This is a genomic window from Streptomyces shenzhenensis (assembly GCF_003688995.1).
In the GTDB taxonomy this organism is placed as follows: domain Bacteria; phylum Actinomycetota; class Actinomycetes; order Streptomycetales; family Streptomycetaceae; genus Streptomyces; species Streptomyces shenzhenensis_A.
The window spans coordinates 1-57671 of record NZ_PENI01000046.1; the positions used below are offsets into that span (position 1 = coordinate 1).

Genomic DNA, 57671 nt, shown 5'->3' on the forward strand with positions numbered 1-57671 from the left:
GCCTCGGTGTCTCCGTGGGCTCCCCCGGATTTCTCGCACCGGACCAGGCCGTCGGCGGAGTCGCCGCCGAACCCGCCGACGTGTTCTCGCTGGCCGCCCTGCTCGTCCACGCCGCAACCGGACACGGCCCCTTCTCACGCGCAGGGGAAGAAATCCCCGCGGCCACGCTGATGTACCGGGTGGTCCACGAGGAACCCGACCTCACAGGCGTCCCCCCGGAACTGGTGCCGCTGCTCACCGCGTGTCTCGCCAAGGACCCGTTCGCGCGCCCGACAGCGGCCCAGCTGAGCAGCCGGCTGGAGGAAAGCGCCGGCCCGGTCGGGCGTTGGCCCGAGGAATGCCCCACGGCTCTCGCCGGACACCTCACCGAGACCGAGCAGGCGGCGCGCACCGTGGTCGACCTCGCAGCCCCCGCAGGTCAGGAATCGGCCTTACCGACGATCGGGGCCGACACCGTTCTCGCCGCACCGGACGCCCCCGGGCGACGCCGCCGGCCGGCCTGGCTGCTGACCGCGGCCGTCGCGGCGGTCGCGGTCATGGGAGGCGTGGTGGCCGCCGTCCACTTCGGTACGCAGCGTTCCTCGGCCGAATCCCCGCCGCCCACGCAGGGACAACCGTCCGCCCCGGCAACCCCGCAGAAGACACCGTCCGCCTCGGCTCAGCAGCCCCAGGACAAGGGCGCGGCGCTGAAGGTCATACAGGCCACTTTCGAGCTGGCCACCGGAGAGTCCGTGGGTACCGACGCCCGGACCCTGACCATGCAGCAGGACGGAAACCTGGTCGCCGCCGACCAGGACCACACGGCGCGATGGGCCACGATGACCGCAGGCGAAGGCAACTCCGCCCGCTTCCAGACTGACGGCAACCTGGTCGTCTACAACAGCGACGGACAGCCCCTGTGGGCCTCACAGACCGATGGCCACCAAGGAGCAGTCCTCGTGTTCCAAGCAGACGGAAACATCGTGATCAAATCCGGCGACACCGTGCTCTGGGCAGCTGGAACAGACGGCTGACCGTTCCCGCACCGGGACCGCCCACACCCCCGCGACATGAACCCGGCCGCGTCAACACCCCGATAGCAGGGTCTCGCGAGTCGCGGGCCGGGCGGCGGTGGAACATCAGGCACCCGTAGGTCAGCTCCACGGTCTAGCGCTTGCGCAGCGGGGTGAATCCCCTGGTTCCGTACGTGCGTTGGACAATCTCCATATCGATGCCGAGGGCGGCGGCGTGCCGGCGACGGAGTCCTGCACGCTCGCCACGGTGACCAGCACCGCCAGGACGCTGGTGAAGGTCTTCACGCTCTCGTTGCTCGGCGGGCGGCCGACGTTCAGTGCGTGCCGGCGCCGCTCGTACCTCGGCTTCTTCTGCCTCACCGACGTTGACAGTCCCCGTCCGCCCCGACCGTCAGCCCAGGCAGTCCTCCAGACCTTCCTGGAACGGCAAGTACCCGTTCCCGAGCCACTTCGAGGCCACACCGAACCAGCAGGCCACGATCGGCTCACGCTCGACTGTGGAGCGGACTACGAGTTGATCACTCGGAGCGCCTCCGCCATACAGACCGACGGCCTCCGCGTCGCCCTTCTTGTTAAAGTGACAGGAACCGAAGTACCGTAGCCAGCATGCAAGTTGACGTGTGGTCACCACCTCCCGTACTACTGACGGTCGATCTCGTGATCTTGACACTGCGTGAGGGACGACTGTGTGTCCTGCTCGTGGAGCGGGGCGAAGATCCTTTTCAGGGCATGCTGGCTCTGCCTGGTGGATTCCTCAATCACGCTGGTGAGGAGATTCTGGACGCCGCCTACCGCGAGTTGAGCGAGGAAACGGCTCTGGTTGCCGGGTGGGTGCATCTTGAGCAGTTGGCCACCTACGGGGACGCAGGCCGTGATCCACGGGGACGAGTCGTCTCCGTGGCCCACTTGGCGATCGCGCCGGGACTCCCCGAACCGGTCGCGGGAACGGATGCCATGGATGCTGCGTGGGTTCCCGCGGAAGCCGTTCTGTCCGGTGAGGTGGAACTGGCCTTCGATCACCGCCGTATCGTGACGGACGGAATCGAACGCGCCCGTACCAAGCTCGAATCCTCGGCGCTGGCCACGGCATTCTGCGGAGAATTTTTCACCATTGCCGAGTTGCAGCAGGTGTACGAGGCGGTTTGGGGAACCGAACTCGACACTCGTAATTTCTACCGGAAAGTCCAGGCCGTAAAGGGATTCATCATCCCCGCCGGCCCGGGACGCAGGAGCACGGGAGGACGGCCCGCGCGGCTGTACCGGGCCGGGCCGAAGACAGTGTTGTTCCCACCACTGATCCGACCTGTGCCGTTCACAACAGAAGAGGACACAAGCGGGGAAGGGGAATAGATGTCGAAAGACCTGGTGGTGATTCTCACCGCCCTCAATCTCGAGTACCAGGCCGTACGCTGGAAACTGACCGGTCCGCAGGTGCACCGTCATGAGCGTGGCACGCGGTTCGAGGTGGGAACCGTGCAGGGCACTTCATGTCGTGTCGCGCTCGGTCTGACGAACAAAGGGAATCATTCCGCCGCGGTGATCGCTGAGCGGGCGATACAGGAGTTTTCGCCGGTGGCCGTGTTGTTCGTCGGCGTCGCCGGTGCCCTGTGGGACACCGCCAGGCTGGGCGACGTGGTGATGGCGACACACGTGTACGCCTACCACGGCGGGACCAGCGAGGACGACGGGCTCAAGGCCCGTCCCCGGGTGTGGGAGGCAGCGCACGGTATCAGCCAGCTCGGCTCGCATCTGGCTCGCATGAATGACTGGGCCGACGACATGCCCGATCATGGGCGCGCGCCACAGGTGCGCTTCGGCGCGATCGCCGCCGGCGAGGTCGTACAGAACTCGAAGATCTCGGCCGAGGCGCGGTGGATCCGGCAGCACTACAACGACGCGCTCGCGATCGAGATGGAGGCCGCCGGTGTGGCGCAGGCCGGTCATCTCAGCGGGGCACCGGTGGCCATCATCCGCGGAATCAGCGACCGAGCGGACGGTACGAAGAGCAGCGCGAAGGACCGTAACTGGCAACCACGGGCCGCGGCGAATGCGGCGGCATTCGCCACCCGGCTGGCCGTGGAACTGGTGGGAGAACAGGAGCAGATAGCAATGTCCCAGGCAGACAGGGCCCATACGGCCGACGGACTCAAGGGGCACGTCAGCAACACCGCCCATAACAGCACCGTTGGCATCATGGCCGGCTCAGTCAAGGAGAGCAGCGTCTACGTGAACGCGGACCGGAAGGTGACCAGTCCGGCGGACCTGGTCGCGGAACTGGACGGTTTTCGTGAGCACCTGAAGCGTCACCACACCGAGGGCGCCTTCGACGACGACACCTGTCGAGAGGCGCTGGCCGAGCTGGGCTTTGCCCGCCGGGCGGCAAGGGAGAACACTCCCGAATCGTCCAAGAGGGCGACCATGGCGCTCAAGAGGTTACGCGGTCTGATCGCAGAGTCTCCCGAGCTGGTGGCCAGGCTGGCACCACTGGTCGTTGCGGCGGGTGACTTGTCATGAATGACGACAGCAGTGGCACACACAATTCGGCCGCATACGGCTCCACCGTCGGAATTCAGGCCGAGGTCGTACACAACTCCAATGTTTTCATCCATCCGGATGCAACACCTCAGGAAAAGTACAAGGTCGGTGTGCGGTTCCTGGAGGATGGCGTCCCCAGCCGTGCTCGCGACATGATCAGTGACGCGATCGCCCACGGACACGACAACGCGGAGGTCCGTTTCCACTGGGTGCTTGCCATGCTCAGCGCACGCGCCTACCACGACCTCAGCACCGAAGAACTCCACCGGCTGCATCATGCCTCCGGGCTCGTACGGACCTACGCCGAGGGAGAGTGGAAAGACGCTCTGCGCGTCGCTTTCGAACTGCTGGCGATGCTCAGCTCCACGGACGGCGAAACAGGACGCGTACTGGAGCGGTTGCGAGCCCTGTCACCTCGCCAGCATGACGCGATCCTCGACCACCTCGACCTCGTACTCACCGGAGGGCTGAAGGACAGCCTGTGGGCCGAGAACCGCGAGCGGGCCGAGACAACTCGCTTCGGCAACGACCGGGTCCAACGGGTCTGGGCCTATTTCGAACCCGACCCCATCGGGCCACGGGCCCTGCCGCCCCGTCCGAGCACCGCTGCTGCCGCCCAGGCAGCCCTCCCGGTCCGAGCCGGCCTGTTCGTCGTCGTCACCGCATTCCTCTGGATCCTGGCGCTGGTCGCGGATCCGGCTGCGGCAGGCATCGAGTTACTGGTGGCGCTCGGTGCGGGCCTGACCGCGGCTCACTTCGGCCGCCGTTGGTGGTACCAGGAACATCAACTGAAGGCCAGGAACCATGAGTCCCACAGCCCCCACGCGGGCGATCCCGCCTCTACCGGGGACGGGTTCACCAACCGCGTCCGTCATTCCTTCGATCACTACTTCAGTACCCGTGTGCCCAACGGATTCGCCCCGCATGAGTGGCTCGGTCATACCGTTCACATCCGCAACAGCCTCGCCGCCGAGATCGCGCTTCTCTACCGCGAGAGCCGAATCAGCGTGGACCGGGTCAACTGGCTGATCCGCTATCTCGCCGAGGATGCCCGAAACCGCCACAACAACGGTACTCTGTTCGATCATCGTCACCAGAACCAGACGCCGGCGGTGGCGAAGGCGCTGTGCGTGGTCGCCCTCATCGCTCTCGGCATCACGACTCTTGCTCTGCTCGGAACAGTGGTCTCGGGTGCCGGTGCGTCGCAGATGCTGTTGGCCATCGTAGCCGTAGGCGGTGCGGTCTGGTCCGGACGTGCGGCTGCGTCCTCGTGGCTGGAGGCCCGGGGTGAAGAGCACCGACTGGCCGAGGAAACCCAGGAATATCAAGAGCGGCTGACCGCTCGGCAAGTCGCGTACCAGAACTGGAAGTCGGTCCTGGACACCACGCGACCCAGTGAGCTGGAAATGGAGACCTGGCTCACCTGCGACAAGACGCTGTTCGTCGACGAAGCACTCCGCCACTACCAGCTCACCTGGCGCGACCTGATCACCCACACCATCCTGATGACACCCGCACGCCCCTACAAGCGAGGGCGTGTGAAGGGCGGTCCTTGGCGATACTCGCGCTACAACTTCCGTCTTTTCCTGGTCACGCAGGATGGCGTTCGTGAAATCAGCACAGAGTTCGATTTCACCGACGCAAAACGTGGGAACGAGCAGCGAAGCAACTACCGGTTCGACGCGTTGTCCTCCGTACAGGTCACGGAACGCACCCATGTCGGCTACGACCTGGAGCTCATCCTCACCAACGGGCCGGCCAGGAACATACGCGTCAAAGACGCCGACTCCCATCAACTGGCGCCGGACGAGAACGCCCAGGAAATCGCCGAAATCAACCTCAATGCGGCTGGTTTCATCCACACCTTCCGCCTCCTGGAAGGAATCGCGGCGGACGGAAAGGGTTGGATCGAACGCAACAACCCCAACAACCTGCCGCCCTTCCGTGCTGCCGACTGAGTCTTCCGGGCCTTCAGGGCGGGCAGGGGCCGGAACGCCGGAGCCCTGCCCGTCCATTCATCAGCCCAGCCGGGACCCGAGCTTAGGAATGGCCGTGGCCACCATAGAAGAAATCACCGAAAGCAGGCTGCTGCTGGCCGAGTACGACCGCATCAAGGAGGAGCAAAAAACCCGCATAGGATTCCGTGACAACCTCCTCTACTTCACGCTCGCCGCGTCCACCGCGGTCCTGGCGATCACCGTCCAGAGCAGGCAGGCTCAACTGCTGCTCGCCGTACCCGCGATCTGCCTGGTCCTGGGCTGGACCTACCTGGTCAACGACGAGAAGATCTCGGCGGTCGGCTGCTACATCCGCGACCAGCTGGGACCGCGGTTGGCCGCGCTCAGCGGCGCCCACGGCGCAGTGTTCGGCTGGGAGATCTACCACCGCGACGATACGAGCCGTACCACGCGCAAGCGACTGCAAACCGCTGTGGATCTGTTCACGTACTTGGCCTTGCCGATGATCTGCGTGACCGCATTCTGGTGCTCTCCCGCCGTCCGGCCTCTCCTCGTGATCGTCTCCCTCGCACAGACACTTGCCCTGTCCGTACTGGGCTGGCAGTTCCTGCGCTATACGGAGCGGTAGTGCGCCTCCGCGGCGCTGGGCTGCTCGCCGTGTAGCTCGGACCGTGCACCGGCTGCCGCCGGCGGGGGCGGCTCAACTACGTACGCCGAAGGCGTCTAGCGGCTTTGCACCACCGGTGCCGGGAAGTTCCGCGCGGATGCTCTGGCCGTGAAGGTACCCAGGCAGGCCTGGCAGCCACCGGCTGCTGTCCGCGTCGCTAGGTCGAGCTGGCGGGTGGAGGAAGCCTTCCAGGCCGGACGAGCACCAGCGCGGAACCTGGCGAAGAAAGAATCACGCGTTCTTCTGGCGCTATCGGAAGAAACAATCACCGTTGCAGCGACCGCACAGCCGGTATTCAATCCATAGCAGCATTCTTCTTCCTTCGCTCGAAGAGGAGATCCGCGTCATGTCCTTCTCCGACTACCGGACCGCCCTGGTCACCGGCGCCTCCACCGGCATCGGCGCCGTCGTCGTCGAACGGCTCGCCCGGCAGGGCCTTGAGGTGCACGCGGTCGCCCGCGACGGCGACCGGCTGGCGGACCTCGCCGCCCGGACCGGCTGCGTCCCGCACGCCGTGGACATCACCGACACCGCCGCGCTCACCGAGGCGGTGGGCGGCCTGGACGTCGACGTCCTCGTCAACAACGCCGGTGTGTCACGCACGGGCAACATCCTCACCGCCGACGAGTGGGCCGTGGACGAGCAGGTGGCGGTCAACATCCAGGCCGTACTGCACCTTGTGCGGCTGCTCATGCCCGGCATGGTGAAGCGCGACCTCGGCCACATCGTCAACATCAGCTCCATCGCCGGCGTGTACAACTTCGGCGGCAACACCGTTTACCACGCCACGAAGGCGGCGGTGCACACCTTGTCCCGGCAACTGCGCGTGGACGGATTCGGCCGGCGGGTACGCGTCACCGAAATCTGTCCGGGGCGCGTCGAGACAGAGATATTCGGCCGGTTGCTCGGCGATATGGAAGAGGCGCAGCGGCGCTTCTTCGACGGCTACGAGTCGCTCAAGCCGGAGGACATCGCCGACGCCATCGAATTCGCCGTCGGTACGCCGCCGCATGTCAATATCGGGCACATCGAGATTCTTCCCACCCTTCAGGTCCCCGGCGGGCTCGCATTCGAGCGCCGCGCCGGCTGATGCGTCACGCTGACGCGGCTCTGCGGCCCGGGACCGACGCATCGAGCAGGAGCGTGCGCAGCAGGTCGGCCACGAGCGCGGCCGCGTGCGAGAGCGGCTGCACCTCCGGAGTGCACAAGGACATCGCGGTACACAACCGGGTGTCGGCGAAACGGTAGACCCGCACCTCCTCGGGGGCGAAGTGCTCCCTGGCGGCCGTGAGCGGCAGCACGGTGGCGCCGAGTCCGTTGACCACGGCGTCCCGCAGTACCGTGTCCGGCTCGACCTCGGCGACGACGGAGCAGTGCAGTCCCGCGGCGTGGAAGGCGGCGTCGGTGACGCGCCGTACGGTGTGCAGCTCGTTGGGCATGATGAAGTCCAGACGGCTCGCCTCCTTGAGGGTGACGGTGTCGCCGCGGCTGCCGATGCGCGGCGTCCGGGCGCTGGTGACCAGGTGGAACTCCTCCTTCAGAACCTGATCGAACACGACCCCTTTGACATAGCCGGGGTCGTAGATGAGCGCCATGTCCACCTGGCCGAACAGTACCGCCTGGCTCATCACCACCGTCAGGTTCTGGATCAATTGCAGATGGATGTTCGGGTACCGCTCCCGTACCGCCCGCAGCAACGGTACGGCGACACCCGGCGCCATGCTGTACGAGGCCAGGCCGACGGTCACCAGTCCGGCCGGGGCGTCGTTGTCGGCGCGCAGGTCGATCCGCGCCGCCTTCTCCAGGCGCAGGATGCCCTGCGCGTAGCGGTAGAGGGAGCGGCCGGACGCCGTCACCTGGACGCCGCGGCCGGTGCGCTCCAGCAGCCGGGTCTTGAAGTCGCTCTCCAGCGCCGAGATGTGCTGGCTGAGCGCCGACTGCGTGATGTGCAGCGAGTCCGCGGCCCGGGTGATGTTGCCGACGTCGACCACTCTGACGAAGTAACCGAGCCTGCGGGTGTCCATCGCGTGCCTCCCGAATCGTTGCAGGTGAACGTATCCCGAGGGGGCCCGGCAGCGGAACAGCCGGGCACGGCTCACTCGTTCCCGGCCGCTTCTTCCGCCGAGACGACCTCGTACACCGCCGCGTGGTCCGCGTCGCCGAGGCCCCGGCGCAGCACCTCCTCGTAGAGGGCACGGGTGCGCCGGGTCTGCGGCAGGCCGGCGCCGAGGGTGTCGGCGAGCGCGGTCGCGTACCGCAGATCCTTGACCTGGTTGGCCGCGCTGCCGCCGAGCCGGTAGTCGCGGTGCAGGATCTTCGCCGCCTTGGCGTCGAGGACGGCACCGGCGGCCAGGCCGCCCTGGAGCACGCGGACCAGTTGCCCGCCGGACAGGCCAGCCCGGCGGCCCAGGTCGAGCGCTTCGGCCACGGCCACCAGGGTGCCGGCGACGATCACCTGGTTGCACAGCTTGGCCGCGCTGCCCGCGCCGGGCGGGCCCATGTGCTCGACGGTGGTGGCGAAGGACCGCAGCACCGGTTCCACGGTCCGGTACGCCTCCGGGCCGGCGCCCACCATCAGGCTCAGTGTGCCCGCGCGAGCACCGGCGTCGCCGCCGCTCATCGGCGCGTCGAGCACGACCAGGCCGTGCCGGCCGAGCCGGTCGGCCAACCCGTGCACCTTGTCGGGGGAAGTGGTGCTCAGGACGGCCACGTGCGTGGTGCCCTGTGCGGCCCAGCGGCGTACGACTGGTTCGGGCACGATCTGATCGAGCTGGTCGATGTCCGGCAGGGCCGACAGCACGACCCGCGCGCGCAGTTCCTCGGGGCGGTTGACGGCCCGCTGCCCGAACTCGTCCGCCGTGGCGCGGGTCCGGTTCCACACCTGGAGCGGGAAGCCCGCGCGGGCGATGTGGCGGGCCACCGGGGCGCCCATCGGGCCGAGCCCGAGCACGGCGACGCCGGGTCCGTTCTCGGGCCGGCTCACTCCTCGACGACCAGGCCCTTGGCCTTGAGCTTCTCGGTGAGTCCGTGCACTTCGATGAGCGTCCGGTCGCCGCGCCGGTGCTGCTCGCGGATCTCCGCCTCGTGGTCCTCGCGCTCCTGGCAGAGCCGGACGACCTCCTCGGCCTCCTCCGGGTCGACGACGACGATGCCGTCGGCGTCGCCGCGCAGGATGTCGCCGGGCCGGACGATCTGCCCGCCGACGGCGATCGGGCGGTTCACCTGGCCGAGGGTCTCCTTGACCGTTCCCTCGATGCAGATCGTGCCGGAGAAGACGGGGAAGCCGAGCGTGCGCAGGTCCGCGCTGTCGCGCACGCCGGAGTCGGTGACGAAGGCGGCAAGTCCCTTGCTCTGGCAGGCGGTGGCCAGGACGTCGCCGAAGGAACCCGCCTGCTCGAACTCCGACCCCGCGACGATCACGACGTCGCCGGGGCGGGCGTAGGAGATGGCGACCTGGACCATGATGTTGTCGCCCGCCTGCGCGTCGACCGTGAAGGCCGGTCCGCAGAAGGACATCGCCGGGTCCACGGGCTTCAGCCGGTGCGCCAGGGCGCCCTTGCGGCCCTGTGCCTCGTGGATGGTCGCGGCGGAGAAGCGGCCGAGCGCGGCCACCACGTCGGCGGACGGACGGTCGATCCGGGTGCGTACATGGATCATGGGGACTCCCCTTGCGGTGGGTTGCGTTGCGGTTCGGTGGTGTCGTGCGGGGTCAGAGGTCCGGGTCGGCGGAGACCCGGAGCACCGTCTTGGCCGACCGGGAGGGATCGGCGGCGCAGCGGAACGCCTGCGCCGCTTCCTCGACGGCGAACTCGTGGCTGAGCACCGCGTCCAGCGCGGGGTCGGCGGCCAGCAGGGCGATCGCGGCGTCGAGTTCGGTGTCGAAGCGCTGGGAGCCGTACAGCGTCAGCTCCTTGGCGATGACGGCCGACATGGCGACCGGCACCGGTTCGCGCGGAAGGATGCCGAGTTGGAGCACGGCGCCGCCGGGGCGTACCGCGTCCAGCGCGGTGGCGAGCGAGGCAACGGCGCCCGCCGCTTCGACCGTCACGTCGAACGCCGACCGGTCGACGGTGCCGCCCTCGGAGAGGTTCAGGGTCGTGGTGGCGCCGGCCGCGGCCGCGGTCCGCAGCGGGAAGTCCTGGAGGTCGACGGCGGTGATCTCGGCGGCGCCCGCGTGCCGCAGCGCCGCGACGGCCAGCACACCGATCGGGCCCGCTCCGCTGACCAGTGCCTTCGCGCCCCGGATCCGCTCGCCCACGCGCGCCGTGCCGTGCAGGACGACGGCCAGTGGTTCGGCCAGTACGGCCCGGCGCAGCGGCAGTCCGGCGGGCAGCGGACGGAGCTGGGAGGGCAGTACCTCCAACAGTTCCACGAAGCCGCCCTGGGTGTGCGGCCGGGTGGAGGCGCTGCCGAGGTAGGTGCCGTCCGGGTCCAGGTGCAGGCCGGTGGGTGTGGCGGTGTCGGGCGGTGCGCAGGGGGTCGCCGGGTGCAGGGCGACGCGGGTGCCGACGGCGGGCGCGTCCGGCACGTCCTCTCCCGCGCCGGCGACGACGCCGACCACCTCGTGGCCGAGGACCAGCGGTTCGGTGACGGTGTACGGCCCGTTGCGGCCGTCCGCGGCGTAGTGCAGGTCGGAGCCGCAGATGCCTCCGTAGACGATGCGGACCAGGACCCGGTCCGGTGCCGTCTTGGGTTCGGGCAGCGCGTCCACGCGCAGGTCCCCCGGTCCGTGGACGACGACGGCTTTCATGGCAGCGGGTTCCTTCCGGTCAGCGGGCGAGGTAGCCGCCGTCGACGGGCAGCACGGTTCCGTGGATGAAGCGCGCGGCGTCGGACACCAGGAACAGCGCGGCGCCCGCGATGTCGCGCGGGGTGCCCCACCGTCCCGCGGGGATGCGTTCGAGGATCTGGCGGTTGCGGGTCTCGTCGGCGACGAGTGCGACGTTCATCTCGGTGTCGATGAAGCCCGGCGCGACGGCGTTGACGCGGACGCCCTTCGACGCCCACTCGTTCGCCACCGACTTGGTGAACTGTCCGATCGCGCCCTTCGACGCGGCGTACGCGGAGGCGGTGAAGCCGCCGGTGAAGGAGAGCATCGAGGCCAGGTTGACGATGGCACCCGAGCCCCGTGCGAGCATCGGCCGGCCGAAGAGCTGGGTCAGTTCGACGACGGTGCGTACGTTGAGCTGCTGGACCCGGTCCCAGTCCTCGACCGGGAACTCCTCGAAGGGGTGCCGGAGGTTGAGGCCCGCGTTGTTGACCAGGATGTCGACGCGGTGCTCGCGCAGAATGCCGGCGGCGGTGTCGCGCACCTGTTCCGGGTCGCTCAGGTCGGCGGTCACCGGGACGTACGCTCCGGTGTGCGCGGCGCTCTCGCGGCGGTGGATGCCAATGACGGTCGCGCCGTTGCGCAGGTAGAGCTCGGCGATCGCGTGGCCGATGCCGGTGCTCGCCCCGGTGACCACGGCCGTCCTGCCGGTCAGGTCGGCGCTGAAGGGTACGTCCACGGTGCTGTCGTCCTTCGCGTCTGTCGGTGTCGTGTGCGTCACGCGATGTGCGATCCGCCGTTGACGTCGTAGGTGACGCCCGTGAGGTAGCCGGCGCGCTCGCTCAGCAGGAAGGCGACGACCGCGGCCACGTCGTCCACGGTGCCGATCCGGCCGACGGGCAGGTCCTTCAGCAGTACGGCCTTGCGCTCGTCGGTGAGCCGGCCGCCCATGATGTCGGTGTCGATGGAGCCGGGCGCCACGGAGTTGGCGGTGATGCCGTACGCGCCGAGTTCCCGGGCGAGGGTGCGGGAGAGGCCGAGCAGCGCGGCCTTGGAGGCCGAGTAGGCGGCCCGGCCGTACACCCCGCCACCGCGTTCGGCGGAGGTGGAGGAGATGTTGACGATACGGCCGAGCCGGTGTCCGGCCATGATCTTCGCCGCGGCGTGGGTAACATGGAAGGTCCCGTGCAGGTTGACGTCGATCACCCGGTGCCATTCGGCGTCCGTGACGTCGAGGAACGGCACGGGCGAGCTGACGCCCGCGTTGTTCACGAGCCCGACGAGCTGCGGCAGTTCGGTGTCGACACGGTGCACGGCGGCGGCCACCGCCGCGCGGTCGCGGATGTCCACGCCCAGGCCGAGGCAGGCGACGCCGTGCTCGTCCGTCAGGCGTGCGGCCACGTCGTGGCAGGCGGTCTCGTCCAGGTCGAGCACGGCGACCGACCAGCCCTCGGCGGCGAGCCAGGCGGCGGTGGCCCGGCCGATTCCGCGCGGTGACGCGGCGCCGGTGACGATCGCGGTGCGTCGCGCGGGGAAGTCGGCGGCGGGCGGTGGTGGAAGGGGCACGGCTCTCCAGTCGGTCGTCCGTGGGCGGTCATCGGTCGGCGGTCGTACGGGGGTCAGTCGGTGCGGGGCAGGACGCGCCTGAGGTAGGCGGCGTTGGTGGCGCCCACGCTCAGGCCGTCGCCGCCGTAGTGCTCGACCACGAAGGTGCCGCCGAAGCCGTGGGAGATCGCGTAGCGGACAGCGGCGCGGTAGTCGATGACGCCGAGTTCCAGGGAGGTGGGGTGGGTGAGGACGGTGCCGGTGGCCGGGTCCTGGAGGCGGACGTAGTTCTTGACGTGCCAGTAGTTGGTGCGTGGCGCGGTGACCGAGACCAGGTACTCCCAGGTGTCCACGGGTCCCTGGACGCGCAGCAGGTTGCCGAGGTCGGGGTTGAGTCCGACCGCTTCGTGGCCGATGTCGTCGAGGAACCGGACCGCCTCGTCGCCGCTGCCCAAGTAGGTGTTCTCGTACAGTTCCAGGGAGAGTTCCACCCCGACGTCGGCGGCGTGGCGGGCGAGTTCCCGGAACCGGCGGACGGCGAGTGCGCGCACCTCCGGGTCGTGGCGGGGCGGTACGTCGTCGCCCGGCACCGTCCAGAACCACAGGGCCCGCCGCTGTCGGGGGCTCAGCGCGTCGTGGAGTCCGAGACAGACGATGTCCGCGCCGAGGGCGGCGGCCGCGTCGACGGTCCGGTGCGAGAAGGCGAGGTGGTCCTCGCCGCGCTCGGGGTGGACAACGCTGCGGCGGACGACGCCGACACCGGGTACGGCGAGCCCGGCGTCGGCCAGTACCTCGCGGAGCGCCGTCAGCCGGGCCGGGTCCAGGTCCCCCAACGGCAGCCAGGCGGTGGACAGTTCCAGGTGGGTGAAGCCCTCGTCCACGACGGGCTGCAGCAGCCGGCGCCACTCGTCGGGGTCGAGCTTCTCCACCGGGGTGCCGTCCGCCGTGTGCGGCGGGAACTGGAGCATGGCGGCGGCGATCGGCCAGTCTCCCGGTGTGTGCGGTGCCGGGAGGCGGGACGGAGCGGCGAGGGACGGCCGCTCGGTGTGTGCGGCGGGAGCGGGCGGCGCCGGGATGTCAGCCAATGCGAAGACCCCCGTTGATGTTGTAGGTGGCGCCGGTGATGTAGCCGGCGTCCTCGCCGAGGAGGAACTCGACGAGCGCGGCGACATCGCGGGTGGTGCCGAGCCGTCCGACCGGGAGCTGGGACACGAAGGCGGGTTTGCGGTCGTCGGTGATCCGGCCGCCCATGATGTCGGTGTCGATGGTGGCGGGCGCGACCACGTTGACCGTCACCCCGCGCGGCGCCACCTCCAGTGCGAGGGCACGGCTGAACGCCTCGATCGCGCCCTTGGACGCGGCGTAGGTCGACTTGCTGTAGGTGCCGCCGCCGTTCTGCATCGCCGTCGAACCGAGGCTCACCACGCGGCCGTGACCGCGCTCGGCCATGCCGGGCACGACGCGCTTGCTCACCACGAAGGTGCCGGTGGCGTTGATCCGCATGACGCGTTCCCAGGTGGCCAGGTCCACGTCGAAGAAGGACACCGGCGAGCTGACGCCCGCGCTGTTGACCAGCCCCGTGACCGGCGGCAGTTCCGCTTCGAAGGCGGTGACGGCGGCGTCCACCGCTGCGGGGTCGGCGATGTCCGCGACCGCTCCGACCGCGCCGACCCCGTGCTCGGCGCGGATCTCGGCGGCGGCCTTCTCGACCGCCGGGTCGATGTCGAGCAGCCCGAGGTGCCAGCCGGCGGCGGCCAGCCGTCCGGCGAGGGCGCGGCCGATGCCCCGCCCGGACGCCGCTCCGGTGATGACCGCGGTGCCGCGGCCCGTGCTGTGCTCCGTCATGTCCTGTCCTTTTCGGTCGGGTCCGGGTCGAGGGGGGCGTTGACCGTCTCCGGTGGCTGTTCGCCCCGGCTCACCGCGATGAGCGACGCCATCACGCTCGCCGACACGGCGTCGGTGTACCGGTCGGTCCAGCAGAGCGAGTGCGGGGCGAGCACGACGTTGTCCAGTGCGGTCAGTGGGCTGTCCGGTTTCAGCGGCTCTTCGGTGAACACGTCCAGGCCGGCGCCGGCCAGTCGGCCGTCCGACAGCCGTGCTATCAGCGCCTGTTCGTCGACGACGACACCCCGTGAGACGTTGATCAGCCGGGCGGTGGGCCGCATCAGCGCCAGTTCGCGTTCTCCGATGAGGTGCCGGGTCCCGGGGTTGGCGGCGACGGCGACGACCACGTAGTCGCTGCCTGCCAACACCTCGTCCAGCGTGGCCTGTTCGACGCCCGCCTCGGCCGCCTCCCGGCTGCGGTCGCTGCGGTTGTACCCGAGGACACGCAGCCCCTGGGCGCGTACCCGGCGGGCGGTCTCGAGGCCGATGCCGCCGAGCCCGACGATGCCCACCGTGGCACCGGTCAGCCCGGGTCCGCGCCACGCCCCGCGCTCCGCCCACCGTCCCTCCCGTACCAGGCGGTCCTTGACGACCAGTTGGTGGGAGAGGGCGTACAGCAGCGCGATCACGGAGTCGGCCACCGGCCGCCGTACCGCGTCGGGGGCGTTGGTGACCAGCACGCCCTGCCGGGCGCAGGCCTCGGTGTCGACGGCGTCGAAGCCGGCGCCGAACCGGGCGACGTGCCGCAGCCGTCCCGAGGGCGGTATCGACTCCGCCGTCACCCGCTCGTGCCCCAGGACGAGGACCGCGTCCGCCCCCTCCAGCTGGTCGGCCCGCAGTTCCCCGACCTCCTCGTCCAGTACGCGCCATGCCAGCCCGGCGTCGGTCAGGCGGGAGAGCCCGATATCGCCGAACACGGTACTTCCGTCCGGCTGCGCATAACCTCGCGTGACCACAACCTGATAAACCACGGCGGCCCTTCTGGAAAGATCGGGAAGTTCGGTCCGAGCGTAGTTCCGTGGCTTCCGGCGAAATAGGCGAAGCGGCGATCCGTATGGCGGCATAAAAAATACCGATGGGAGAGGGATAAGGGCATGCGAATACCACGGCCGTCCGTCGTCGCACAGCCGTGGTATTCGCGCCGGCCGGTGGTGTGGCTAGCGCGCCGTCGGCATGGTCGTGAGATGGTCGATCGCCTCGACCTCCGCCGGGGACAGGGCGAGGTCGGCCGCGGACAGGTTGCGCTCCATGCGGTCGCGGTGGGCGGACTTCACGGTGACCGCGACCTTGTGGTGCAGGTTCCATGCGAGGACGACGTCGCGCGGCGAACGGCCGTGCCGGCGGGCGACGTCCGTGAGCACCGGGTGGTCGAGGTCGGTGCTGCGCAGCGGGCTGTGCGCGCTCAGCACGATACCGCGCTCGCGCATCGCCTCGGCGAAGCGCGGGTCGTGGTCGCCGGGGCCCCACTGCACCTGGTTGACGGCCGGGTAGACCCCGGTCTCGCGGTGCAGCGCGTCGATGAGTTCGACGGAGTAGTTGCTGACGCCGACGGCCCGGACCAGGCCCTCGTCACGGGCCCGCACGAACGCGCGCCAGCTCGTGACGCCCGGGTGCCCGCCCGGGGGCCAGTGGATCAGCCACAGGTCGACATGGTCGCAGCCGAGGGCGGTCAGGCTCTGTTCGAGGGTGAGCCGCTCTCGGCCGACCTGGTCGGGCGGCATCTTGGTGGTCACGAACAGGTCGGAGCGCGGCAGGTCGGTGGCGGCGAGGGCGGCGCCGACGGCAGCCTCGTTGCGGTAGCGGGTGGCGGTGTCGACGAGCCGGTAGCCGACGGAGAAGGCGGTCAGTACGGCCTCGGTGGCCTGGTCGCCGCGCATCGGGTGGGTGCCGAAACCGATCAGCGGCATGGTGATGCCGGCCGCGTCGGCCGTGGGGACCCGGCCCGCTCCGGACGGGAGGGTGGTGCCCATGACGGTTCTCCTCTTGCGTTTCGCAGGGGCGTACGGCAGTGGCGGGGCGGTGGGGTCAGTACAGCTCGACCAGCCGCAGGGGTGTGCCCGCCTGCGGCTCGGCGCCCTCGGCGGTCACGGTGACGGTCTCCGCGAGCTCGACCGCGCCCCGGCCCGGTGCCAGGACCTCGGTCCGCACGCCGAGCACCATGCCGGGTTCGGCGACCACCGTGCTGTCCGGCCCGAGCGGCAGCGAAGCCCCGCCGCCGCGCAGCGCGACCAGCCGGCACGTCGCGCCGTGCTCGCCGGCCTCACGGTCGAAGGCCGCGTATCCGTCGGTGAGCCGGGCACCCGGGCGCAGGGCCGCCAGCAGCGCGGCCGTCGCGGCGGCGCCCACGTCACCGGCGGTGCGCAACGGGCCGTCCGCCTTGCTGAGTACGGCGGTCGCGGCGGCGTACCCGGCGGTCCCGGCCAGCAGCGGGTGCAGGACGTAGCGCAGCGGGGTGGCCGCGGTCAGCCGCGCCGTCGCGGGGTCGTGGCCGCGGACGGTCACCAGGTCGGTGCCGGCCGCCGCGCCGGAGCCGTACGGGTCGTACCAGCCGAGCAGGCCGCCGGCGCGGCGGACCGACCGGTCGACGTTGCCGGACAGTTCCCGTACGTCCTGGCCGACGCGCAGGTGGTCCATGACCGCCGTGTAGCCGACGGCGGCTAGGTCGGCCGCGGCGGCGAACGCCGGCAGCTCGGCGGGCTCGCAGCAGGCGAGTTCCGCGAAGACCAGGTCGGCGGCCGGGCGCAGTTGTACGCCCGTGCCGTCGGCCTGCCTGAGGATGTACTGCGGCAGTTCGGCCTCCGTGCCGACCACGCCGTCCCCGGTGCCGGTCGCGCGCAGCGTGGCGGCGGTAGCAGCGGAGAGGTCACCGGTGGCGCTCGCCACCGTGCCGTCGGCCGTGAGCAGGACGGCGGTCGCGTCGGCGGCGTCGGGCGGCAGCGCGTACCTGCGCCCGGTGGGCGAGGTGAGCAACAGGGCGGTGAAGCCCGCCTTGTCCAGTTGTCCGCGGAGCCAGTCGAGTGCGGCTGGGGCTTGGTGCGTGGCCGCTGTCGCCACGGGACCACCGTCCTTTCGCGAGTGTGTACGTACGGGATTCGCCGGGCCGTCCCCGGCTCAGCGCTTGAGCGGTTCGAAGGCCGTCTCCTTGATGCGCAGCGCGGTGAATCCGGCGACCACGGAGGTGAGGACCAGGTAGATCGCGGGGATCCAGGTGCTGCCGGTGGCGGCGATGAGCGCGCTGACCAGCAGCGGGGCGGCGCCGCCGAAGACGGCGGTGCCGAGGTTGTAGCCGACGCCGTAGGCCACGGTGCGCACCCGGGTGGGGAACAGTTCCGCGAGCGTCACCTGCATCACGCCGTTGGTGCCGGCGAAACAGACGGCCATCAGCACCGCGCCGACGACCGCCGTGGCGAAGGAGCCCCGTGTCAGCAGCCAGTAGCAGGGGAAGCCGATGACGACCATGCCGAACGCCGAGCCGCTGAGCAGCTTCTTGCGGCCGATCCGGTCGGAGAGGCGTCCGGCGTAGAGCACCGCGAACGTGCCCACGGCCAGCATGATGGCGGTGACCAGCAGCCCCTCGAGGCCGGAGAAGTGCATCTCGTCCTTCATGAAGGACGGCATGTAGATGAAGAGGACGAAGTAGCCGGAGCTGTTGAGCAGCGGCAGCACGATGGTCAGGCCCATCGCGCGGCGGATCTCGGGTGAGGCGAACGCCTCCTTCAGCGGGCTGCCGGTCACCTCGCCCTTCTGCTCGGCCGCGGCGAACTCGGGTGACTCCGCGGAGAGCCGGCGGACCACCAGGCCCACCACGCCGAGCGGCAGGGCGAGGAGGAAGGGCAGCCGCCAGCCCCACGCCTCCATCTGTCCGGTGCTGAGCATCGCGGTGAGCAGGGCGGCGAACAGGGTGCCGAGGAGCATCGCGATGAACGTGGCGGCGTTGGCGTAGCTGACCACGCGTCCGCGGCGTCCGTCACCGGCGTGTTCGGCGAGGAAGGAGTTGCCGTTGCCGGGCTCGCCGCCCATCGCGAATCCCTGTACGAAGCGCAGCAGGACCAGGCCGATCGGGGCCCAGACGCCCGCCGTCGCGTAGCTCGGCAGGGCGCCGACCAGGGCGGTGGACAGGCTCATCATGGTGATGAGGACCAACAGGACGCGTCTGCGGCCTATTCGGTCGCCCCACGATCCGGCCACGGCGGCGCCGACGGGGCGGAAGAAGAAGGGGATGGCGAAGGCCGTGAACGTCAGCAGGACGCTCGTGGTGGCGGCGTCGCTGGGGAAGAACACGACCGCGAGGGTTCCGGCCACGAAGCCGTAGACGGCGTTGTCGTACAGCTCGATGAAGACGCCGATGAGACCCCCGACGATGGACACCTTCGTCGCCCTCGTAGTGGCCCCGGGGCTCTGCGCATGCGGCACAGCCGTGGATACCTTGCTGTTCACGGGCACAACCTTTCACAAAGTGACGTCGTCGTCAGAACTTTGGCCCGTCATTATTTCCTCGGTATTGCTGATGGGTATACCCGGCGGCACTTGAAATGTGGCTCTCAATACCGACATTAGAGAAACTGATTTCTGCCGCATCGTCGGGCCGGCACGGGACGGAACTGGTATGTCAGCGGCGCAGTGACTCGACCGCACGCGCGAGTCCTGCGACGGCCTCTCGGATTGTCTCGGAGGACAGTGCGAAGCTGGCGCGGAAATGGCCCGGGCAGCCATAGGAATCACCGGTGATGACCACCACGCCGCTGGTGTCGAGGAAGTGTTCGGCGAGGTCCGCGTCGGACGTCACTTCCTTGCCCGAGGGGGTGACGGAGCCCAGCAGCGCGGAGGCGTCGACCCAGACGTAGAAGCCGCCCTCGGGGGTCGTCGGGCGCAGCCCGTCGATCGCGGCGAGTCCGGAGACGAGCAGGTCCCGTCGCGCGGTGTAGACGCCCACGGTGCGGTCGATGAACTCCCGGCCGCCGTCGAGCGCGGCGACCGCGGCCGCCTGGCTCACGGAGGACGGGCAGGATGAACTCTGCGACTGGAGCGTGCCGATGGCCCCGCACAGCCACCGCGCTCCCGCGCCGTAGCCGATCCGCCACCCGGTCATGGCGTACGCCTTCGACACACCGTTGACGAGGAAGACGCGCTCCCTCAGGTCGGGTGCGACGGTCACGGCGCTGGGCACCGGCTGCGCACCGTAGTTGATCTCGTCGTAGATCTCGTCGCAGAGGATCGAGACGTGCGGGTGGGCGCGGACGACGTCGGTGAGTCCGCGCAGTTCCGCCTCGCTGTAGACGGCGCCGGTGGGGTTGTTGGGCGTGTTCAGCACGACCCACTTCGTGCGGTCGGTGATGGCCGCGCGCAGTCGCTCGGGGGTGATCTTGTACCCTTCGGCGGCCGTGGTGCCGATGATCACCGGGCGCCCGCCGTTGACCGTGACCATGTCCGGGTACGACACCCAGTACGGGGCCGGGACGACCACCTCGTCGCCTTCGTCCAGGGTGGCCATGAACGCCAGAAAGATGAGCTGCTTCGCGCCGCCGCCCACGCAGATCTCGTCGTGTCCGTAGGACTGTCCGGTCTTCCGCAGCAGCCGGGCGGTGACGGCCCGCCGCAGCGCGGGTGTGCCGTTGGCCGAGGTGTACTTCGTCTCCCCGGCGCGGATCGCCGCGACGGCCGCTTCCTTCACATGGTCGGGGGTGTCGAAATCGGGCTCGCCGATCGTCAGCGGCAGTACCTTGCGGCCCGCCGCCTGGAAGTCCCGGACCCGGTCCGCGACCCGGGAACTCGGGGACTCCTTGACGCGGGACATGCGCTCGGCCGGCGCGGGCCCCGGAAGCGTTTCAGGGATTGCCATTCCTTCTCTCCTTCGACTGGGCGGAACACGGCAGGTCATACGAGTGCCGCGAAGGCGGTGCGTGCGCGCAGGGCGATGCGGTCCAGCAGGCGGCGCCGCTCCAGGTACGCGGCCGTGGCGGCGGAGGCGGTGGTCCGGTGGAAGCGGATGGTCTGCCCGGGTCTGAGCTGCGCGGCGTGGTCCAGGGCGCGGGACGTGAGCACCGCCAGCACCGGATACCCCGCGGTGATCCCGCGGCCACGCATCAGGATCAGGAGCTCGTCGCCCGTCGGGGCCTCGATCGCCCCGATCGGCACCCCGCGGGACAACACCTCCCCGGTGACCGACCGCCGCGGCACGGCTCCGGCCACCCGCAGTCCGACATGGTTGATACGCGGGGTGACCGTGTACGGGGAGTCGTACAGCCGTTGGAGCCCGGTGCCGAACTCGGCGGCGTCCGGACCGTCGATCACGTCAAGGACCGAGGAGACGCGGCCGACGTCGCGGGGGATGCCGAAGTCGAACACGGTGGCGCCGAAGCGGCGGTTGACCAGCGGCGGGTGGGAGCGCAGCAGCGGCAGCACGGTGCCGGAGGTGACCTGCGTACCGAACCCGATCATCGAGTCCGGCGCGCAGCTTCCCATCAGCCGGGGCACGTCGAAGGAGCCGTGCACGGCGACATAGACACGCAGCCCGGCCTCGGAGACACCGATCCGCACCGTTTCGCCCGCGCGTACCGACAGCGGCGCCCAGGCCGGGTACGCCCGGCCGTCGACGGCGGGTTCGGCCGGCGCGCCGGTGACGGACATCAGCACGTCGTGGCTGGGACGCAGGGTGACGCCGAAGCCGGTGGCCTCGATGAGGGGGTCGGCGGGGGCGTTGCCGACCAGGGCGTTGGCGGCGCGGGCGGCGAACTGGTCGAGGGCGCCGTTGACCGCGAGTCCCCGCGCGGGGCCGGCGAGGCGGCCGAGGTCGGTGACCACGCACACCGTGGCGGAGTCGACGTGCAGTTCGGGACGGTCAGTCATCGTGGCGGTACCTCATCGGGGTGCCGAGCAGCTCCGCGTAGGCGGTCTCGTCGATGGCCACGAACCGCACCCGGTCCCCCGGCCGGTACGGGACCACCGCGTCGGTGTCGGTGCGCAGGATGTCCAGCGGGGTGCGGCCGATCTGCCGCCAGCCGCTCGGCGCGGCGACCGGCCCGATGACCGTCTGCCGCCCGGCGACGGAGACCGCGCCGGGCGGTACGCGCAGCCGGGGCGTGGCCAGACGTGGGATCGGCACACCGAAGTCGGGCCCGTCCGTCATGGCCGAGGCCGCCGGTCCGCCCAGGCAGCGGATCAGCGGTTCCCCCGCACACACGAGGTCGATGACCTTGGGCACCGGGTGCCCGACCACGTCGGCGACCCACTCCAGGTCGGGGCCCGCCTCACCGCCGAACAGCACCGGCACGTCGATGACCCCGCCGCCGGCCGCGCCGCCCTCACCGGCCGTGATGTCCCAGGAGCGGATGTGCGACGCGATCTCCTCGCCGGTGCTGTAGTACGGGTCGAACTCCACGAGCACCGCGTCGTAGGTGGGCACGGCCGTCACCGTGGGGTGGATGCCGCCGTGGTTGAGCCATCCGGCGAGCCGGTGCACGGCCGTCCACACCCGGTCGGTGTCGTCGCCGTCGACGGCGACGCGCACAGCGGCGTCGCCGCACGGCGAGATGGACATCGTCGTCGCTGCGCGCGTGTCCGTCATTCGGCCGGCGCGCCCAGCACCTCGTCCAGGGGCGCCAGCCGGACACCGGCGGCCTGGAGTTCGTCACGGATCCGGGTCGCGAGCCGAAGGGCCGCCGGACCGTCGCCGTGGAGCTGCACGCAGTCCGTCCGTACCGCGATGTCCTTGCCGTTCCGGCTGGTGATCAGCCCCTCGGTGACCATGCGGACGGTCCGGCGGGTGACCTCGTCCGGGTCGTGCAACACGGCGCCGGGCTCGGACCGTGACACCAGGGTGCCATCGTCCTCGTAGGCGCGGTCGGCGATGCCGACCATGGCCATGCGCAGGCCGCGTTCGCGGGCCACGGCGGCCATCTCGCCCTCCTGCATGAGGATCACCAGTGACGCATCGAAGGCCTCGACGGCGTCGGCGACGGCCTCGGCGTAGTCGCGCCGGGTGACGACGAGGTTGCCCAGGCGCCCGTGCGGAGCCAGGTGCTCGATCCGGGTGCCGTGCGCGCGGGTGAACGCGGACAACGCCCCGATCTGGTACAGCACGTCGGTGCGCACCTCGTCGGGGGTCAGGTCCATCGCCCGGCGGCCGAAGCCGACCAGGTCGGGGAAGCTCGGGTGCGCGCCGATGCGGACGCCGCGCTCCACGCAGGTCCGTACGGTCGTGTCCATCACCCGCGGGTCTCCCGCGTGGAAACCGCAGGCGACGTTCGCGGACGTCAGCAGTTTCAGCAGTTCGGCGTCGTTGCCCATGGTGTAGGACCCGAAGCTCTCTCCGAGATCGGCGACCAGATCGACAACAGGCACAGTGCTGCTCCCTCCCTTTGCAAAACGGGACCGTGTCTGGCGCAGACGCTAGAGCGCACGGGCGCGGAGAAGAAGCACACATCAGGAAGGCGCATGACCGCATAGCGGTTCGCGATGGATGCGCGCACGGGGGTGTGTGGACCACGCCCGGACGTCGGAGACTTGAGCCCCTCAGCCCCTCACGTAAGGCCGGCGCTCCCGTAAAGGTCAGCGGAGGTGGTGCGCACGGCGGACCGGCGGTGCGCGTGGACAGCGGCAGGCGGCACTGGTGGGCAAGCGGGCAGGCGCTCTCGGCGTTCTCTTCGGCTCTCTTCACACAGTGCCCAACGGCCGCCGGAGGCACCGTGGTTACGTTCGTGCTGTACCGTTCCGGGCTGCTCTTGTCGGGGTCGCCCCGAGCGCCGATGCCGGTCAGCAGGTCCGTGGGGTGTCGCCGTCCTGATCGGCCGAGTGAAGCAGTTCGATGACACGTTCCTCGTACCGGACGCGGGCAGGGGAGAAGTCGTACGGCATCTTGCCGATGGCCTCCATCGGGCTCATCCTCACCTCGCCTTCCTCCTCGCCGGCGTGCTCGTCCTCCTGGTCCAGGAGGCCGTCGAGGGCCTCGTCCAGGCCGGATCTGTCGATGGCGGCTCCCAAGGCGGTCTCATGAGCACACCGCTGGGCAGCCAGGTCTTCGATGCGGGGGTCGTCGGGGGACATGGTGTCGTCCAAGGCAGCCTCGGCCTCGGCCAGGCGGTCTTCCTCGGCCCGCAGCTCGGAGTGGGTGGCCAGGACGATGAACCGGTTGGCCTGGACGGCGGCGCCCAGGGAGCCGAAGATACGCTCCGTGACCAGAAGGGTATCGAGATCGGCCGGGCGCAGGGCCCCGGACGGCAGATCATGCAGTCGGCCACTGACCAGCGGTGAGAGCAGGCCCAGGGGGCTGCCCACCTCGCGGAGGCGGTGCACGGCGGCCCGCTGGGCTTCGATGGCGGCCGCCTTGGAGACGAGGGACTCCTCCAGCCGGGCCAGGGACTGCTCGATGCCGGTGGCGCCCTCGAAGCCGGCCCGGATGTCGTCCAGGGAGATACCCGCATCAGCCATCTTGCGGATCCACAGCAAGCGGATCATGTCGTCGTATACGTAGCGGCGGCGGTCGTCGCTGCCGCGTTCCGGTTCGGCGAGGAGCCCGATGGCGTGGTAATGGCGGATGGCGCGGGGTGTGGTCCCGGCGAACGCGGCGGCGTCGCCGATCTTGACCCGGCGGGGAATCGCAGGAAGGGGCATGCGCGGGAACCTCTCAATGTCGTGCTCGCCGCCTACTTGACCACATGCCGCTACGGCACATGCAAACCCCGCTGCCGTAGGCGCGCCCCGCGCTCCCGCACCGTCAAGGGTCGTACGGATCGCTGCACGGACAGAGAAAACGTCCCGGACGAGCAGACTTGGGAACAGAGCAGGGGTGGGGAATTCACTCAATGAGTGCCATCAGGGCGGCAGCGTCCCTGGTCACAGGCAAGCTGCTCGCTCATCCGCTCAAGAACCTTCTCGGCGACGGCGAGTTCGTCGCGCTCGGCCCGGACCTCCACCAGCTGGTTGGCCAACTGTTCTTCGAGTTCGTCCAGTTCCGCACACCGCGCGGTGATCCGCTCCAGCAGCGCGTCGGCTTCGTGGGTCATGAGATGTATCCCTCACGCATTGCATACGCCACGGCATGCGCGCGGTTGCGTAGGTTCAGTCGTGTGGTGAGTCCTTGCATGATGTTCTTGATGGTTCGTTCCGAGTAGGACAGCTTCTCGGCTATCTCACCCGTGTCCATTCCTCCCGCCACCAGCCGCAGGACGTCGATCTCGCGCGGGGTGAGATAGCTGGTCTGAGCGGCGGGGCTGCCCACCGCTCCCGGGCGCAACATGCTGACCTGGTTCATCAGCCGGCCCAGCAGATCGGAGGGCAGGTCGCCGTCGCCGCGGAAGGCCGCGGTCACCGCCTGCAGCAGTCGGCTGCTCGTGGCCTCGTGCCGCCAGACGATGGCGCCGACACCGCATTCGATGACGTCCAGCAGCTCGGCCTCACGGATCAGGCTGATCACCAGGACGGGGCGCAGGCCCTCGCTGCGGATGAGTGTGCGTAACCGGGACAGCAATGCCTGGTCGAGCGATTCGGCGACGAGCACGGCCACACCGTCGTCATGAGGGGTGGACTCGTCGACGAGGTCGACCTCCGGGTGCCGCCGGAGCTGGCTGATCGTGCCTTCCCATAGGATCGGATCCGGTGCATGGACGACCACGGGAATTTTGGTCTGGTGTTCCGCCGACGCGGGACGAACCCTCTTCACTTGACTCCCCCAATACGCGCCCGGCGGGCGTTGTGCAGGTCCCGAATCTCCTTGTGACCTTCCTGGCGGGCAACAACGGCCGTACGGCACCAACGGTTCTATCGAAGTTCGGCTTCGCAGGGGCCCTCGTGCGCCGGCAGCATGCCGTCGAGGTCCCCTGCGGGCAGCGCCTTCGTCGAGTTGTGTTCGCGGACGATCCGCCAGCCGTCCGGCGTTCGGCGCCAGACCAGCGACGTCGTGGTACGAATGTCCGTGGTGCCGTCGGGCATGGTGATCCGCGCCACGAACGTCAGGGTGGACGCAGCCAGATCGTGGCCGGCGATGACGTGCGGGCCGTCATGGACGGCATGATGCGCGGAAACCATCCTGTGAAAGCTGGGCTCCCAGATCGAGCCGTACGCGGCGGCTGTCGTCGCCACACGCTGCTCGGGGTCGAAGTCGTCGTAGAGGCGGACCTCCGGAGAGCCGAAGTCGTAGAACCCGTCGAAGGTGCGCCGGAAGTCGAACGGTACGTCCCCCTCATTGCGCTCCCACCCGAATACCCACCGGCTGTGCAGGTCCGCGATCAACTGTTCATCGTTCATTGGCAGTCAGGGGAACGGTTCCCTTGCGGGCCCGTTTCCCCATTCCCCTTTCATGTCGGCTCATGCCTCGGGTCTCCGCCCCGCCGCGGGGCATGCCCAGACGGGTCGCAGCCCCAGTCCCGCTTTCAGGACGCAACATGACTCGACGCTAGGGCCGCGGCCGAGGTCCAGACAGGGCACAGCGCACCCCCCATCCGTGAGATCGACGTCCTCCGGCCCGCCGCCGAAGGGCGGGGCACCTGCGTCGGGCCCGACAGACCCGGCCAGTGGGCTGCTTGGACATCACAGTCTTCCCCGGCAATGTCCCCGGCGTACCTGCAGTCCGGACACCGGGGAAGGCACGATCGGCGGACAGGCACACGATGGAGCAGGAGCACGACGGTGATCCACGAGGTGGACGAGGTCATCAAGCGGTTGCTGGAAGGCGGTGCGCTGAGCGGTTCCGGCATCGACATCTCCTTCGAGGCCCCGACCCGAGACTGGGCGGCCCGGCGCAACGCACCCGCCGTCAACACCTACCTGTACGACATCCGCGAGGACGGCGCCCGGCGTCAGCGCGGCCATGTCTCCCTCCGTGACGAAGGCAACGTGATCGTGCGCCGCCGTCAGCCGCCCCGCTGGTTCCGTCTGTCGTACCTGGTCACCGCCTGGACCAAACAGCCCCAGGACGAGCACCGGCTGCTCTCCGCGGTGCTGGCCACCCTGCTGCCCCGTGAGCTGCTACCAGCCGACGAACTCCCGGGTGCTCTCCGCGCGTTGGGCCTCTCCGTCCCGCTCACGGTGGCGGGGCTGCACACCGAGTCCCGTTCTCTCGCCGAGATCTGGTCCGCCCTGGGCGGCGAGCTCAAACCGTCCCTCGACCTTGTGGTCACCGCGCCCTTCCCGGCCTTCCCCGAGTACGACGTCGGTCCCCCCGTCACGGAGGCCGCGATCCGCGTACGCGGCTTGGACGGCACACTGGACGAATCACCGGAGCGCAGCCATCGGCCGCGGCGTCCGACGGCCGCGCAGGGCACGGGTGAACAGCAGCAGTGACCGAGTACGCCTCCCCTGCCTCTCCCCCGGCCGACGCGCTTCTCGTCCGCCTTGCCCGACTACGCGACCGGGTCGCCGAGTTGGTCGCGAACCGCAGCGCGGCCGACCCGACGGCGAGCGATCCGTTGCGTGGGCTGTACCTCTCCGTCGAGGCCGTACAGCATCTGCTGGGGCCCACGGCGGTGTCGCACACCTGTGTGTTCGACGACGCGACCGGTTTCGAGGCCGCAGCGTTCTCCGAAGACGTGGAGTCCGCCCCGGCCGCCCGGCTGGAGCGGCTCGCGGTACGCCTCGGGCTGACCGAACTGGACACGCGGATCCTGCTCATCGCGCTCGCCCCCGACCTGGACCGCTCCTTCGAGCCGCTGTACGGATACCTCAACGACGACGTCAGTCGGCGCCGGGCCACCACCGGGCTGGCGCTCGACCTGTGCGGGCTGCCCGTGCACCTCGCCGAGGCGCGGGCCCGGTTCCACCCCTCGGCACCGCTGACCGCACTCGGGCTGCTGACCGTCGAGGAGCCCGTACTCCCCTTCCTGAGCCGCTCGTTGCGCGTACCGGACCGGCTCGTCGCCCATCTGCTCGGCGACGACACCCTGGACGCCGCGCTCGTCGGCAGCGTGCGCCCACTCGACTCGCCCTCGTCCGCGCTCCTGTCCTCGCCCTCGCACCACGACTTCACCGCCAAGCTGGCCGCCCGGCTGGCCGCCGACCCCCTCACCGTCTATCTGCGCGAGCGCCGCGAGGGCGACGGACTCGCGTGCGCGGTCGCCGCCCTGCGCGCTGCGGGTGTCGAGGCCCTGCACTTCACGCCCACAGCGGCAGAGGCCCTGCGGTTCACACCCGCGGCAGCCGAGGAGCCCCGGCCCGACATCCTCTCCGACCTACTCCCTCGTCTGCTCCGCGAAGCCCGGCTGCGCAACAGGGCGATCGTCGTGTCGCCGCTGCCGGAGAAACCGGCCCCGTTGCTGCGAGCGCTGACGGAAGCGGGCGTCCCCGTGGTGTTCGCCGAGTCCCGGCCGTACGACCCTCAGTGGTGCGACCGCGACCCTCTGGTCCTCGACGCGCCCAGACCCCACGCGGGCGCCGTGGACACCTGGTCGGCCGCGCTCAGGGTCGGGACGGACGGCCCGGGTTTCGATCTGGCCGCCGCCGTCACCCCGTACCGGCTCGGCGTCGACCGTATCGAGCGGGCCGCCCGTGCGGCCCTGGACCTCGCGGCGTTCGACGGCACCCCGGTGACCGTCGCCCACCTGCGGCTGGCCGCCCGCCAGCAGTCCGCCTCCGGTCTGGAACGGCACGCCCGCCGGATCCGCCCGGACGTCGGCTGGGGTGACCTCGTTCTGCCGGACAAACCCCTCGCCCAGCTCCACGAACTCGCCCTGCGCGCCCGCCATCGCGACCGGGTCCTCGGCGACTGGCGGCTGAGCGCCGGCGGCGGCCGGGGCCGTGGTGTCCTCGGCCTCTTCGCGGGCGAGTCCGGTACCGGCAAGACGCTGTCGGCCGAGGTCGTCGCCGCCGAACTCGGCCTGGACCTCTACGTCGTCCAGCTCTCCTCCATCGTCGACAAGTACGTGGGCGAGACCGAGAAGAACCTGGAGCGGATCTTCACCGAGGCCGACCGCACGGACGCCGTGCTGCTCTTCGACGAGGCCGACGCGGTCTTCGGCAAGCGCTCGGAGGTCAAGGACTCCCACGACAAGCACGCCAACATGGAGAGCGCGTATCTCCTCCAGCGCCTGGAGTCCTTCGACGGCATCGCCGTGCTCACCACCAACCTGCGGGCCAACATCGACGAGGCGTTCACCCGGCGCCTCGACCTGGTGGTCGACTTCCCGTTCCCGGACTCCGGTCAGCGGCTGGCCCTGTGGCGGCACAGCCTGGCCGCGGTGCCGTGCGCGGACGGCACCGACCCGGTGGCGGTCGCCCGGGACTTCGAGCTGGCGGGCGGCTCGATCCGCAGCGCCGTGGTCACCGCCGCCTACGCGGCCGCCGGGCGCGGTGCGGCCGTCACCACCGCCGACCTGCGGGAGGGCGCCGAGCGGGAGTACCGCAAGGCAGGTCGCCTGGTGCCCGGAGAGGGCAACTGGTAGCAGCGGCCCGGCCGCCGGTGTGGGCGCTGCAGCGGCGGCCATGTCCAAGGTGTTGAACGGCAAGAGCTCGAGCGGCGCCCGGGACCCTCGGTATCCCGCCGGGGCAGGTGACCGCGCCGACCGCTGGTTTCTCGCGTCCGGGCCCTGTGTGGCCGGCCGCGTAACGGCGGTCGCCGCGGTCTTCTCCTGAGGTGTGCGTTCAGCCGTTGTTGGGGTGGACGATCTGCCACTCCTGGTCATCGGTGACGGAGCAGTCGTAGATCGTCAGTTTTGCTTCGTCGACGCCGGTGCTGAAGCCTGAGACGTCGAGGCACTTGTTGTTGCTCGCGAAGTTGCGGATCCAGTAGCCGCCGCTCTCCTGCCGGGCCAGCCACCACAGCTGGTTGTCGGCGGTCGTACCGTCGCAGGTGTACTCCACGACGGGTGATCTGACGGGCTGCGCGCCCTCGCCGGCCAGGTCCATGCAGAGCTGGTCCTTGACGTTGCGGATCTGGAAGAGATCGGTACCGCCGGGACCCCCCTTCGGCACCTTCACCTCCAGATTCCAGAGCTGGTTGTCGTCGGTGCCCTCATCACAGGTGTACTGCTGGACCCGGCCATTTTTTTGACCGTCGCCCTTGCCGGGGAGGTCGGCGCACCGTTTGGTGGTCAGGTTGCGCAGGAGGACGTTGCTCGCGGGCAGCACGCTCTCGGACTCCTCCTCGACCGGCAGTGATGGCGCTGCCGCTCCGCCGTCCCCGCCCTTTTCGCCCTCTTCCGCCGGGGCGGACCGGACCGGATCGGCCTCTTCCTTCGGAGCCGACGGCGCCGCTGGCTCCGAGGGGCTGGGCTCCAGTGTGCTGACCCCGGCCTCCTGGAGCCTCTCCTTGGCCTCGCTGCGGACCTTGGGCTGGTAGGCGATCCACAGCGTCATGAACGTGATCGCGAGCGCCATGAACACACCCAGGAAGGTGGCCAGCCAGCGCGGCAGGACACCCCGCTGCACATAGGTGCCTTCGACATCGAGCGGCGTCACTCCCGACCGCTGAACAGCAAGGGTGTACGGCCGCTCCTCCTTCGCCCCGAACCAGATGGTGTTCCGTGGCTTCAGCGTCGCCTTCACGAACGCCGCCCGGCCCGGTTCGATCTGCACGTTGCTCGGATGAATGTCGTACGAGAGCTGATCACCGTTGTCACTGCCGCTGACCGAGGCGGTGACCTTTGTATTGCCGAGGTTGTCGACGGCCAGCTTCGGCCGCCCCCGGAAACGCCCCTTGACCGTCGGCGGTACCAACTCCGCCCGCACCTCCGTGAAGGGCGTGATGGTCAGGTTGCCCTCCGGGACGGTGACCGCCTCCGGATGCTCGGTCGGCGTGATCCGGATCGCGTACGGGTTCGGCCCCGCCGTCGCGTCCGGCGTGCGCGGCGGGGCGAACGTCAGGTCGACCGTGCCCGTTGTTCCCGGGTAGAGCCGCAATGTCTGCGGCTCGACGGTCGTCCAGGGCACGATGTCACCGACGGGCTCGAAACGGTATTCGTCCACCACGTCACTGGTGTTGCGCAGACGCAGGCGCACGGTCGTACTGCCACCCGGGTCCACGTTCGCGGAGGCGGGTTCCAGGGAAGTCCACAGGCTCACACCACCACGCTAGGAAGGATCCCGGGGCCGGTCAGGAGGCCACGGGGCAGGATGGGTTGCCCCGTCCCGCTCCCGTGTTGCCCCAAGGGGTCACTCCTAGGGTCTTTCGTTTGGATCAGGCCGGATCAGGGAGCGGGGTCTGGTGCCGTGGATCGCAAGGCGGAGGAGGGCGGCAGGGCGGAGCCCTGACAACCGACGACAACGCCGCGAGGCGCGGTGCCAGGGCCCGCGAGCCCGGCATGATCCAAACGAGAGGCCCTAGCGGTAGCGGCTGTCCCGGCGGCGAGGCGGGATGTCTTCGTACTCGTCCTCGTACTGGGAGGGCTGTTGGCTGGTCACGTAATCGTCCACGGCGTCCGTCGCGGCGTAGTTGACACTCTGCGCCTGGCTACTGCGGGCAGCACGACTCCGCCCACGCGCACGCCGAGACGGCCGGGGCTCCTGCTCGTCGTCGTAGGCCTCCGTACCGGGCAACCGGCTGCGGGTGCGAGCACGCCGGCTTCGGTCGGATTCGGGGCGGCTCGACGGCCCGGCCTCCTCGGGGCTGTCGCTGCGCCTGGGCTCCAGCTTGTACGTCTTGCGGTGACTGGCCACCGCGGCGCTCTTGTCCTTGCCGGAAATCCGGTGGGAGTAGCCGAACTCCTCAAGGCCTTCGTTGTCGGAGTACTCCTCGACGACCCGCATGCCAGGTGGCACTGCCGCTCGGCTCTCCATGCCGTAGTTCCTGTCGTGCGATCCTTTGTGCGGGTATCCACTCGGATGCGCCGTCGTGACACTTGTGGTGACATTGTCGCGCTGCATGCGTCCGGGCAAGCCGTGGAGGTCGCGGACCAGCTGCTGAGTGGAGTACTTCTTCGGGCGACCCGCGTGCGGCATCTGGAAGTGCAGGTTGGCACCGGGGGCGACATGGCTCAGCCGCTGCGCGGCATCGGCGTCGCTCAGGTCCACGCCATTCAGGATCGGCACGCCAACGCGTCGCAGGTCCTCACTGTTGTGCGGATACTCCCCGTAAGAGGCTCCGGGGTCCTGCTCGTACGTCGTGATGGCGATGTCGTCCGCTGCGCCGGGGTCCCTCCGCACCCGCGCGCGTGCGGCCGACGCGTCGGCCTCGGACAGGAAGATCTGCCTCCGGTCCTCCAAGTTCTCCTCGACCGGGCGAGGGCGGCCCGGTGGGTGGCGGAGGCCCACCTGTGGGCGGAGCCCGAGGATGTCACGCGGCCGCACGCGGACCGGGCCGCGGCTGGTCATGAACAGCTCACGGCCGCCCGACGCATGGCGGACGTACGTGCCGATCTCCGAAACGCCGTCAACCTCGATCTGGAACATCTGTCCTGCATCGTGGGAGTGCATGCGGCGCTCGCCACCGGCACTCGGCATACGGGCGACCGGAATAGTGCCCGTGGGCAGAGCGGGTCCAGGAGCCTCCGTCGGGCCCGAGGCCGCGGCAGGCCCGGGGCCGCCGCTCTTGATCTGGTGGGCGATGTCGTCTGCCTCGCGTTCATGGCGGTCGTCCGGGTTGGAGACCCGCTCCCCGTTGCCGGTGTCGGTGCCCTCTACCGCGCCCTTCTTCTGCTGCCAGGCGTGGGCCAGTTCGTGCAGGATGGTGAGTTCGTCCCCGCCGCCCTCACCGATGACGATGTGCCGACCGGTCGTGTAAGCGCGCGCCCCGTAATGGGCCGCCGAGCGCTGAGCCTCCGGACCGGTGTGCATTTCCACGTCCCCGAAGTCCGTGCCCATGCCCTGCTCCGCCTTGGCACGGATCGCCGGATCGACCGGACTTCCAGGTTTACGTATGACATCGAGCGCCGACGCGCCCTCGGCGGGGGCGGGCTGCTGGGTGTGACCGCAGCCGGCGTCGTGCTCGTGCCGCTCTTCCTCGATGGCACGCGTCAGCGCCGCGTTGCCCGCCCGGCGCTGGATGGCCAGCATCCGCCGCGCAGCTGTGTTCTGCGTCGCGGCGCTGCGGTCCCGCCGCCGAGCGCCGGCCTGTTGAGACCGGAATTCCTGTGCGCGCACACTGCTCCCCTCACACGGTTGTCAGCCCAGCCTTACCCGGCCGAGTCCGGGGCCGGGAGGGCCGCGAGGGCAGACCGACAGGCAGAACTGCCGTGGGCGCGGGCAGGGTTCCGTCACCACCTGCCCCCGGGGGCAGCAGGGGTGCCCCCGAGCAGGCGCCGAAGGACGTTTCGGGGACGCGCCGCGCACGTCAGGGTGAGAGGCGTCCTGTCTCGTACCCCGAGGAGAACCAGAGCATGCCGTCCTACCTGTCACCCGGCGTATATGTCGAGGAGGTGGCCAGCGGATCACGTCCCATCGAGGGGGTGGGCACGTCGGTCGCGGCCTTGGTCGGCCTCGCGCCGACCGGGCCGCTGAACGAGCCGACCCTGGTGACCAACTGGTCCCAGTACATCGCGGCCTTTGGTGACTTCACCGACGGCTACTACCTCGCACACTCCGTTTACGGGTTCTTCAACAACGGCGGCAGCGCCGCGTACGTCGTGCGGGTCGGCGGCACGGCCGAGGGCGCGGCAGGCAACGCCGCCCCGGCCGCCGCCACCGGCTCCACCGCCCAGGCACCGGCCGCGCTCCCGGCGGGTGAGCCGAAGCAGCTCGGCACCTTCAGCGTGACCGCCGTCGCGGGCGGCTCGCTCAGCGTCGAGGTCGCCGACCCCGAGGGCGAGGGCCCCGCGGAGCGCTTCAAGCTGATCGTCAAGGACGGCGACAAGACCGTCGAGACCTTCGATGTGACCGCCAAGAAGGGCGGCCGCAACTACGTGGTCACGCAGGTGAAGGAGCGCTCCAAGCTCATCACCGTGCAGGAGTCGGTGCCCGCGGCGCAGCTGGCGCGGCCCGAGAACCAGACCGTGGCGCTGACGGCACCCGCGGCGCCCGCCCCCGCCGTCCCCTCCGGGGCGAGCGACTCCCACCCCGGCCCGGCCCAGTACCTCGGCGACTCCGCCGACCGCACCGGCTTCGGTGGCCTGGAGGCCGTCGACGAGATCTCCATCGTCGCCGTCCCCGACCTGATGGCCGCCTACCAGCGGGGCGCGATCGACCTGGAGGCCGTGAAGGCGGTCCAGCTCGGTCTGATCGCGCACTGCGAGCTGATGGGCGACCGGGTCGCCGTCATCGACCCCCCGCCGGGCCTGAACGCCCGTCAGATCCGGGTCTGGCGCCAGGAGACCGCGGGCTACGACTCCAAGTACGCGGCTCTGTACTACCCCTGGGTCAAGGCCTTCGACCCGGCGACCGGCCAGTCCCGTGTGATCCCGCCGAGCGGTCATGTCGCCGGCATCTGGGCCCGCAACGACTTCGAGCGCGGCGTGCACAAGGCACCCGCCAACGAGGTCGTACGAGGAGCGGTGGACCTGGAGCTCCAGATCACCCGCGGTGAGCAGGATCTGCTCAACCCCGTCGGCGTCAACTGCATCCGCGCCTTCCCGGGCCGCGGCATCCGCGTCTGGGGCGCCCGCACCATGTCCTCCGACCCGGCCTGGCGCTACCTCAACATCCGCCGGTACTTCAACTACCTGGAGGAGTCGATCCTGCTCGGCACCCAGTGGGTGGTGTTCGAGCCGAACGACCACAACCTGTGGGCCCGGATCCGGCGCAACGTCTCGGCGTTCCTCGTCAACGAGTGGCGCGCCGGCGCCCTCTTCGGCCAGCGGCCCGAGGAGGCGTTCTACGTCAAGTGCGACGAGGAGACCAACCCCCCGGAGTCGGTGGACCTCGGGCGCGTGATCTGCGAGATCGGTGTCGCCCCCGTCAAGCCCGCCGAGTTCGTGATCTTCCGGCTGGCCCAGTTCTCCAGCGGCAGCGGGGAGTTGGAGGAGTAGGCCGCCCGCCTGCGCCGTAGTCGTGGCACGTCATCTCGTGCACCAGTTCCTGCACCACCCCGTACGCCATCTCCACGAACCATCAGAAGGACAGAGAACAGATGAGTCTCAGCCCGGGTGACGCCCTTACCTCACATAATTTCGGTCTCCAGATCGACGGCGTGATGGTCGAGTACCTCGCGGAGGTCAACGGCCTCAGCATCGAACAGGACGTCATCAAACACCTGTCGAACACCGCGCAGGGCCACAAAGATGTCAGTCTCATGCCGGGTGTGCAGAAGGACGGGCAGTGCACCGTGGTGCGCGGCATGACCCAGTCCCCCGCGTTCACGGAGTGGATCAACGACTCGATCGCCGGCGCGATGAGCACGGCACGCAAGAACGCCTCCATCATCATGATGGACTACGAGAACAATCCGGTGAAGCGCTACAACATGCGCAACGCCTGGTGCAGCAAGATCGACGCCAGCGCCCTGAAGGCCGGCGAGGCCTCCGCGCTCACCGAGACCGTGACCATCGTCTTCGAAGAACTGGTCATCGAATAATGCGACGTACGGCTGCCAGGGCGGGCGCGGTCGTGGACGTACCGGCACCACAGACGGTAAAGGCGGCGGGGCCGGAGCAGACGGGCGGCGCTCCCGCGCCCGCGCCCGCGCCCGCCCCCGCGCCGGTGGCTCAGCGGATGCGGACCGAGTTCCCCTTCGAACTGCCGCGCGGCTACGTCGACGATTCGGGAACCGTCCACCGGGACGGCGTGATGCGCCTCGCCACCGCCCGGGACGAGCTGATCCCGCTGCGGGACGTCCGCGTCCAGGAGAACCCCGCCTATCTGTCGGTGGTCCTGCTGGGCCGGGTCATCACCCGCCTGGGCACGCTGGCGATGGTGCACGACGGTGTGGTGGAGAACATGTTCGCCTCGGACCTCGCGTTCCTTCAGGACTTCTACCGTCAGGTCAACGCCGAGGGCCACACCCGCGCCGCCGTGCAGTGCCCCCACTGCTCGGAACCCTTCGAGGTCGAACTCGGCGGGAGCCGCCTGGGGGAATCGTGACGTACGCGACCGACCGACTGCACGAGGAGATCGCGTACGTCGCCTACCACTTCCACTGGAGCCTGGAGGAGATCCTGGACCTCGAACACCGGGACCGCCACCGCTACACGGAACAGATCGCGTCCCTGGTGACACGGGGCGGGGCGGAGGGCTGAGCTGTGGGGTTCTTCGACCGACTGAGGGGCGGCGGCTCGGCGGTGTCCGCCGCGCGTCGCGAACAGAGGGCGGACGTTGTTGCCGGTACGGCATCGGCATCCGTATCGGCTTCCGAGGCGAACTCGGCTACTGGGGACGGAGGTTCCTCTCCTGCGGGCACGAGCACGGACACGGGCGCCGGTACGGGAGTGGGTGTGGCCGACTGGGTCGGGTTGCCGCCGATCCAGCGGGCCGCTGTCGGGCGGACCGGTGTCGCGGACCCCGGGTTCAGCGGACGGCTGAGCACCTGGCAGAACCCCTCCCTCACCGGCGGGACCCTGTCCCACGCCGTTCTCGACGGCGCGCCGGCCGGGCTGGTCAGGGACGTGCTCACCGCGTCGGCGAGGCCCGTCTTCGGACTCGAACCGCCCTCGCGCACCCTGCCGCCGGTGCGGGGCGGGGAGCCGGAGGCCCCGGGCCACGTGCACGACGGCACCGCGCCGGTGCAACACGTGCCGGGTCCCGTCACAGCGTCCCGCCCGGCGGGCCCGCGGGTGACACCCGTACCGGCCCGGCCGCACCGGCCGAACCTGTTGACCAGGGCGCCCGCCACGCCTGTCGTGCAGCGGCGGGCTCTGCCTGTGGCACGAGGGGACGTTGCGACCGCGTCCGGTGCGCCGGGCCGTACGCCGCCGGGCTCCGCGGGCGCCGGGGCGGGGGCGGCCTCTCCCGGGGTGGCGGTCGATGCCGGCCGAGCCCGGGGAGGCGGCTCGGCCGGTGCGGGGGCTGCCTCGGGCGGCCCTGCGTCGGCTGGCGCGGGCGGCCCGGCGCCGACCGGGCCCGGCAGCCCGGCGTCAGGTGGCGGTACGACAGACGGCTCCGGCAGCACGGCGGCGCACTCCAGCGATGCGGCGGTCGACGTTCAACGGGCGACGGCCGGTTCCGGTGGCAAGGTGGTTCCCACGTCGACCACGGCCGCGCCCCGTCCCGGCAGCCCGGCAACCGGACCCGTCCGTCCGACGACCGACCGCAGCAGCACCAGCACCAGCACCAGCACCAGCACCAGTCGGACAAGTCACCGAAGTGGAACACCTGCCAACCCTGCCGACAAGGCCGCTCCTCCCACGAGTACGGCATCCCACACCGGCAGTCGAACGACCGGCTCCGAGGCAACAACTTCCGCCACACGCGCGGCGAGCAGCGCCCTCGCAGCCACAGCACCCGCCCCCGGCGACGCCCCGGCCGTCACCGAGGCGTCGAAGGGCGGTCCCGGCACCACTCCCACGGGCCCTGGCTCCACGCCGACCAGGCCCAGCAACACGGTGGCCGACGTCCAACGTGCGCCAACCATCCCAGCCGGGACGGCCACCGGCCCCAGCAGCAGAGGGGAACGCCCAGTCGGCCCGCCGACCCGCTCCAGCGGCGTGGCGGTCAACGTCCAACGGGCGACGGCCGATCGCAGCCGTACGCCCGCCGAACCCGCCGGAACGCCAACCGGCCGCGGCCGGGCGGCAAAGGCACCTGCCGAGCCCGTGCGTGAACCCAACGGGACGGCAGACAGCCCGCGCGGCACGGCGCCCGGCCCAAGCGGCACGGCGCCGGACTCCGGCTGTGCAGCCGCCGGCCCCTTGAACACGGCGCCCCGGCACGGCGGCGCAGTGGTCAACGTCCAGCAGACACAGGGCAGTTCCAGCGGCGGGGCGACGCCCACGCCCACCGGTACGGCGCTCGCGCCCAGCACCGCCGGGCCGGGGCCTGGGAGCGGTCGCCCGATGACCACCCCCGCCCCCAGGGCGACCGGTTCCGCCGGCACGGCACCCCACGCCGGCAATGGAACAAGCGGCACCGGCGGCACCGCCGAGACGCCGGCCTCCTCCGACCCAGCGAGCGGCCCCCCGGCCCGCACAGCGCCTGCCCCCGGCACCACAACGGCCGCTGTCCAAAGGGCGACAGCCGACCGCAGTGGTCGTACGACGGCGACCGGCCACCGCAGTCCGGCGGCCCCGGCCTCCCCCTCGCAGACGCCTGCCACCGCGAACTCGCGTCCTTCCAGGCCGACTCCGAGTCCGCGCACTCCCGCCCCCGCTGCCCCGGCCGCCGATCCGGTGCCCCCGAGCACGCCGTCGAGCGGACCGTCCGTCACGGGCACGCCTCGGGTACAGCGGAGCACCTCCCCTGGAGCCAGGCGCATGGGCCTCGGTGCGCCGACCTCGGGGAACGTGCCCGGCACTGGCCCGAGCGCACTCCCGGAACCGGCGGCCTCACCCTCCAACGCCTCGGCCATCCCTCCGTCGACGAACCCCACCACCATCCAGCCGACCCGCCACCTGGCCGCGTCTTCGGCTCCCACCGTCCAGCCGCCCGCGGCTCCAGTCGCATCTGCGAGCCCGGCAGACGGGCTCCGCGCTCCGGCCGTACCTCCGGTCCCGCCCGCCCCACCGGCCGGTGCCCCGGCAGCCGCCCCCTCCCGTGCCCCGGTCCAGCGCGCCACCACGCCCACCCCGCGGCAGCGCCCTCTGCTCGGGGCACCCCTCTCCGCCCCGCCGCCGGATACGGAATCCCCCTCGGGGCCTACCTCCCACGGCAGTTCGGGCTCTGCCGGAGCTCCCACCGTTCAGCGTGCGACGGCAGCGCGCCAGGGCGGGGCACCGGACCGTACTCCACCACCAGCCACCCGGCTCCGCGGAACTCCGGCTTTCACACCGGCGGCACCGCCCCACCACCCTTCGGCCGTACCCCTGCGGGCCCCGGCCGCCGACGCCCCTGTCGTACAGCGCGCCACGGTGATCCCCCCAAGTGCGGGCTCCCCGGCCGAAAGTGGCGGCCCGGAATCGGCGCCGACAGAGCAGCGCATCAAGGCGAGCGCGTCCGCGCTGGACGCGTCCGCGCCGGCCGTGGCCTCTCCGGTGCGCGGCCTGGCACCCACCCGCGCCCTCACCCCGGCTCCGACGCCCACGGCAGCCCCCGGCATCCGGCGCCGGGCAACCCCGGTCGCCGTGCCACTGCGCCGCCCGGCGCCCACCAGCGCCCGCCCCTCATCGCCGGGCGCCCGACCAGCGGTACAGCGGGCCGTGGCCCCGGCCTCTCCCGTCGGCCGCGCCGTGCCACTGCGCTCGGCCGCCGGCTGCGGTTCCGGTACGACCCCGCCCGCCAGCGCCCCCGGGGCGGTCCCGCAGGCGAGAGCGAGGCCAAGCGCCCTCCCCATCCCGGCAGTTGCCCAGAGACACGCGGCTGCCGCACCCAGGGCGCCCAAGGCGACGGGAACCGCGCACACCAACGCCGTCGTCACCCCCGCGGGCCCCGCACCCGCGCCCGTACAAGCCCGCGCGCCCATCCCCGTGCAACGAGACACCGGCGGTCCGCCCCGGCCGACGCCCGCCACGACCACCAGGGCTGTCTCCGCCGTTTCGGCCCACGGCACGTCGTCGCGCGGCTCGTCCAGGTCCGACTCCGCCAGTGACCCGCCACCGGCGTACGACTCGGGCGAACACCCGCCCGCGTACTCGCCCGTCGCCAAAGGCCAGTTCGACCCCCGTTCCCTGACCGACTTCCAGCTCGACGAGCTGACACACAGGCTGGTCGGCCGGATCACCCGGCTGATCCGCACCGAACTGCGGCTCGACCGGGAGCGGATCGGCAAGCTCCGCGACCCCCGCCGCTGACCGGCCGCCACCCGGCGCTCACCGGCATGAGCACGACTCGCACCACCACTCACGACCGCGCACGACCGGCATCAGCAGAAAGGCCGCTCCTCGATGTCCCGCAAACTCGACCCGGGCTCCACCATCTTCTTCACCCTGACCATCGACGGCGAGAGCCTCGGGTACTTCAACGGGTGCGAAGGGCTCTCGTCCGCGGTGGAGATCGAACAGCGCCAGGAGGGCGGCAACAACGGGTTCGTCTGGCAACTTCCGTCGCGGGTCAGCCACTCCACCATCCGGCTGACCCGACCGCTGACCCCGGACACCTCCAAGGTCGCAGCCTGGATCTCCTCCGTGTCCACGGGCATCACACGGCCGACCGCGCAGATCGCCGCGCTGCGCGCGGACGGTTCGGAGGTGGCCCACTGGGGACTGATCGACGCACTGCCGGTCAGCTGGCAGGGCCCCACCCTGGACCCGGCCAACCCGGCCGTCGCCACGGAGGTCCTGGAGATCACCCACCACGGGTTCACGGACTGAGGGGGCGAGACACGCAATGGCCAAGGGAAGCAAGAGCGGCGCGGGCAAGAGCCTCGTGCGCGCCACACTCGCCATCCACGAACCGCCCGTCGGCTCCGGGACCACGCCGGGCGGTCTGATCAAGACGTTCAACTTCGACTTCAACCCGACGCAGTTGCAGTTGACCCGTACGTCCCAGTGGAAGTCCACGCCGGCCGCGGCCGTGCGCGACGGCACGGTCCCCGAGTTCATGGGGCCCGAACCGCGTCGGATGACGGTCGAGGTCTTCCTGGACTCGTCCGCCGAGCCGAGCAGCGACGCGGTGCTGAAGAACGTGGAGTCCCTGCTGAAATGCTGCGAGGTGACGGCCAAGAGCATCGCCGCGATGCAGCCCTCGCCGCCCTGGGTGGTGTTCCAGTGGGGCTCGTTCTCCACGGCCCGCTTCACCTCGTACGTCAATTCCGTGGACGTCACCTACTCGCTGTTCGGCACGACCGGTGTGCCGATCCGGGCCACCTGCCAGGTGTCGCTGCACGAGATCCCCGGCACGACCGAGAACCAGAACCCGACCTCGGGCGCACTCACCGCGCAGCGCGTGCACCGGGTCGTCGCCGGCGACTCCCTGCACTCGCTGGCCTGGCGCGAGTACGGCAACGCGTCCGCCTGGCGCGCGATCGCCGAGAGCAACGGGATCGACGACCCCTCGCGCCTGCCCACCGGCACCGAACTCGTCCTCCCGGCCGCCGAGGAGGTGCGTCTCTGATGGCGGAGCCGTCCTACTCCAACATCATCCGCGTCACGATCGACAGCAACGAGATCCCGGCCAAATACATCAAGCTGCTCGTCGGCGGCTGGGTCGATCTCGGGGCCGGAGTGCCGGGCGAGTTCCGGCTCACCTTCCGTGATCCGAAGCGGAACGTGCTCGGGAAACTGAACGTCAGGTTCGGCTCCAAGGTAGTCATCGCTCCCGTCGCCGACGGCAAGGGCGCGGGGTCCCCGCTGCTCACCGGCGAGGTCACCGGCATGGAGATCGACTACGACGGCACGGGTACGTTCGCCGTCATCCGCGGGTACGACCCGGGCCACCGTCTCATGCGGGTGCGCAGGGTGGCCGCGTACCGCAACCAGACCGCCTCCGACATCGCGCGCAAGCTGGCCGCGACGAACGGCATCGCCATCGGGAACATCAAGACCACCAAGACGGTCTACGAGTTCATCAGCCAGTCCAACGTGACGGACTGGGACTTCCTCGCTCGGCTCGCCGACGAGAACGAGGTGGTCATGTCGCTGAACGCCAAGGGGCAGTTCGACTTCGCCGAACCGGACCCGGCGTCCAAGGCACCCCCGGTGGGCTCCCCCGAGGATCCGAACCCCCGTGTGCTGCGGGGCCGTGGCGACCTACTGCGCTGCCGGGCCGCCGTCACCGCAGCCGACCAGGTCGACAAGGTGGAGGCACGCGGCTGGGACATCCCGGCCAAGAAGAAGATCGTCGAACGCACGACGGCGGGCGCCAACCCCGCCTTCGACATCGGGGTCACTCCGCAGCAGGCGGCCACGGCCTTCAAGGCCGCCAGACTGGTCGAGACCGACACCCCGTACGACCGCCGGCCCGAGGTCTCGTTCGCCGCCGCCTCCCTCGCGGACGACGTCACCTCCTCGTTCGCCGAGCTGGAGGTCACGGTGCGCGGCAATCCCGTGCTGCGCCCCGGCGTGGCCATCACGCTCAGCGACGTGGGGGTCCCCTTCGAGGGCAAGTACACGATCACCTCCGTACGGCACACCTTCGGTGCGGGCAGTCACTACGAGACGCTGGTGATCGTGAGCGGCCGGCAGTGGCGCTCGCTGTTCGGCCTGACGTCCGGCGGCGGTACGGCGGCGCCCCGGCTGCCGGGCGTGGCCAACGCGCTGGTCACCGACGTGCAGGATCCGCTCAAGCAGGGCCGGGTGAGGCTGCAGTTCCCGTGGCTGGACGACGCGTACGTCAGCGACTGGACGCGGACCGTGCAGCTCGGCGGGAAGGCGGGCGGCGGGATCTTCCCGCTGGACGTCGGCGACGAGGTGCTGGTCGCCTTCGACCGGGGCGCGCTCGATCACCCCTTCGTCATCGGCGGCCTCTACAACGGCGTCGACCGGCCGACCGTCGTGAAGGACATGTGGCTGCACGACCCGGTCAAGAAGAAGGCCGTCCTGCACACCGTGTCCGACCGGGACGGCAACCGGATGGACCTGCTCAGCCAGCACACCGGCGAACGTAAGCAGGGCGTCCGGCTGGCCAGCGGCAACGACCGGCTGATCATCAACCTGGACCGCACCAAGACCGAGATCACCGTGGACAGCCAGGGCGCCGTCAGCATCACGGGCGGTACCTCGGTGTCCGTCGACGCGGGCACGGATCTGACGCTCTCGGCGGGCAAGTCCCTCACCATCAAGAGCGGCGGAGCCATGAACATCGAGGCCCGCTCCGCCCTCAACGTCGGGTCCACGGCCGGCATCCTGGCCCTCAGGGCGCTCGGCCCCGCGGGCGGTGTGCAGCTCAGGGCGACCGGACCGGCCGGCGTCAATGTGCAGGCCCCGTTCATCCGCATGCTGGGCCTGGTCACCGCCAACGGGAAGCCGGTGATCTGATGGCCGAGCAGTTCGTCGGTTCCGGCTGGGCGTTCCCGCTGCGCATCGGCCCGACCGGAGGCATCGCCCTGGTCAGCGGGGACCGCGAGGTCGAGGAGGCCATCCGGCTGGTCCTGGCCACCGCGCCCGGTGAGCGGCCGATGCGCCCCGAGTTCGGCTGCGCCATCCACGACCTGGTGTTCGCCCCGGTCAACGAGGCCACCGCCGGCCGCATCCAGCACGAGGTGTATACGAGCCTCGACCGCTGGGAGCCGCGCATCGAGGTGAGCGACGTCGAGGTGACCGCCGGCGCCGAGACGGAGCAGGGCGTGCTCTTCATCGACGTCCGCTACTCGATCCGCGGCACCAACAACCCGCGCAGCCTGGTCTTCCCGTTCTACGTCATCCCCTCCGACGAGGAGCCCGACGCCCTGGGCGCGGGCAACTCCCCTGAAAGCGACCGCTGATGGCCCTGCCCTCCCCGAACCTCGACGACCGCCGCTTCCAGCAGTTCGTCGACGACGCCAAGCGCTACATCCAGCAGCGCGCCCCGGAGTGGACCGACCACAACGTCTCCGACCCGGGCGTCACCCTGGTGGAAACGGTCGCCCACATGGCCGACCAGATCGTCTACCGGCTCAACCGGGTGCCGGAGAAGAACCACCTGGCGTTCCTGGATCTGGTCGGCATCACCCTCTTCCCGCCCTCCGCGGCCCGTACCGAGGTCACGTTCTGGCTGTCCGCGCCGCAGGAGGAGCCCGTGTCGCTGCCGGTGGGCACCGAGGTCGCCACCACGCGCACCGAGAGCGAGGAGGCCGCCGTCTTCGCCACCGAGCGCGAACTCACCGTTGTTCCTTGCGAGTTGCGGCACCTTGTGGTCCAGCACAGCGGGGAGTCCGGCACCGACCGGACCGCCGACCTCGCCGAGGGCAAGGACGTGATGTGTTTCTCCGAGGCCCCGCGGCCCGGGGACTGCATGCTGCTCGGGCTCACCGCCGCCGTGCCGCACTGCGCGGTCGCGGTGGAGTTGGACAGCCGGGTCGACGGCGTCGGCGTGGACCCGCGGCAGCCGCCGCTGGCCTGGGAGGCGTGGACCGAGGACGGCTGGACCGCCTGCGAGGTCGACCGGGACGGCACCGGCGGCCTGAACCGGCCGGGCGCGCTGGTCCTGCACGTCCCCGGCGCGCACACCCTGTCCCGCACCGGCGGGCAGGAGGCCGGCTGGCTGCGCTGCCGGGTCACCCAGCCACTGTCCGACCAGCCCTTCTACACCGCCTCGCCGACGGTCCGCGCCGCGGAGGCGTTCACGCTCGGCGGCACCACCACGGCCGTGCACGCCGAGACGGTGCACGACGAGGCGCTCGGCGAGTCCACCGGCCTGCCCGGGCAACGGCTGCGGCTGGCCCACGCCCCCGTGGTGGGCGACACGCCTCCGGTGCTGCTGCAGACCGCCGAGCACGACGGCTGGACCGACTGGGAGGTCGTCCCGTCGTTCGCCGCCTCCGCCCCGGACGACCGGCACATCACCCTGGACGCAGCCACCGGCGAGATCGCCTTCGGTCCCGCGGTACGGGAACCCGACGGCACCCTGCGTCAGTACGGGGCGGTGGCACCCAAGGGCTCCGTCGTCCGCGCCCTGCGCTACCGCACCGGCGGGGGCCGGGCCGGAAACGTCGCGCGCGGCGCCGTCCAGGTGCTGCGCACGTCCGTCCCATACGTCTCCGAGGTCGTCAACCGGGAGGCCGCGCGCGGCGGGGTCGACGGCGAGACGGTGGAGGAGGCGAAGGTCAGGGCGCCCATCACGCTGCGCGCCCAGGAGCGGGCGGTGACCCTGCGGGACTACGAGGAACTCGCCCGCCGTGCCGCCCCGGAGACGGCCCGGATCACATGCCTGGAGGGCGACATGGGCGAGCACGGGGCGTACGCGGTACGGGTGTTGGTGGTCCCCCAGGCCGTGCAGGATCCCGGCGGCCGGCTGCGTTTCGAGCAACTCGTCCCCGGCGACGCGCTGTTGCGGCGGATCACCCGCTACTTGGACGAACGCCGCCTGATCGGCACCCGGTTGGCGGTGGGCCCGCCCTTCTACCAGGGCGTCACGGTGGTCGCCACGCTCCACGCGTTCCGCGGCACCGACACGGACCGGGTCCGCCGGCAGGCGCACGACGCGCTCTACCGCCACCTCGCCCCGCTGACCGGCGGCGCCGACGGCCGGGGCTGGCCCTTCGGCCGCCCGGTGCAGTCCGGTGAGGTCTTCGCCGTCCTCCAACGCGTCCCCGGCGTCGAACTGGTCGACGAGGTCCAGCTCCACCCGGCCGACCCCCTGACCGGCAAACGCGGCGACCCCACCGACCGCATCGACCTCGAACCCCCGTCCCTGGTCTTCTCCTTCGATCACCGGGTCCGCGTGATCGGAGACAGGCCGTGAGGGGCTCGATCGACGGGCTGGGATCCTCGGCTCCCCTCGGGGTGATGCTTCCCGCCGTGTTCGCCGACGACGAGCTCGCACAGCGGTTCGTCAGCGGGCTCGACGAGGTGCTCGCGCCGATCCTGACCGTTCTCGACTGTCTGGACTCCTACTTCACGCCGTCGCTGGCCCCGGTGGACTTCACCCGGTGGCTGGCCGGCTGGGTCGGCGCGGAGACCGACGGCACCGAGCCGGACGACCGGTTGCGCGCCGCCGTCGCCGCCGCCGCGTATCTGCACCGGATACGGGGCACCGGTCGCGGCCTGTCCGAGGCGGTACGCCTGGTGTTCGGCGTGGCGCCGGAGATCACGGAGAGCGGCGGTGCCGCCTGGCACAACCGGCCCCTCGGTCCGGTGCCCGGCGACCGCCGGCCGCATCTGCGCGTCACGCTGCGGCTGCCCCACCCGACCTCCGCGGACGAACACCGCCTCGACAGCCTCGTGGCGGCCGCACGCCCCGCTCACATGCCCTACACGGTCCAGGTGACCGCCGACGGAAGGACCCCCGAGAGATGACCAGCCAGACCTCCGGCGCGGGACGGGAGACGGCCCGCAGGTGCGCGGAGTGCGGCACCCGGGCAGAGCCCGGCCAGTCCTTCTGCGAGTCCTGCGGTTCGGTACTCGGCTGGTCCGGCGGCCCGGACCGGTCCGATGCGGCTCGCAGGGAACCCGTACGCGCCGATGGCGCCGCACCGGCGCACGGCTCTGTGCCCGGGAGCACCGTCGGCGCTCCCGGCACGGCGGCGGACGGCCCGTCCCGTGAGGGCGCCGGGGCCGACGGCGGCGCTCCCGGCGAGCGGGACGGCGGCGACCGGCCCGGATGGGATGCCTTCGCCCGGCCGGAGACGGGCACCGGTACGGCTCGTACGGGGCACGACCCGGCCCTCGCGGGCACGGCCCGGCCGGGCAGCGGCCGACAGGGCGGCGACGAGGCCCGGTGGCGGGGCGGCGGGGCCGAGAGGTCCGGGGCCGCCGACCGGCCGGAGCGGGACACCGCTCCCCGGACGGGAAGCGGCCTCCATGGCGCGCCCGGGCAGGCGGGGCAGACAGGTGACACCCGGCCGGACGCCGGGTCGTCCGGTCCCCGGGGAGCGGACACCGCACGCGGTTCCGGTACGGCCGCCGGGAACGGGCAGCCGGACACCGCGTCCGCCTCCGGGCCCGATGGGACATGGCGGTCGCCCACCGAGCCCGCGGGCTCCCCGACCGCGCCGCCTCTCCTGCCCCGATCCGGCAACTCCGCCACCGCGTCGACCGGTTCGGGGCCGGTCTCGTCCCACCAGCAGGGCACGGCGACGGCCTCCACCGGCCCGGCCGCCGGTGCTTCCTCCCCCGGCCGGGCGGACGGCGCCCATCCGCACACCCATCCGGACACCGACTGGGACGACGACGCCGACACCGAGCCGGTCCCGTCCGCCGCCGAACGGGCCAGGTCGCTCCTCATACCCGTGAGCGACCCCGAACCCCGCGCGCCCGCGAACCCCGCTGTCGCTCCTGTCCTGCCGGGCCGTCCGGTCGCGAACCGCCCCCAAGTCCGTGCCCCGGGCCCCGAGTCCGGTCCGGACGGCGGCCTCCCCTGCCCCTGGTGTGCCACTCCGAACCACCCCGACCGGCACTACTGCGGCCGCTGCGCCATGCCGATGGCGGGCGGCGACCGGCGCCCCTCGGGCCGGCAGCCCTGGTGGCGCCGGCTACCGGGCTTCCGGACCGAGGAGACCCCGTGGGCCGGCGACCGCCCCCGTCTGCGCCGCGGCTTCGGACACGTCATGAACTGGGTCGTCGGCGCCCTCGTACTCGCCCTGACCGTCACGCTCGTCCTCAACATCGGTGCCGGGATCGACGCGATCCGCGACCACTTCGCCAAGCGTGCCCCGGTGGTCCCGACCAGCGTCAAGGCGTCGCGCTCGTACGCCGGCCACGGTGCCGGGCTCGCCTTCGACAAGCTCAGCAACACCTGGTGGGGGCCGGGTGTCCCGCAGTCCGGAGAGGGCGAGTGGCTCGAGGCCCGCTTCGACCGGCCGACCCGTCTGCTGGACCTGATCGTCACCTCCGGCGTCTCGACCAAGGTGGACATGCTCCATGAGTCGGCCCTCCCCCGCAGCATCGACGCGCAGATCACCACGGCCGACGGAAAGACGAGCACCCGGACCATCACGCTCGACCAGAGCGCGGGCAGCCAGCGGCGCAAGTTCCGGGTCGAGGAGGTCGTCGCCGTGCGCTTCGTCCTGCGCTCGGCCTACGCCGCCGACGCCAAGAAGCAGGTGTCGATCGCGGAGATCGAGTTCTTCGGCCGCTCGAACAGCAACACGTCGTAACGGAGAGGGTCCCAACCGGCGAACACGCCACTGGACACGGCTCGACTCGGTTGGCCACGCTCGGTCGTCGCACCGGCCGGTTCACATGTGTGCGGCGCGGCGGGGACACGACGTAGCCCGTCACGCCCGCTCCCTCGCCGGCGCCGCGTCCTGGGCGCCGCGGGGGTACAGGGTGTCGTCCCCGCGGCCGAGGCACGCCGCGTCACCGCTGACAGGCGGTGAGATCCACAGAACTACGACCTGACTGGAAAACCTGACAGCGTCAGGAAAATCTCCCTCTGCTCAAAAACCCGGTGCCTCACTAGCGTCGTTCGCGGCGACGAAGAGCGCGGCGCCGCACCCCCTCTGACGGGGTGAAGCCGCGCTGCGGCGCATCGAGCCGGCCCCCGCCCGGCCGACGCCCCCTCGCCTGTGGCAGAGAGCATTGAAGGAGATCTCCCGTGTTCCAACGTATGGCCGAATCGGCGATTCGCCGATCCCGGCCGATGCCAGTCCTCGCCGACGGAGTACGAACGTGACCTGGACCATATTGGGTTCCTCGGGCACGGTCAGTGCCCGGGAACGCGCGATGCGCACGCTCTACGACGAAGACGCGAGTCCTCTGTACACCTACGTGCTGCGGCTGCTGGGAGGAGACCGGCACAGGGCCGAGGACGTGGTGCAGGAGACACTGCTGCGCTGCTGGCGCACTCAGGACGTGGGCGGCAGCGAGCCGCTGCGCCCGTGGCTGTTCCGGGTTGCCCGCAACATTGTCATCGACGAGTACCGACTGCGCATGACCCGCCCCCGAGAGGTCGGCGGCACCGCCTGGCTGGACGAGTTGTGGGCGAAGCCCGACGGAGTCGACCGGATGTTGTCGTCGATGATCCTCAAGGACGCGATCCGGAGGCTGCCGCCCAAGCACCGGGAGGTGCTGTACGAGATCTACTACGCCGGCCGGTCGACGCGCGAGGCGGCCCTCGTGCTCGGCGTCCCGCCGGGCACCGTCAAGTCGCGCCTGCACCACGCGGTGCGGGCGCTGCGCAGGGCCGTGAGCGTCCGGGAGACCGTCGCTGAGGAGGCCGGGGGGAAGCCCGACTGGGGGTACCCGTCCGTGGCGTGACACACGCTGCCGCCGTCGAGTTCTCCGCACCTCGCCCCACACCAAGCGTGTGATGGCCATCGTGGGCCGACAAGTTAGAGTCTTCGCCATGTTGACGTTCTCACCTCGATCTGGCCTTTTCCTCGGCAGACTTGACGAGAAACGCCACATTGACGAGTTGACCGGCGGGGCCGTCTCGGGCCGGGGCGGCGCGCTGGCGCTCAGAGGCGAGGCGGGCATCGGCAAGAGTGCGTTGCTGACCCATGCGGCGCACACGGCGTCAGCGTTCCGGATCATTCGCGCTTCGGGCTCGGAATTCGAGCGACATCTGCCGTACTCCGGATTGCATCAGCTGTGCGTGCCGCTGCTGCAGCACCTGGACGCTCTGCCGCACCGGCATCACGACGCCTTGCGGGCAGCCTTCGGTCTGGCCGAGGGAACGCCCGACCCGTTCCACGTCGGCCTCGCGGCCTTGGGATTGCTGACAACCGCGGCGCAGGAACGACCACTGCTGTGCCTGATCGATGACGCGCAATGGCTGGACAGAGCATCGTTGCAGGCCATGCTCTTTCTGGGCCGCCGGATCACGACCGACCCGATCGCCATGCTGTTCGCAGCTCGGTCGGGGGACGGCGCGGAGGAGCTCGACGAGCTACCGGGGCTTGTCATTCGCGGTCTGAACGACGACGACGCCAGGGTTCTGCTGACGAGGCGCAGCCCGTTCCCACTGGACGACCAGGTGCGCGACCGGCTGATCGCGGAGGCCCAAGGCAGTCCGCTCGCGCTGCTCGAACTGCCACGGGCCGGCGGCTTCGCGCCGCCCGATGCGTCCTCCGTACCGACCCGGATCGAGCATGGTTTCCGCACCAGGCTGACCGGCCTGACCGCGGAAGCCCGGCTTCTGCTCACCGTCGCGGCCGCCGACCCGACCGGAGACCCTGACCTGCTCTGGACGGCCGCACGCCACCTCGGCCTCGACCTGGCCCCGTCAAGCGCGGAGGCTGCCACGACCGGGCTGGTCGAATTCGGCCACCAGATCCGTTTCTGCCATCCACTCGCGCGATCAGCCGTGTACCGAGCCGCCCCGGCCCGTGAGCGCCGCCTGGCTCATGGCGCGCTGGCCGAAGCCACCGACCCGACGGGGGCGCCGGACCGGCGGGCCTGGCATCGCGCTCAAGCCAGCGCCGGCCCCGACGACGACATCGCCGCCGCATTGGAGCGGTGCGCGTCACGGGCGCGGGCACGTGGGGGCGTGGCCGCGGCGGCAGCGTTCCTCGAACGCTCGGTGGCACTGTCACTGGACCCCGAGCGCCGGATCGAGCGGACTCTGGCGGCAGCGGAGGCCCACTTCGACGCCGGGACGACGGACGTGACGGAAAGGCTGCTCGCGACTCTGGAGACCGCCGCTCTGGATGACCACCGGCACGCCCGAGTCGATCTGTTGCGGGGCCGGACGGCGTTCACCCGGCAACGCGACGACGTCGGCCCGATGCTCATGACGCGCGCCGCGCTACGGCTGTCCGCTCTGCATCCGCAGCAGGCACGCGATTCTTTCCTGGACGCCCTTGAGATGAGCCTGACCGTCGGCCGTGGCGGCGGCGTCATCCGCAAGGTGGTGGCCGCGGCCCGATCCGCGGCACCGGCATCCCGTTCCCCGGATCTGCTGGACGCGCTCATCGAGCTGGTCACCAACGGATACTCGGCTGCCGCTCCGCTCCTGCACCGGACTCTGCACGGCGAGCACGAGCCCTTGTGGTTGCGGCGGCCGGCCCTCGCATCCATGATCGCCATCGAGCTGTGGGATCCGAAGACCCATAGCGACATCGCCGATTGGCTGGTGAAGGACGGCCGTGCATCGGGTTCTCCGCTGCTGCTCAGGCTCGGCCTGGCGCAGAAGGCCATCGACGCCGTCATGCTCGGCGACCTCGGGCAGGCGATCGCCGCCACTGCCGAGGAGGCCGCGATCGCCGATGCCGCCGGCGTTCCTCCCCTCGCCCACCACCGGCTGCACCTGGCCGCACAGCGTGGCCACCGCGAGGAGTTCCGCAAGCTTGCCCAGGAGGCCGAGAACGCTCCGCACGGCGCGGGGCAGGTGACGAACCTCCACGCGACGACGGCCTTGCTCAACAACGGACTCGCCGATTACCCGGCCGCGTTGGCCGCGGCGCGCAGGGCCACCGAGCACGACGACGTCTTCCTCACCGGATCAGCCCTGCCGGAGCTCGTCGAGGCAGCTGTCCACTGCGACGACCGCGCTGCCGCGACGGAGGCGCTGACGTCGCTGACCGAACGCACCGAGGCCGGCGGAACCACCGCCGGCCTAGGGATCGCCGCCTATGCGCGAGGGCTCGTGACCGGCGTCGAGCACCACTTCCAGGAGTCCATCGAGCTCCTCTCCACGGACCGCCTGGCTCCCTACCTGGGCCGCGCACACCTGCTGTACGGAGAGTGGCTGCGCCGTGCAGGACGCCGCCGCGACTGCCGCGAGCACCTGCGCATCGCGCATGAGCTACTGTCCGGTGCCGGAAGCGAGGGCTTCGCCCAACGAGCCGCCAACGAACTGCGCGCCACCGGCGAAAGGGTCCGTACCCGTTCCGAGCAGCCCTACGAGAAGCTCACCATGCAGGAAGTCGCCATCGCCCGCCTCGTCGCCTCCGGTGCCACCTCCAACGAGGTGGCCGGCCAGCTCTTCATCAGCAAGCGCACCGTCGACGCCCACCTGCGCAACGTCTTCCGCAAACTCGGCCTCACCTCACGACGCCAGCTCAAGGACCATCCCGACCTACTCATCCACGACCGATTCACGTAGATATCCGCCTGGCGGGTACGGCAGTATCCCGACCGGATCCCCCAACCTCGTCACGCCCTCCTGCCGACGCCTTTCGGAATACGGTGATCGAGTGTCAGGTCGCGGGTTCGACTGCCACGTTCAGGTAGTCGAGACCTCGCAGCCCGTTGTTGATCAACGGTCGGTGTTCGAGGATTTCGAAGCGGGCGACCCGGTCGGCGAGCCTTTCCAGCAACGCGCTCATTTCCAGCCTGGCGAGGTGCATCCCGACGCACACGTGCTCGCCCCGCCCGAAGGCAAGGTGGTCCGAAGGGCGGCGGGCGATGTCGAAGCGCGTCGGGTTCGGATAATGGCGCCCGTCGCGGTTGGCGGAGGCATAGAGCAGCGCGACCCGTGACCCGGCAGCCAGCGGAACTCCGCCGATCTCGTGGTCTTCGGTGAGCACCCGGCTGAACTGCGGCACCGGGGATTCCAGGCGCAACGACTCATTGATCGCGTGCGGAATCAACGAGCGGTCCTCACGCAGCAGATCCCACTGGTCCGGGTTCTGAGCGAACAACGCGACCGCGTTGGCGAGCGCCAGGATCGTCGTGTCCAGGCTGGGCGTGACGTAGTCGAGCATCATCACCGGGCACTTGTCCCCGGGGATCTCGCCACGCTCGGCGGCCTCGTAGAGCTGCGCCGCCCAGCCGTCGGGGTCGATTTTTCCCGGCACGGCGTCATACATGGCGAATGCAATGAACTCCTCGACGGCCGGCCCCGCCGCGGCTGCCCGTTCGTCGGCGGGTCCCTGGGTGTTCCAGATGGCCGCGGCCCACTCCAGCATTTTCTCCCGTCCGTGATCGGGAAGCCCGACCAGGTCCGACACCACGGTCATGGGCAGGTACTCCGCCAGTTCGGTGACGACCTCGAACCGACCCCGGCCGACAACCCGCGCGACGACCTCGTCGGCTTCGGCCTCGATCCGCGGAGTCACCTCGCGCATCCGGTCCGGCCGCAGCGGCCGCCCCAGCACCGAGCGCATCGCCGTGTGCTCGGGCGGATCGCTGCACAGCGTGATCCCCTCCAGTCGGGCGTTCACGTCCGGATCCACGAACACTCCACGCGCTGACGAGAACGTCTGCCAATCCATCAGTGCCGCGCGTACCTCGTCGTAGCGGGGCAACGCGTAGAGGTCGTAACGGGACAGGTGCACCACAGGCCCGAGAGCCCGAAGTTCGGCATAGATCTCGTACGGGTCGGTGCGCGCCGATTCGGTGTAGAGATCGACGTCGCTGACAGGTATGTGGGACAACGGTCCTCCAGGGGACGGGCGTAGCGAACACGGCGACGAGCAACTGGCCACCTCGGGGCGGAGGCCGACGCGTTGAAGGCCAAACCGTGTACGTCCGGAGCGAGAACTCTCCCGCGACGGGGGCACCCTTCGCGTCGGCAAGAACTACGTAACGTAGACGTACGGCCGGAACGATCAGCCGCGCCGGCCTACGGAACGAGGCGAGCGACGCGGTGGTGTGCCGAGGTTCCTGCCTGTCACGGCCGCCCGCAGTGGTCTAGGTAATTTGCGCCGACGCGAAGATGCCCTGCGGCGCGGGACGGTTTCCCCATGAAACGACGCACAGCGCTGAAGGCCCTCGGACTCGGCATCGGGGGCGCGGTTGTCCTCACTGGCGGTGGTTACGGTGTCTACTATGCCGCCGCGAAGCAGGACACGGTCGGCAAGATCGCCTTCGACAAGGCCCTGCCGATCCCGCCGCTGGCAGAGTCGGAGATCAGCACGCCGGGCGCCCGGGTGTTCACGCTCGGCATCCAATCGGGCAGGACCCGGTTCAAGGCCGGGCCGGCCACCCGCACCTGGGGTGTGAACGGTCCGTACCTCGGTCCGACGATCCGCGCGCGGCGCGGCGAGCAGGTCGAGTTCGTCGTGCGCAACGGCCTGGATCAGGACACCTCGCTCCACTGGCACGGGATGCACCTGCCCGCGGCCATGGACGGAGGACCGCACCAGGTCGTCCCGGCCGGAGACACCTGGCGACCGCGGTGGGTGATCGACCAGCCCGCATCGACGCTCTGGTACCACCCGCACGTCCACGGCTCGACCGCCGACCACATGTACCGGGGCCTCAGCGGGCTGTTCATCGTTGACGACGAGAACTCCGAGGCGTCGAAGCTGCCGTCCGAATACGGCATCGACGACATCCCGATGATCGTCCAGGACCGTGCGTTCGACGGGGACAACCAGTTCGAGAAGCGGGTGCCGCTGGGCGGCACGCTGGGCGTGATCGGCGACGAGGTGCTCGTCAACGGCACGCTCGGTCCGTACGTCGACGTCACGACCGGACTCGTACGGCTGCGGTTGCTCAACGGCTCCAACGCGCGTCTGTACAACTTCGGGTTCTCCGACGACCGGCCCTTCTCGCTGGTCGCCACCGACGGCGGCCTGCTCGCCGAACCGTGGAGCACCGAGCGCCTGTACCTCTCGCCGGGTGAACGCGCCGAGATCGTGGTGGCCTTCAAGCCGGGGGAACGGGTCGAACTGCGTTCCTACCCCTCCGAGTACGGCGGCACGCTGGGACGGGTCGATGGCTTCGACGACCGCCTCGACATCTGCCAGTTCCGGGCCGCGGCCACCCTGTCCGACGGCGCCGAAATCCCTGCCGCGCCCGGTGTCGCACCGGACCTCGCCGGTGAAAAGGTCGCGCAGGAACGCTCCTTCGTGCTCGCGTCGGACCAGATCAACGGGCGGTCGATGGCGATGGACCGCATCGACTTCGGTGTCCGGGAGGGCACCGTCGAGGTGTGGGACGTGGTCAACGACAACGGATTCCTGCACAACTTCCACGTCCACGATGTGCAGTTCCAGGTGCTGACGGTTGACGGCGGGAAGCCGGAACCACACCTGCGCGGCTGGAAGGACACCGTCCTGCTGGCACAGGGGAAGCACTACCGGCTGGCGATGCGCTTCCGCGGCCACACCGACCCGAACACGCCGTACATGTACCACTGCCACCTGTTGCAGCACGAGGACAACGGCATGATGGGCCAGTTCGTGGTCCTGGGCGAAGGCGAGAAGGTCGGAGTCGTACCGCAGACACACCAGCACTCCTGATTGGCCGTGACCTCCCGCAACCGCATCGCGGCCGAACTCGCCAACGCTTCCTCCCGGGCATCCGGGGCGCGTCGGCGGCCCTGCCGACTTCGAGTTCCTTTGCGGTGCCTATCGGTTGGACCGCGGTCAGGTGCACCCGTACCTTGCGGCGATACCGGACCTGCTCGTGGTGTCTGCCGACCATGAGCAGCGCGGCGCATCCCCTTCTGGAAAGCTGGCCCCACTGACGCAGGGACCACTACCGGCGCCAGCGTGACCAGTTCAGCAGGTGCGCGCGAAGCGACTGGCCGACCCGGCGGTTCCCGGCGAGGCGAGGCGCCAGGAACCGGCGGAATCGACCCTCCTGCCCGTAGGCGGCGTCCGCAGCCACTCAGGCCAGAGGGAGATCAGAGGCCAGGGCCCGCAGCACGAGGCGCCTGGCCAGCTCTCCCTTGGTGGCGAAGCCGCGTTCGTCGGGGACCCTCGCTGCCCGCCAGCGCTCCCGGTCGTCCGTACCCGGGCTGGATCCGCCGCACGGCCCGACGACGACGCCGCTCTTTGGACATGTCCCTGTTCCCGTTACTCGCTCGGCTCCGCCGCGCAGGCGAGGTCCTGCGGCGGGCGTTGCCCAGTGGTCAGGAATGCCGTCACCGCGTCGTTCGCGCACGTGTTGGGGCCGAACGGATAGACGCCGTGGCCGCCCTGGTCGGCCGTCACCATCGTGGCCCGCTTCCCGAACGCGTTCCGCAGCTTCTGGGCGCCGGCCAGCGGTGTCCCCGGGTCGCGTTCGTTCTGCACCATGAGCACGTTCGACGGGCCCCGGTCACCGATGCGTACCGGCGGTTCGACCCTCGTGTCCGGCCAGAACGCGCATGGTCCGATGCTGGCCGTGGACCCGCCCAGCATCGGGTACTTCAGCCGGTCGACCGCGACGTTGCGCTGATACTTCTGGACCGTTCCCGGCCAGCGCGTATCACCGCATATCACTGAAAAGCGGGAGGCCAAGAGGTTCTCTATGTTCTCCGGCAACGGCAGTGCGGGCGGCAGAGGCCGGTCATTCTCGAGCGCTTGCCAGGTGGCGGCCAGCAGGGGCATGGTCGCATCGCTGTAAAGGTACTCGAACGTGAGCCCGCGGAACCACGTCCCGTCGATGCCCTGGACCGGCTTCGCCTCCAACCGCTTCGCGAGGTCGAAGAACTTCGCGGTCACCTGCTCCGGCGTGGTGCCCAGACCGTACTCGGGACGCGCGGCCGCGAACGCCGCGAAGTCCGGGAACCGGTCCTCCATTCCACGGGCGAACAACCGCATGGCCGTAACGTCGTAACCGCCCGGGCCCAGGTTGCTGTCGAGCACGACCCGGTCGCCGCGCTTGGGGTACATCGTCGCGTACACCGCACCGAGGTAGGTGCCGTACGAATGACCGAGGTACGAGAGCTTCGGCTCGCCCAGCGCCACCCGGATCCGGTCCAGGTCGCGCGCGGTGTTCGCGGTGGTGGTGTACGGCAACATCCACGCCGTCCGCGAGGTGGCGCACTGCTCGGCGACGGTCCGCGCGTACCTCACCTCCCGCGTGACATCGGCCGCGGTGTGCGCGTACGGCGGGAAGTTGCCGCGTGCCTGCTGTTCCGGCATCAGATCGCAGGTCACCGGCGCGCTGCGGCCGACACCGCGCGGGTCGAAGCCGATCACGTCGTAGGAGTCCAGCACCTTCTGGGGGAGCCCTGAGCCGGCGAGAAGGGCCGGGTAGTCGAGTCCCGTACCGCCGGGGCCGCCTGGATTGGTCAGCAGCACGCCGCGGCGCTGCGCGGGGTTCTCGCTCGCCAGTCGCGAGATCGCGATCTCGATCTGCCGGCCGTCGGGATCCCGGTAGTCCAGGGGGACTTCGAGCGTCGAGCACTCGAGGCGGGGCGAGGCGATGTCCTCCGGGCACGGTCCCCACCGCACGGTGTCCGGCGTCGCCGCCACCGACACCCCCGGAAGCGCGGTTACCGCCAGCGCGGTGGCGGCCAGGGCGAGGGAGAGTGTTCTGCGCATCTGATGTCCTCCTGAAGGGGCGCATGGGGACGCCGGAACGAGGGCTCGGAACGCCCGCTGTCAGGTCCTGCCGGCCCGTGGATGCCGGCCGGACAGGACGTGGCCGCGTGCCGGATTGCGTCAGGCCGTTTCTCGGCAGCGGATTTCTCCGGCATCACCGGCCCGCCCGGCGTCCGATTCCCGGTGAGTGTGTGCCCAGCCACCGAGCACCGTCGCGACGAGCGCGATGGATCCGAGAAGGGTCACCCGGCCGGCAAGGCCGCCCGGGACCCAGTCGAAGATGCCCCACAGCAGCTCGGAGTCCTGGTTGAGCAGACCGCGGATCACCGCTTGGGCGGCCAGGGCCGTGATCGCCATCCCCACCGCCTCAAGGGCTCCGAAGCCACCCTCGCGCATGGTGCTTCTCCGTCTCGTGTCCGGTTGTCTCGGCACGTGAACGAGTCTGTCCGTGCGGCGCGGCCTCCACATCAGCCCGACGGCTCGAAAGGCCTTCGACCACAGGCGAGACGGTCATTCGACTTTGGTCCAGGGCGTCTCATCCCTCGGTCCGACTCACCGGACATACGGTGTCGCGATAATGACCAGGTGGACACGGACGTAGCACCATGGCTCGGGTGGTGGCCGCAGGCCTGGCGGCTGGCAGCGGCCGCGGCAGTGGGCATACCTGTCTGGCTCGCCACCGGTGTGCTGCTGAAGTGGCAGGCGGCCGGAACGGGCTCCTGGTTCCTGATCGGTGATCCGCTGGTGGCGGTCGGCTGCTTGACGGCGCTCGTGTGGCGGCGGCGGTTCCCGCTCGCCGTCGCCATGACGGTCGCGATCGCGTCGACCGCGTCGACACTCGCCACCGGCGCCGCGCTCATGGCGCTGGGTTCGGTCGCCACCCGTCGCCGTCTTGTGGAGATCGGTGCCGTCGGGATGGCCTACGTGACCGCGTCACAGTTCGCCGTCGGGCTCTACCCGGTCCAGGGCCCGAGCCCGCCCGGCCCGCTGTGGGCACTGCTCACGTTCCCGGCACTGACCGCGGGCATCGCGGCGGCCGTGGGCATGGCCATCGGCGCGCGGCGTGCCGAAGTGCGGTCCCTGCGGGACCGGGCGGAGAGCGCGGAACGGGAACAGACCGCGCGAGCGGCGCAGGCACGGGCCCTGGAACGCAACCGGATCGCGCGCGAGATGCACGACGTGCTCGCGCACCGGATCTCCCTGGTCGCCATGCAGGCCGGGGTGCTGGACCACCGCGGCGACCTCACAGTCGAGGAGAACCGCGTGCTGGTCCGCTCCATCGCCGACAGCTCCCATCAAGCCCTGGAGGAACTACGGGATGTCCTCGGTGTGCTCCGGGCCGACCCGACCCGCCCGGAACCACCACAGCCCTCCCTCGACCGCATCCCCGAACTGGCAGCCGACGCCCGCGCATCCGGACTGGACGTCACACTGACCACCAGCCTGACGGCAGATCCGCCCGACGTCGTAGGGCGAACCTGCTACCGGATCGTCCAAGAAGGACTGACCAACGCCGCCAAACACGCCCCGGGCGCACACATACACATCACCCTCGAAGGAACAGAAGGCGACACACTAGAGGTCAGTGTCCGCAACTCCCCAGCCATCACAAGAAACGTGCGACCGCCGGCGTCGGGATTCGGCCTGCTCGGCCTCGGCGAACGAATCACCCTCGCCGGCGGAACACTCGACCATCACCCCACACCCGACAACGGATACGTCCTCACCGCACGACTACCCTGGCCGAACCCCACCCACGAAA

Annotated in this window: 48 protein-coding genes and 3 pseudogenes (1 of these 51 running past the window's edge); 25 read left to right on the plus strand and 26 right to left on the minus strand. The window is 70.5% G+C overall.

The window, feature by feature from the left end; all coding sequences use genetic code 11:
* Positions 1-1013: pseudogene (locus CTZ28_RS41680) on the plus strand (hypothetical protein); the annotation flags it as partial.
* 136 nt (positions 1014-1149) lie between these two features.
* Here CTZ28_RS41680 and CTZ28_RS49415 read toward each other — a convergent pair.
* Positions 1150-1325 (minus strand): annotated as a pseudogene (locus tag CTZ28_RS49415) (IS5 family transposase); the annotation flags it as partial.
* Between the two features lie 294 nt (positions 1326-1619).
* On the opposite strand from CTZ28_RS49415, the gene CTZ28_RS41690 reads away from it, so the two are divergent.
* The 5 genes from CTZ28_RS41690 to CTZ28_RS41715 all read left to right on the plus strand — a co-directional run bounded on the left by CTZ28_RS41690 (position 1620) and on the right by CTZ28_RS41715 (position 7263).
* Positions 1620-2363: an NUDIX hydrolase gene (locus CTZ28_RS41690; RefSeq protein WP_121894974.1), complete on the plus strand. Its 744-nt coding sequence runs from the start codon at positions 1620-1622 to the stop codon at positions 2361-2363.
* Positions 2364-3527: a 5'-methylthioadenosine/S-adenosylhomocysteine nucleosidase family protein gene (locus CTZ28_RS41695; RefSeq protein ID WP_121894975.1), complete on the plus strand. Its 1164-nt coding sequence runs from the start codon at positions 2364-2366 to the stop codon at positions 3525-3527.
* Positions 3524-5506: a hypothetical protein gene (locus CTZ28_RS41700; protein ID WP_183154853.1), complete on the plus strand. Its 1983-nt coding sequence runs from the start codon at positions 3524-3526 to the stop codon at positions 5504-5506. The genes CTZ28_RS41695 and CTZ28_RS41700 overlap by 4 nt, the downstream gene beginning before the upstream one ends.
* Before the next feature lie 88 nt (positions 5507-5594).
* Positions 5595-6134, plus strand: coding sequence for a hypothetical protein (locus CTZ28_RS41705; protein WP_121894977.1), 540 nt, complete (start codon positions 5595-5597; stop codon positions 6132-6134).
* 385 nt (positions 6135-6519) lie between these two features.
* Positions 6520-7263 (plus strand): SDR family oxidoreductase, encoded by a 744-nt coding sequence (locus tag CTZ28_RS41715; protein WP_121894979.1) that lies wholly within the window; start codon positions 6520-6522, stop codon positions 7261-7263.
* A gap of 4 nt (positions 7264-7267) precedes the next feature.
* Here the strand turns inward: CTZ28_RS41715 and CTZ28_RS41720 are convergent, their stop codons facing one another.
* The 20 genes from CTZ28_RS41720 to CTZ28_RS41815 all read right to left on the minus strand — a co-directional run bounded on the left by CTZ28_RS41720 (position 7268) and on the right by CTZ28_RS41815 (position 25611).
* A complete protein-coding gene (locus CTZ28_RS41720) occupies positions 7268-8197 on the minus strand; it encodes a LysR substrate-binding domain-containing protein (protein WP_121894980.1) in 930 nt (309 codons plus the stop codon).
* 71 nt (positions 8198-8268) lie between these two features.
* Complete coding sequence (locus tag CTZ28_RS41725) at positions 8269-9156, minus strand: NAD(P)-dependent oxidoreductase (RefSeq protein ID WP_121894981.1); 888 nt, start codon at positions 9154-9156, stop codon at positions 8269-8271.
* Positions 9153-9830: a 4-carboxy-4-hydroxy-2-oxoadipate aldolase/oxaloacetate decarboxylase gene (locus CTZ28_RS41730; protein ID WP_121894982.1), complete on the minus strand. Its 678-nt coding sequence runs from the start codon at positions 9828-9830 to the stop codon at positions 9153-9155. The genes CTZ28_RS41725 and CTZ28_RS41730 overlap by 4 nt, the downstream gene beginning before the upstream one ends.
* A 52-nt stretch (positions 9831-9882) precedes the next feature.
* A complete protein-coding gene (locus CTZ28_RS41735; RefSeq protein WP_121894983.1) occupies positions 9883-10923 on the minus strand; it encodes a zinc-binding dehydrogenase in 1041 nt (346 codons plus the stop codon).
* A gap of 19 nt (positions 10924-10942) precedes the next feature.
* A complete protein-coding gene (locus CTZ28_RS41740; protein WP_121895032.1) occupies positions 10943-11680 on the minus strand; it encodes an SDR family NAD(P)-dependent oxidoreductase in 738 nt (245 codons plus the stop codon).
* 38 nt (positions 11681-11718) lie between these two features.
* Positions 11719-12507 (minus strand): SDR family NAD(P)-dependent oxidoreductase, encoded by a 789-nt coding sequence (locus tag CTZ28_RS41745; RefSeq protein WP_121894984.1) that lies wholly within the window; start codon positions 12505-12507, stop codon positions 11719-11721.
* Between the two features lie 53 nt (positions 12508-12560).
* Positions 12561-13571: a sugar phosphate isomerase/epimerase family protein gene (locus CTZ28_RS41750; RefSeq protein WP_259472055.1), complete on the minus strand. Its 1011-nt coding sequence runs from the start codon at positions 13569-13571 to the stop codon at positions 12561-12563.
* A complete protein-coding gene (locus CTZ28_RS41755; protein WP_121894986.1) occupies positions 13564-14331 on the minus strand; it encodes an SDR family NAD(P)-dependent oxidoreductase in 768 nt (255 codons plus the stop codon). Before CTZ28_RS41755 ends, CTZ28_RS41750 begins: the two co-directional genes overlap by 8 nt.
* Complete coding sequence (locus CTZ28_RS41760; protein WP_183154854.1) at positions 14328-15287, minus strand: NAD(P)-dependent oxidoreductase; 960 nt, start codon at positions 15285-15287, stop codon at positions 14328-14330. Before CTZ28_RS41760 ends, CTZ28_RS41755 begins: the two co-directional genes overlap by 4 nt.
* Positions 15288-15527: 240 nt before the next feature.
* On the minus strand, positions 15528-16340 hold the full coding sequence (locus tag CTZ28_RS41765) for an aldo/keto reductase (RefSeq protein ID WP_220795539.1): 813 nt from the start codon (positions 16338-16340) through the stop codon (positions 15528-15530).
* A 55-nt stretch (positions 16341-16395) separates the two neighbouring features.
* On the minus strand, positions 16396-17424 hold the full coding sequence (locus tag CTZ28_RS41770; RefSeq protein ID WP_121894988.1) for a M24 family metallopeptidase: 1029 nt from the start codon (positions 17422-17424) through the stop codon (positions 16396-16398).
* A 57-nt stretch (positions 17425-17481) separates the two neighbouring features.
* Positions 17482-18807, minus strand: coding sequence for an MFS transporter (locus CTZ28_RS41775; protein WP_183154855.1), 1326 nt, complete (start codon positions 18805-18807; stop codon positions 17482-17484).
* 172 nt (positions 18808-18979) lie between these two features.
* Positions 18980-20209 (minus strand): aminotransferase class I/II-fold pyridoxal phosphate-dependent enzyme, encoded by a 1230-nt coding sequence (locus CTZ28_RS41780; RefSeq protein WP_121894990.1) that lies wholly within the window; start codon positions 20207-20209, stop codon positions 18980-18982.
* A 35-nt stretch (positions 20210-20244) separates the two neighbouring features.
* A complete protein-coding gene (locus CTZ28_RS41785) occupies positions 20245-21216 on the minus strand; it encodes a 5-oxoprolinase subunit C family protein (RefSeq protein WP_121894991.1) in 972 nt (323 codons plus the stop codon).
* Entirely contained in the window at positions 21209-21934 is a 726-nt protein-coding gene (locus tag CTZ28_RS41790) for a 5-oxoprolinase subunit B family protein (RefSeq protein ID WP_121894992.1), read from the minus strand. Before CTZ28_RS41790 ends, CTZ28_RS41785 begins: the two co-directional genes overlap by 8 nt.
* A complete protein-coding gene (locus CTZ28_RS41795) occupies positions 21931-22710 on the minus strand; it encodes a LamB/YcsF family protein (RefSeq protein ID WP_121894993.1) in 780 nt (259 codons plus the stop codon). The genes CTZ28_RS41790 and CTZ28_RS41795 overlap by 4 nt, the downstream gene beginning before the upstream one ends.
* A 411-nt stretch (positions 22711-23121) precedes the next feature.
* A complete protein-coding gene (locus CTZ28_RS41800; protein WP_121894994.1) occupies positions 23122-23979 on the minus strand; it encodes a MerR family transcriptional regulator in 858 nt (285 codons plus the stop codon).
* A 188-nt stretch (positions 23980-24167) separates the two neighbouring features.
* The gene (locus tag CTZ28_RS41805) at positions 24168-24371 is read right to left on the minus strand and encodes a hypothetical protein (RefSeq protein ID WP_121894995.1); all 204 of its coding nucleotides are present in this window, start codon (positions 24369-24371) and stop codon (positions 24168-24170) included.
* Positions 24368-25027, minus strand: coding sequence for a helix-turn-helix transcriptional regulator (locus CTZ28_RS41810; RefSeq protein ID WP_121894996.1), 660 nt, complete (start codon positions 25025-25027; stop codon positions 24368-24370). The genes CTZ28_RS41805 and CTZ28_RS41810 overlap by 4 nt, the downstream gene beginning before the upstream one ends.
* Before the next feature lie 98 nt (positions 25028-25125).
* Positions 25126-25611, minus strand: a complete 486-nt coding sequence (locus tag CTZ28_RS41815) for a YybH family protein (RefSeq protein ID WP_121894997.1) — start codon at positions 25609-25611, stop codon at positions 25126-25128.
* 381 nt (positions 25612-25992) lie between these two features.
* Here CTZ28_RS41815 and CTZ28_RS41820 point away from each other — a divergent pair, with 381 nt between their 5' ends.
* Complete coding sequence (locus CTZ28_RS41820) at positions 25993-26646, plus strand: Pvc16 family protein (protein ID WP_121894998.1); 654 nt, start codon at positions 25993-25995, stop codon at positions 26644-26646.
* On the plus strand, positions 26643-28739 hold the full coding sequence (locus CTZ28_RS41825; RefSeq protein WP_121894999.1) for an ATP-binding protein: 2097 nt from the start codon (positions 26643-26645) through the stop codon (positions 28737-28739). Before CTZ28_RS41820 ends, CTZ28_RS41825 begins: the two co-directional genes overlap by 4 nt.
* A 199-nt stretch (positions 28740-28938) precedes the next feature.
* Here the strand turns inward: CTZ28_RS41825 and CTZ28_RS41830 are convergent, their stop codons facing one another.
* Positions 28939-30357, minus strand: coding sequence for an RICIN domain-containing protein (locus CTZ28_RS41830; protein WP_121895000.1), 1419 nt, complete (start codon positions 30355-30357; stop codon positions 28939-28941).
* A gap of 258 nt (positions 30358-30615) precedes the next feature.
* Complete coding sequence (locus CTZ28_RS41840) at positions 30616-32373, minus strand: eCIS core domain-containing protein (protein ID WP_121895002.1); 1758 nt, start codon at positions 32371-32373, stop codon at positions 30616-30618.
* Between the two features lie 236 nt (positions 32374-32609).
* Here CTZ28_RS41840 and CTZ28_RS41845 point away from each other — a divergent pair, with 236 nt between their 5' ends.
* The 14 genes from CTZ28_RS41845 (at position 32610) to CTZ28_RS41910 (ending at position 50811) form a co-directional block, all read left to right on the plus strand.
* Complete coding sequence (locus tag CTZ28_RS41845; RefSeq protein ID WP_121895003.1) at positions 32610-34193, plus strand: phage tail sheath family protein; 1584 nt, start codon at positions 32610-32612, stop codon at positions 34191-34193.
* Positions 34194-34294: 101 nt separating this feature from the next.
* A complete protein-coding gene (locus CTZ28_RS41850) occupies positions 34295-34738 on the plus strand; it encodes a phage tail protein (protein WP_121895004.1) in 444 nt (147 codons plus the stop codon).
* Positions 34738-35244, plus strand: coding sequence for a hypothetical protein (locus tag CTZ28_RS41855; RefSeq protein ID WP_121895005.1), 507 nt, complete (start codon positions 34738-34740; stop codon positions 35242-35244). The genes CTZ28_RS41850 and CTZ28_RS41855 overlap by 1 nt, the downstream gene beginning before the upstream one ends.
* Entirely contained in the window at positions 35241-35399 is a 159-nt protein-coding gene (locus tag CTZ28_RS41860) for a DUF6760 family protein (protein WP_121895006.1), read from the plus strand. Before CTZ28_RS41855 ends, CTZ28_RS41860 begins: the two co-directional genes overlap by 4 nt.
* A 3318-nt stretch (positions 35400-38717) precedes the next feature.
* Positions 38718-39041, plus strand: coding sequence for a hypothetical protein (locus tag CTZ28_RS49070; RefSeq protein ID WP_121895007.1), 324 nt, complete (start codon positions 38718-38720; stop codon positions 39039-39041).
* A 93-nt stretch (positions 39042-39134) separates the two neighbouring features.
* Entirely contained in the window at positions 39135-39560 is a 426-nt protein-coding gene (locus CTZ28_RS41870; RefSeq protein WP_121895008.1) for a phage tail protein, read from the plus strand.
* 16 nt (positions 39561-39576) lie between these two features.
* Positions 39577-40302 carry a CIS tube protein gene (locus CTZ28_RS41875; RefSeq protein ID WP_121895009.1) on the plus strand — a complete coding sequence of 242 codons (726 nt, stop codon included), beginning with the start codon at positions 39577-39579 and terminating at the stop codon, positions 40300-40302.
* On the plus strand, positions 40302-42164 hold the full coding sequence (locus CTZ28_RS41880) for a VgrG-related protein (protein WP_121895010.1): 1863 nt from the start codon (positions 40302-40304) through the stop codon (positions 42162-42164). The genes CTZ28_RS41875 and CTZ28_RS41880 overlap by 1 nt, the downstream gene beginning before the upstream one ends.
* Complete coding sequence (locus CTZ28_RS41885) at positions 42164-42610, plus strand: GPW/gp25 family protein (protein WP_121895011.1); 447 nt, start codon at positions 42164-42166, stop codon at positions 42608-42610. Before CTZ28_RS41880 ends, CTZ28_RS41885 begins: the two co-directional genes overlap by 1 nt.
* On the plus strand, positions 42610-44568 hold the full coding sequence (locus tag CTZ28_RS41890) for a putative baseplate assembly protein (protein WP_121895012.1): 1959 nt from the start codon (positions 42610-42612) through the stop codon (positions 44566-44568). Before CTZ28_RS41885 ends, CTZ28_RS41890 begins: the two co-directional genes overlap by 1 nt.
* Complete coding sequence (locus tag CTZ28_RS41895) at positions 44565-45122, plus strand: phage tail protein (RefSeq protein ID WP_121895013.1); 558 nt, start codon at positions 44565-44567, stop codon at positions 45120-45122. Before CTZ28_RS41890 ends, CTZ28_RS41895 begins: the two co-directional genes overlap by 4 nt.
* Positions 45119-46921: an NADase-type glycan-binding domain-containing protein gene (locus CTZ28_RS47535; protein WP_183154856.1), complete on the plus strand. Its 1803-nt coding sequence runs from the start codon at positions 45119-45121 to the stop codon at positions 46919-46921. The genes CTZ28_RS41895 and CTZ28_RS47535 overlap by 4 nt, the downstream gene beginning before the upstream one ends.
* A 514-nt stretch (positions 46922-47435) precedes the next feature.
* Positions 47436-48023, plus strand: a complete 588-nt coding sequence (locus CTZ28_RS41905) for a sigma-70 family RNA polymerase sigma factor (protein WP_310887652.1) — start codon at positions 47436-47438, stop codon at positions 48021-48023.
* A gap of 88 nt (positions 48024-48111) precedes the next feature.
* On the plus strand, positions 48112-50811 hold the full coding sequence (locus CTZ28_RS41910) for an AAA family ATPase (RefSeq protein WP_121895015.1): 2700 nt from the start codon (positions 48112-48114) through the stop codon (positions 50809-50811).
* Positions 50812-50905: 94 nt separating this feature from the next.
* Here CTZ28_RS41910 and CTZ28_RS41915 read toward each other — a convergent pair whose 3' ends face one another.
* Positions 50906-52084 (minus strand): cytochrome P450, encoded by a 1179-nt coding sequence (locus CTZ28_RS41915; RefSeq protein ID WP_121895016.1) that lies wholly within the window; start codon positions 52082-52084, stop codon positions 50906-50908.
* A 309-nt stretch (positions 52085-52393) separates the two neighbouring features.
* Between CTZ28_RS41915 and CTZ28_RS41920 the strand changes: the two genes are divergently transcribed.
* Both CTZ28_RS41920 and CTZ28_RS49075 read left to right on the plus strand, forming a co-directional pair.
* Positions 52394-53896: a multicopper oxidase family protein gene (locus tag CTZ28_RS41920; protein WP_121895017.1), complete on the plus strand. Its 1503-nt coding sequence runs from the start codon at positions 52394-52396 to the stop codon at positions 53894-53896.
* A 61-nt stretch (positions 53897-53957) separates the two neighbouring features.
* A pseudogene (locus CTZ28_RS49075) lies at positions 53958-54152 on the plus strand (hypothetical protein); the annotation flags it as partial.
* A gap of 302 nt (positions 54153-54454) precedes the next feature.
* Here the strand turns inward: CTZ28_RS49075 and CTZ28_RS41935 are convergent.
* Both CTZ28_RS41935 and CTZ28_RS41940 read right to left on the minus strand, forming a co-directional pair.
* Positions 54455-55909, minus strand: a complete 1455-nt coding sequence (locus CTZ28_RS41935) for an alpha/beta hydrolase (protein ID WP_121895018.1) — start codon at positions 55907-55909, stop codon at positions 54455-54457.
* Positions 55910-56029: 120 nt separating this feature from the next.
* Positions 56030-56305 (minus strand): hypothetical protein, encoded by a 276-nt coding sequence (locus CTZ28_RS41940; RefSeq protein WP_121895019.1) that lies wholly within the window; start codon positions 56303-56305, stop codon positions 56030-56032.
* 189 nt (positions 56306-56494) lie between these two features.
* Here CTZ28_RS41940 and CTZ28_RS41945 point away from each other — a divergent pair, with 189 nt between their 5' ends.
* Positions 56495-57671, plus strand: the 5' portion of a protein-coding gene (locus tag CTZ28_RS41945; RefSeq protein WP_121895020.1) for a sensor histidine kinase. The gene runs 11 nt beyond the window's last position; the window shows 1177 of its 1188 coding nt (coding positions 1-1177); its start codon is at positions 56495-56497; its stop codon lies off the right edge, out of view.

Bases quoted from the DNA above. Each gene is read 5' to 3' on its own strand.
- CTZ28_RS41690 (WP_121894974.1), top strand. From the start codon at position 1,620: ATGCAAGTTGACGTGTGGTCACCACCTCCCGTACTACTGACGGTCGAT.
- CTZ28_RS41695 (WP_121894975.1), top strand. From the start codon at position 2,364: ATGTCGAAAGACCTGGTGGTGATTCTCACCGCCCTCAATCTCGAGTAC.
- CTZ28_RS41700 (WP_183154853.1), top strand. From the start codon at position 3,524: ATGAATGACGACAGCAGTGGCACACACAATTCGGCCGCATACGGCTCC.
- CTZ28_RS41705 (WP_121894977.1), top strand. From the start codon at position 5,595: ATGGCCGTGGCCACCATAGAAGAAATCACCGAAAGCAGGCTGCTGCTG.
- CTZ28_RS41715 (WP_121894979.1), top strand. From the start codon at position 6,520: ATGTCCTTCTCCGACTACCGGACCGCCCTGGTCACCGGCGCCTCCACC.
- CTZ28_RS41720 (WP_121894980.1), bottom strand. From the start codon at position 8,197: ATGGACACCCGCAGGCTCGGTTACTTCGTCAGAGTGGTCGACGTCGGC.
- CTZ28_RS41730 (WP_121894982.1), bottom strand. From the start codon at position 9,830: ATGATCCATGTACGCACCCGGATCGACCGTCCGTCCGCCGACGTGGTG.
- CTZ28_RS41735 (WP_121894983.1), bottom strand. From the start codon at position 10,923: ATGAAAGCCGTCGTCGTCCACGGACCGGGGGACCTGCGCGTGGACGCG.
- CTZ28_RS41755 (WP_121894986.1), bottom strand. From the start codon at position 14,331: ATGACGGAGCACAGCACGGGCCGCGGCACCGCGGTCATCACCGGAGCG.
- CTZ28_RS41765 (WP_220795539.1), bottom strand. From the start codon at position 16,340: ATGGGCACCACCCTCCCGTCCGGAGCGGGCCGGGTCCCCACGGCCGAC.
- CTZ28_RS41780 (WP_121894990.1), bottom strand. From the start codon at position 20,209: ATGGCAATCCCTGAAACGCTTCCGGGGCCCGCGCCGGCCGAGCGCATG.
- CTZ28_RS41785 (WP_121894991.1), bottom strand. From the start codon at position 21,216: ATGACTGACCGTCCCGAACTGCACGTCGACTCCGCCACGGTGTGCGTG.
- CTZ28_RS41790 (WP_121894992.1), bottom strand. From the start codon at position 21,934: ATGACGGACACGCGCGCAGCGACGACGATGTCCATCTCGCCGTGCGGC.
- CTZ28_RS41800 (WP_121894994.1), bottom strand. From the start codon at position 23,979: ATGCCCCTTCCTGCGATTCCCCGCCGGGTCAAGATCGGCGACGCCGCC.
- CTZ28_RS41805 (WP_121894995.1), bottom strand. From the start codon at position 24,371: ATGACCCACGAAGCCGACGCGCTGCTGGAGCGGATCACCGCGCGGTGT.
- CTZ28_RS41815 (WP_121894997.1), bottom strand. From the start codon at position 25,611: ATGAACGATGAACAGTTGATCGCGGACCTGCACAGCCGGTGGGTATTC.
- CTZ28_RS41845 (WP_121895003.1), top strand. From the start codon at position 32,610: ATGCCGTCCTACCTGTCACCCGGCGTATATGTCGAGGAGGTGGCCAGC.
- CTZ28_RS41850 (WP_121895004.1), top strand. From the start codon at position 34,295: ATGAGTCTCAGCCCGGGTGACGCCCTTACCTCACATAATTTCGGTCTC.
- CTZ28_RS41855 (WP_121895005.1), top strand. From the start codon at position 34,738: ATGCGACGTACGGCTGCCAGGGCGGGCGCGGTCGTGGACGTACCGGCA.
- CTZ28_RS41870 (WP_121895008.1), top strand. From the start codon at position 39,135: ATGTCCCGCAAACTCGACCCGGGCTCCACCATCTTCTTCACCCTGACC.
- CTZ28_RS41875 (WP_121895009.1), top strand. From the start codon at position 39,577: ATGGCCAAGGGAAGCAAGAGCGGCGCGGGCAAGAGCCTCGTGCGCGCC.
- CTZ28_RS41880 (WP_121895010.1), top strand. From the start codon at position 40,302: ATGGCGGAGCCGTCCTACTCCAACATCATCCGCGTCACGATCGACAGC.
- CTZ28_RS41885 (WP_121895011.1), top strand. From the start codon at position 42,164: ATGGCCGAGCAGTTCGTCGGTTCCGGCTGGGCGTTCCCGCTGCGCATC.
- CTZ28_RS41890 (WP_121895012.1), top strand. From the start codon at position 42,610: ATGGCCCTGCCCTCCCCGAACCTCGACGACCGCCGCTTCCAGCAGTTC.
- CTZ28_RS47535 (WP_183154856.1), top strand. From the start codon at position 45,119: ATGACCAGCCAGACCTCCGGCGCGGGACGGGAGACGGCCCGCAGGTGC.
- CTZ28_RS41910 (WP_121895015.1), top strand. From the start codon at position 48,112: ATGTTGACGTTCTCACCTCGATCTGGCCTTTTCCTCGGCAGACTTGAC.
- CTZ28_RS41920 (WP_121895017.1), top strand. From the start codon at position 52,394: ATGAAACGACGCACAGCGCTGAAGGCCCTCGGACTCGGCATCGGGGGC.
- CTZ28_RS41935 (WP_121895018.1), bottom strand. From the start codon at position 55,909: ATGCGCAGAACACTCTCCCTCGCCCTGGCCGCCACCGCGCTGGCGGTA.
- CTZ28_RS41940 (WP_121895019.1), bottom strand. From the start codon at position 56,305: ATGCGCGAGGGTGGCTTCGGAGCCCTTGAGGCGGTGGGGATGGCGATC.